This is a genomic window from Stutzerimonas stutzeri (assembly GCF_000935215.1).
Taxonomy (GTDB): domain Bacteria; phylum Pseudomonadota; class Gammaproteobacteria; order Pseudomonadales; family Pseudomonadaceae; genus Stutzerimonas.
This window is the reverse complement of sequence record NZ_JXXD01000143.1, coordinates 1-54679: the sequence shown is the minus strand read 5'-3', so window position 1 is coordinate 54679 and position 54679 is coordinate 1. Positions and strand designations below refer to the sequence as shown.

Below are 54679 nucleotides of genomic sequence, written 5' to 3'. Positions count from 1 at the left end.
TTGCTAACCGAACTGGAAACCTCGCTGACGCCGATGGCCGAGCAGAAGGGCTTGGCGCTGAAGGTGGAGGTCGACGCCGACGTACCGCCTGCGCTGAATTCCGACCGGGCCCGGCTGCAGCAGATTCTGCGCAACCTGTTGACCAACGCCTTGAAGTTCACCGAGCAGGGGCAGGTGGAGTTGCTGGCGAGCTACCCGCCGGAGGACGCTGACGGACAAATCCTGCAGCTGCAGGTACGTGACAGTGGCATCGGTATTGCCAAGGACCAGCAGGAGCGGATCTTCCAGGCGTTCCAGCAGATCGATGGTTCGATCAGTCGTCACTACGGCGGTACCGGTCTGGGCCTGGCGATCACTCGCCAGTTGGTGGAGGTGCTCGGGGGGCACGTCACGGTTGATAGCGAGCTCGGCAACGGCGCCACCTTCACTGTGCGATTGCCGGTGGAGTCGACGTCGGGCGCATCAGCGCAGGCGCTGTTGCCGCGCCAACCGCAGCGCCGTGGGCGTGGTCCGGGGCTGCTGATCATCGAGGACGATGCCGATTTCGCATCGGTAGTGGCGGAGGTCGGGCAGAGCCACGGCTTTACCAGCCTGATCTGCAGCACCGGCCAGCAGGGGCTGGAAGCCCTGCGACGCGAGCACTTTGCCGCAGTGATCCTTGACATCCTGCTGCCGGACATCAGTGGTTGGCAGGTGCACCGGGAATTGCGTGGCGACGAGCGTCATCAGGGCATGCCGGTGCTGATCATTTCCTGCGTGCCGCAGCCTCACGACTGGCATGACGATGGTTCGCGCTATCTGGTCAAGCCGGTAGCGCAGGCCGAACTCGAGCGCATCTTCATCGAACTGGCGCGCCACGAACAGAATTCGCTGCGCCTGCTGCTGGTGGAGACCGATCCCCGTCGCCGCGAACTGATCCGTGAGTACTTCGAGCGGCTCGGCTATAGCGTCACGCTGGCGGGGGGCGCCGAAGCGGCCCGACTGGCGTATGCCGAACAGAATTTCACTGTGGTGGTGGTCGAGCAGGAACTGGCTGACGGCAGCGGGCTGGATCTGCTGGATGCGCTGGAGCGCCTGCGTTCGCTTCGCGGCGTCACGGTGTTGGTGAACAGTCGTGAAAAGCTGTCGGATACAGACCTGCAACACTTGCGCCGTTATTCGGCTTCAGCACTGTCCAAGGAGGATGATGTGAAACGTATGGGAGAACTGGTGCGCCGAGGGCCAACGGTGGCGTCGCCAAGCGCCGCAGCTTCGCTGCAGGTGGCGGCATCGGGCCGGCGCGTGCTGCTGGTGGATGAGGATGTACGGCTGATCTATTCGCTGACGGCCCAGCTCGATGAGCTCGGGCTGCTGGTGGTCCCGGCCACAAGTGCCGACGAAGCGGTCGAGCGTTTCGATGAGGATGCCTTCGATCTGGTACTGCTGGACATGAGCCAGCCTGGGGCGGAAGGTCCTGATTTGGCGCAGCGGCTTAAGCAGGCGCATGACTGTCAGGCCCCCATCGTTGCGCTGGTGACAACGACGGGTGGGGGTGAGCGCGAGCGTTGCATGGCGGCTGGTGCCGACGACGTTCTGCTCAAACCCGTCGAGGCCACGGCGCTGGCGGCACTGTTGCAGCAATGGCTGGGTCTGGAGAGCGGTGCGGCCGAGGCTGAAGAGGAGTAAGCAAGTCGTGCGTGTTAAACATGCCTGTGGTGATGCGTTGATCGAACGATATGACACCTGGTGCGCGAATTCCCCGTGGGACGCTTGTTGTCGGCAGTTTGGCAACGGATTGCTCGGAGGTTGGCGATGACGCAGACGCAGCTCAAGGCCAAGCCACGCAGTCGTACGCTGCTGGTGGTGGACGACCGGGAAGCGAATCTGGTGGCCATGGAAGCGTTGCTGGGCGATGGTGACTGGCAGGTGCACACGGTCAACTCCGGCGAGGCTGCGCTGCGGGCATTGCTGGAGCTGGACGTCGAGCTGGTGTTGCTGGACGTGCAGATGCCCGGCATGGATGGCTTCGAGGTCGCCCGGCTGATGCGTGGCAGCCCGCATACCCGCTACACGCCGATCATCTTCGTTTCGGCCATCGCGCATACCCGCGACTCCGTGCTGCGCGGTTACGCCACCGGCGCGGTGGACTTCATCCTCAAGCCGTTCGATCCACAGGTGCTCAAGCACAAGATCAACACCTTGCTGGCCCACGAACACAACCGCCGTGATCTGCAACTGCTCACACAGCAACTGGACAGCGCCCGTGCATTCAATGCCTCGGTCCTGAGCAACGCTGCCGAGGGCATTCTGGTGGTCGCCGAGGACGGCTATATCAGCTTCGCCAATCCAGCGATCGCCGGCATGCTGCACACCCGGGTCGAGGACCTGCAGGGCACGCCGTTGCTCTCGCATCTGGCGGCGCCGGAGATGCCGGCCAGCTGGCAGGAGTCGGACTTCTACCGTTACTGGCGCAGCGGCTCGACCTATCGTCTGCACGAGGCGCAGCTGCACACCGCCACTGGTACGCCGTTGCCCGTAGCGTTGTCCAGCTCGCCGCTGCCGCGCCAGCAGCGCTCCATGGTGGTCATCGCGTTGGACATGTCGGTGGTGCGCAACCTTCACGTTCAGCTGGAAACCCAGGCGGTCACCGACTCGCTGACCGGGCTGCTGAACCGGCGTGGCTTCCATCAGGCGCTGGAATCGTCGCTGGCGCGGGTCGATCGCAACGGCAAGCGCATGGCCATCCTTTATATCGATCTGGACGGCTTCAAGCGCATCAACGATTCGCTCGGCCACGATGCTGGCGACGAAATTCTGTGCAAGGTGGCGCGCCTGCTGGAGACCTGCATGCGTCCCTACGACATCATCGCGCGCATGGGCGGCGACGAGTTCACCGCGCTGCTGGATTCCCTCGATCACCCGGAGGATGCCGCACGGGTAGCGGAGAAGCTGATCGAGTTGATCTCGGTACGACACAAGATCGATGGCACCGAGGTGACCCTTGGCGCCAGCATCGGCATCGCCCATTTCCCCGACTGCGGGGTCAGCGTCGATCAGCTGCTGCGCTCGGCGGACATGGCGATGTACGAGGCCAAACGTGCCGGGCGCCGACAGTATCGCTTCTTCTCCAGCGACATGAACGAGCGGGCACATGCGCGGCTGATGATGGAGGAGAACCTGCGCAGGGCCACCGAGCGCAACGACTTCGAACTGCTCTACCAGCCACAGGTGATGCTTGGCAGCGGCAAGCTCAGAGGGTTCGAGGGGCTGCTGCGCTGGCCCCAGGGCGATGCGGATGAAAACCAGCCGGGCAACTTCATCCCGCTGCTGGAAGAAACCCGACTGATCGAGCGCGTCGGCGACTGGGTGCTGCGCGAAGGCATGAACCAGTACTGCCAGTGGCTGCCGTCATTCGGCAGCGATCTGATTCTCAGCCTGAACGTCAGCCCGGTGCAGTTCAGCCGGGCTGGGCTGTTCGATTCGCTTCGCCGTCTGCTGGATGAATATCAGCTCCACCCTGCGCAACTCGAGCTGGAGGTCACCGAAGGCACGCTGATGCAAGATCTCGAGCAGAGCTGCGAGAAACTACGGCAATTGCGCAAGCTCGGCGTGCGCGTGGCCATCGACGATTTCGGTACCGGTTATTCGTCGCTGGCTTATCTGCGGCACTTCGAGCTGGATACGCTGAAGATCGACCGACTTTTCATCGCCAACATGCTGGATTCCCCCCGCGATGCGGCGGTGGTCAGTACCATCATTGATCTGGGCCGCAACCTCAACCTGGAGGTGGTGGCCGAGGGCGTGGAAACCCGGGCGCAGCGTGACTGGCTGGTGGAGAACGGCTGCGACGTCATGCAGGGCTTTCTCGTCTCTCCGGCCTTGAGCGCCGAGCAGGCGCGGGCATTTCCCGCTCAGGTCGCCTGGGACGCGCTCTGAGCGAGCCGGTCAGGGCTGCACCGGAAACTGCTGGTGCAGCTGCTCCAGTTGCCGATCCTTTTCACTCCAGAGTCCGTTGACCCACTGCTGGAACGCCAGTCGGTACGACTCGTCCTGGTCGTAATTGCGGCGGAGAAATTCGGCGGGTATCGGCTGTGCCTGGAGGCGTACGACGACCTGATGAATGTTGCCGGCGAGCAGGTCCCAGAAACTCGGGCGCCCGTCGGGGTAATGGATGGTGATGTTGATCAGCGCGGTGAGTTGCTCGCCCATGGCATCGATGACGAAGGCGATGCCGCCAGCCCTTGGCTTGAGCAGATAGCGATAGGGTGAGGCCTGTTCGGAATGCTTGTCCTCGCTGAAACGTGTGCCTTCGAGGAAGTTGAACACCGACACCGGATTGGTCCGATAGCGCTCGCAGGCTTTGCGTGTGGTCGCCAGGTCCTCGCCACGCTTCTCCGGGTTCTTGGCCAGATACTCCTTGCTGAAGCGCTTCATGAAGGGAAACTCCAGCGCCCACCAGCACAGGCCGATCACCGGGACCCAGATCAGCTCCTGTTTGAGAAAGAACTTGAGGAACGGCATGCGCCGGTTGAGCTGGTACTGCAGCACGAGGATGTCCGCCCAGCTCTGGTGGTTGCTGGTGACCAGGTAGGAGTGATGCATGTCAACCTGATCCAGACCCTGCACGTCCCAGCGGATCGGGCGAACCAGATCCATCCAGAAGCTGTTCATCGCGATCCATGACTCGGCGATCCAGTGCATGTCGAAGCGCAGGCTGCGCTGCACCGCGGGCAGCGGAAACACCAGTTTCAGCAGCGAGAGGGCAAACAGCGGCCAACACCAGAACAGGGTATTGAGAGCCAGAAACAAGGCAGCGAGGGTGCCGCGCAGTGGAGCGGGGAGGAAGCTCAGCATGGGTTTCTCGTCGATACGGCTGATTCGAGGCGCCAAGAGTAGCGATTATGCGCTGAACTGCAACTATCGAGAGAGCGGGGAAGGCTGAAGCCGTCGGCTCGAAGGCGCGACGGCTTCAGTTATCGAGGGCCGATCAGGCCTTCTGGTTGGCAGCCTGCAGAGCGGTCAGGGCGATGGTGAAGACGATGTCATCCACCAGGGCGCCGCGGGACAGGTCGTTGACCGGCTTGGCCAGGCCTTGCAGCATCGGGCCGACGCTGAGGCAGTTGGCGTTGCGCTGAACCGCTTTGTAGGTGGTGTTGCCGGTGTTCAGATCGGGGAAGATGAACACCGTGGCCTGGCCGGCGACCTTGCTGTTAGGGGCCTTCTGCTTGCCGACGCTGAGCACGGAGGCGGCGTCGTACTGCAGCGGGCCGTCGATCGGCAGTTCGGGCGCACGACCCTGGGCGATGCGGGTGGCTTCGGCGACCTTCTCGACTTCTGCACCGCTGCCGGAGCTGCCGGTGGAATAGCTGATCATCGCGACGCGCGGGTTGACGCCCAGGGCCACGGCGGACTCGGCGCTTTGCAGGGCGATCTCCGCCAGCTCGGTGGCGCTCGGGTTCGGGTTGACCGCGCAATCGCCGTAGACCAGAACCTGATCCGGCAGCAGCATGAAGAACACCGAAGACACCAGGCTGTAGCCCGGGGCGGTCTTGATCAGCTGCAGGGCAGGGCGGATCGTGTTGGCGGTGGTGTGCACGGCGCCGGAAACCAGGCCGTCCACTTCGTCCAGCGCCAGCATCATGGTGCCGAGGACCACGGTGTCCTTCAGCTGCTCGCGGGCATCGTCCGGGGTCAGGCCCTTGGCCTTGCGCATTTCGCACATCGGCTCGACGTAGCGGTTGGCGATGTTGTCCGGGTTGAGAATCTCCAGGCTGGCGGGCAGGGTGATGCCTTGCTCGCGAGCGACCTGCTGGACTTCTTCCGGCTTGGCCAGCAGCACGCAGCGGGCGATGCCACGCTCCTGGCAGATGGCGGCGGCGCGGATGGTGCGCGGCTCGTTGCCTTCGGGCAGCACGATGCGCTTGTTGGCATCCTGCGCGCGCTTGACCAGCTGGTAGCGGAAGGCTGCCGGCGACATGCGCAGCTCGCCGCGCGGCACGCTGTAGCGGGTGTGCAGGAACTCGGGGTGCAGGTGCTTGGCGATGAAATCGGTGACCCGTGTGGCACGTTCGATGTCGTCCGACGGGGTTTCCTTGTTCAGGCCGAACAGGTTGTTCGCCGTGTCGTAGGAGTTGGTTTCCACGGTCATCACCGGCAGGCCGCCGTCCAGTGCGGCCTTGCACAGCTCGAGGATGCGCGGGTCCGGCGCGAAGTCGCTGCACAGCAGCAGGCCGGCGAGTTTTTCGCCGTTGAGCGAGGCCAGGCTGGCGGCCAGGATGATGTCGTCGCGGTCGCCTGGCGTCACTACCAGCACGCCGGACCGCAGCAGCTGTACGGTGTTCGGAACGGCGCGCGCGCACAGCACGATCTTGTTGACGCGACGCTGGTCGGCTTCACCGGCGCTCAGTACCTGAGCGCCGAGCAGCTCGGCGATGTCTCGGGTGCGCAGTGCGTTGAGCTCTTCGGAGAAGGGGATCGCGCCCAGCAGCTGGAAGTCGGCGCTGCCCAGCAACGGCAGGTGCTGCTTGAGGCTGTCGACGAAAGCCGGCAGGCCTTCTTCGGTCTTGACCTTGTTGAGGATGACACCAAGCACCTTGGGGTCCTTCGCGCCGCCGTACAGCTGCGCCTGGATCTCGATGCGTTCGGCCAGGCGCTTGAGGCTGTCACTGCCCTGGGCGCCGATCAGGATAACCTCGGCGTCCAGGCTCTTGGCCAGCTGGGTGTTGATGCGCTGGGTGTAGTTGGACTCGCGGGTGGGCACCATGCCTTCGACGATGACCACGTCCTTGCCGGCAGCGACTTCCTGGTAGCGGCTGATGACATCTTCGAGCAGCAGGTCGATCTCGCCATCGGCGAGCTGACGCTCTACCTGCTCCAGCGGCAGCGGCTCGGGCGAGGTCAGGTTAAGGGTGCGCTCGACCAGGATGCAGGAGCGCTCACGGCCCTGATCGACCGGAAAGGGCTGGGCGATCGGCTTGAAGAAACCGACCTTCAGCCCGGCGTTTTCCAGGGCGCGAATCAGGCCGAGGCTGATGGAATTGAGGCCGCCGCCGAAACCGGTAGGGGCTAGAAAGATTGTGTGCATGGCATCTCCTTGAGGGCAGGGTGCTCTGGGTAACGGTGCTGGGCGCCGGCAAGGCTAGGGCAGTTGCCTCGGGACGGAAACTGCCGGATTGCCGCGGCGCTGATGTGCAAAGACCCGACCGCCAGGGGCTGTCGGGTCTCGGAATCGCTACATGGCTACTGCGCTCAGGCGTCCAGCAGGGCCAGCGTATCGAGGGCAATCTGGCGCTCCTCGTTGGTCGGGACGACCATGACGCGCGGGCTGCCTTCAGCCTGGATTTCGCCGGCAACGCCGCGGGTGCAGCGGGCGTTGGCTTCGGCGTCGAGCTTGAAGCCGAACAGCTTGAGGTGTTCCAGTGTCCGCTCGCGCACTGCCGAGGAGTTCTCGCCGATACCACCGGTGAACACCAGGCCGTCCAGCTGCGGCAGGGCGCAGGACATGGCGGCCAGCGACTTGGCCAGGCGGTAGCAGAATACTTCGAAGGCCAGCACCGCGCCTGGATGACCGGCGTTGCGGGCATCGGCCAGGGTGCGCATGTCGTTGGACAGACCGGAGAGGCCCTTCAGGCCGCTTTCTTTGTTGAGCATGTTGTCGATCTTGGCCAGGTCCCAGCCCAGCGTCTTGCTCAGGAAGTTGTGCAGGCTCGGATCGACGTCACCGCTGCGGGTGCCCATCACCAGGCCTTCGAGCGGCGTCAGGCCCATGCTGGTGTCGCGGCTTTCACCGTTGACTACCGCGCAGGTGGAGCAGCCGTTGCCCAGGTGAGCGACCAGCCAGCTGCTGTTCTCGACCGGTACGCCGGCCAGTTCGGCGGCGCGCTTGCTGACGTAGCGGTGGCTGGTGCCATGGAAGCCGTAGCGGCGTACACCATGATCCTTGTACAGCACATCCGGCACGGCATAGCGGTAAGCATGCTCGGGCATGGTCTGGTGGAAAGCGGTGTCGAACACGCCAACCTGCGGCAGCTCGGGGAACAGATTGATGGCGGCGTGGATGCCGCTCAAGTTGGCCGGGTTGTGCAGCGGCGCCAGCTGAATGTTGGCTTCGATGCCGGCCAGGGTTTCATCGGTGAGCAGCGAGGAGGCAAAGAACTTTTCGCCGCCGTGCACTACGCGGTGACCGATGCCATCCAGATGGCCGCCAGCGGCGTCTTCCACGCGCGGCAGGATCTGGGCCAGAGCAGCCTGATGATCGGCATTCGGCACCTTGACGCTTTCCTTGCCGGCTGCGCTCTCGAAGTGGATGACGGCTTCCGGGCTGCCGATGCATTCGGCCAGGCCTTGTAGCGGGAAGGTCGCTTGCGCTTCGTTGACCAGGGCGAACTTGATCGACGAGCTGCCACAGTTAATCACCAGGATGTTACGAGCCGACATCGGTGCTCCTTGGTTCTCTAATGTTATTGATATGGGTGCCAAAGATACTTTCCGCCGATTCTTGCACATCGGCCATGAAAGCGATGCCATCCAAAGGTTGTAGTCCCATGTTCAATGGCACTACATGCGGGGCGAGGGCGACGAACGGCATTGGCCCGTTCATCCAAGGTCGGTTCGCAATCGGCGCGGTGGATGGTTAAACTTCGACATCCATTCTCTAAAGCAAAGGTTCTGCCCCATGCTGATTGCCGCTAACAAGGCTGTCTCCATCGACTACACACTCACCAACGACGCCGGTGAGGTGATCGACAGCTCGGCCGGCGGCGCGCCGCTGGTCTACCTGCACGGCGCAGGCAACATCATCCCGGGCCTGGAAAAGGCCCTCGAGGGCAAGCAGGGCGGTGACCAGATCCAGGTCGCCATCGAGCCGCAGGACGCTTACGGCGAGTACAGCGCGGAGCTGGTCGCTACCCTCAATCGCGCCATGTTCGAAGGCGTCGACGAGCTGGAAGTGGGCATGCAGTTCCACGCTTCCGGCCCGGACGGCGGCATGCAGATCGTCACCATTCGTGACGTGGAAGGCGACGACGTGATCGTCGACGGCAACCACCCGCTGGCCGGCCAGCGCCTGAACTTCGACGTCAAGGTCGTCAGCGTGCGTGACGCCAGCGAAGAAGAAGTTGCCCACGGCCACGTCCACGGCGAAGGTGGCCACCACCACTGATCCGGGTCGCCGCATAGGCGTCCGCAGGCACGGCGGCAGGAACCGCTACCGTGCGGATCGAAAAGAAGAGCGCTCCGGTCGTTGCCGGGGCGTTTTTTCGTTAGGAGAGATGAGATGAGCGCATTCCACCAATTGGTGTTGCCAGGCCTGGGCAGCGAGGAGCTGCCGTTGGCGCAGTTCGGCGATCGGATCACGCTGGTGGTCAACGTCGCTTCGCAGTGCGGGCTGACCCCGCAGTACGCCGGCCTGGAGCGGCTGCAGCAGCAATACGCTGCCCGCGGCTTCAGCGTGCTGGGCGTGCCATGCAATCAGTTCGCTGCGCAGGAGCCGGGCAGCGATGAGGAAATTCGCTCGTTCTGCACACTCAACTATGGTGTGAGCTTTCCTCTGAGCGGCAAGCTTGAGGTGAACGGTCCGCAGCGCCATCCGCTGTATCGTTTGCTGGCTGGCGAAGGTGCCGATTTTCCGGGGGACATCACCTGGAACTTCGAGAAGTTCCTGGTGGGCAAGGACGGCCGTGTGCTTGCCCGTTTCTCACCGCGCACCACGCCCGACGACCCCGCCCTGATCCAGGTGATCGAAACAGCCCTGGCCTGATCTGCAGTTCTGCGACCGTACGCGCGGTCGCGTTCTCTTTCTTGAGTACTGGATATGCCGGCCATGCTTGCCATGGTTGCCGCTGAATAAGTGTCATGGATGATGCTGGGCCGGCGAGACGACCGGTCATATTCTCGCTGCATGACCAATCCAGCACGCAACGACAAGCGCGACCTGATCCTGTCCAAGGGTGCCCGGGTGATGACCCGCCGCGGCTATCACGGCACCGGTGTCCAGGAAATCGTCCAGGCGGCCGGTATTCCCAAGGGCTCGTTCTATCACTACTTCGCCAGCAAGGAAGACTTCGCCCTGCAGGCGCTGGACTATATCTATGCGCCCCGGCTGGAGCGCTATCAGGCGGCGCTGAGCAACTCAGCAGTCTCGCCCCGGCAGCGCATCCTCGACTACTACGCCGATCTCGTTGCGCACTTCGCCCGCCAGGAAAAGCCCGAATATCACTGCTTCATCGGCAGCCTCAGCTTCGAGATGGCCGAGCTGTGCCCGGCCATCGCCAAGCGGCTCAGCGCGATACTGACGCAATCGGTCGAGTTGCTTACGGCCTGCCTCGAACAGGCGCGTGTCGCTGGAGAGATCTCGGCCGATTGCGATTGTGCAGTGCAGGCGGAATTCATAAGCAACGCCTGGGAAGGTGCGCTGTTGCGCATGAAAGTGAGCGGCAGCGTTGCGCCTTTGCAGGTGTTTTTCCAGCAGCTCGAACGCCTGTTGGCGCCGGCTGCAATAACTTCGCCGGGGCATGAGCGCCCGGCTGCCTTGACCAATGCCACAGGAGTCGATCGATGACCGCCAGCGTACAAGCCTTGTTTCAGCCCTTTGAGTTGGGTGCTCTCCGTTTGCCGACCCGTGTGGTCATGGCGCCGATGACCCGTTCGTTCTCACCTAACGGCGTACCCACTGCCGATGTGGTCGAGTACTACCGCCGGCGTGCCGCCTCCGGGGTCGGGCTGATCATCACCGAAGGCACCACGGTCGGCCACGCCGCGGCGAACGGTTATCCCCATGTGCCGCGTTTCTACGGTGAAGATGCGCTGGCTGGCTGGAAGGCTGTGGTCGATGCGGTGCACGCCGCTGGCGGCAAGATCGTCCCGCAGCTCTGGCACGTCGGTAACGTGCGCCGCAAGGGCACCGAGCCGGAGCCGGAGGTCGTCGGTTACGGTCCGATGGAGAAGCAGAAGGACGGTCAGGTCGTCGTTCATGGCATGACCAAGCAGGACATCCAGGATGTGATCGAAGCATTCGCTCAGGCTGCCCGCGATGCTCAGGCGATCGGCATGGACGGCGTGGAAATCCACGGTGCCCACGGCTACCTCATTGACCAGTTCTTCTGGGAAGGCAGCAATCAGCGCACCGATGAGTACGGCGGCAGCCTGGCCAACCGCTCGCGCTTCGCCATCGAGCTGGTGCAGGCCGTACGTGCAGCGGTCGGCCCCGGTTTCCCGATCATCTTCCGCTTCTCGCAGTGGAAGCAGCAGGACTACACGGCGCGCCTGGTGCAGTCGCCCGAAGAGCTTGGCGAGTTCCTGGCACCGTTGTCGGCGGCCGGCGTGGACATCTTCCATTGCTCGACGCGCCGTTTCTGGGAACCGGAGTTCGAAGGCTCCGATCTCAACCTGGCCGGTTGGACCCGCCAACTGACCGGCAAGCCGACCATCACCGTCGGCAGTGTCGGCTTGGATGGCGAATTCCTGCAGTTCATGGTCAAGACCGACAAGGTGGCGCAGCCGGCCAACATCGAGGGATTGCTGGAGCGTCTGAACAAGCAGGAGTTCGATCTGGTGGCGGTGGGGCGTGCGCTGATCTGCGATCCGGATTGGGCGGTTAAGGTGCGTGAAGGGCGGATGGAAGAGATTCTGCCGTTCAGTCGTGAGGCGTTGAAGACGCTGGCGTGAGTGAGGGCGGCAGCCAGCGTGATCTGGCTGCCGGTTTCCCCTTACCCGGCAGCATCCGATCTCGCCAGGCCTTCGCGCTGAGCTGTCAGTATGTGACGTGGTGCGGACGGAGAGACTCGAACTCTCACACTTTGCGGCGCTAGAACCGCGACCGCGGAGTGCGACGCCTGACGTCTACGCAGGTCGGTCCAGCTGCCGATTCGGCCCGCCTTCCCTTACCCAGAACAGCGTCGCTCCCGCGACGGCCGCCGGCATGATCAGCAGGTTCAGGACCGGCACCAGCAACGCCGCATAAGTCACCGCACCAAAGCTTAGGCTCTGCCAGCGTCGCTGGCGCAACCAGCCCATCATGTCCGCCCAGCTCAGCTTGTTGTTGTCTGCCGGGTAGTCGATGTATTGCACTGCCATCATCCACACGCCGAACAGCAGCCATAAAGGCGCGGCAACAAGGTTCAGTACGGGGATGAATGAAAGCACCAGCAACGCCAGCGCGCGCGGTGCGAAATAGCCCAGCTTGCGCAGCTCGCGGCCAATCGTGCGGGGCAGCATGGCCAGCAGCTCGGCCCAGCTGAAAGGCGGCGCTGCGTCTTCGCCGCGCACCACCACCTCGACCTTTTCCGCCAGAAAGCCGTTGAACGGTGCGGCGATGATGTTGGCCAGCATGGTGAAGCTGAAGAACACCATCAGTACCACCAGCACGACGAACAGCGGCCAGAGGATGTATTCGAGAAAGGCGAGCCAGGTCGGCAGGTTGGGCATGAAGGTGTCGACCCAGCTGCTGAACTGGCCGACCGCGAACCAGATCAGGCCGAAGAACAGCAGCACGTTCACCGTCAGCGGCAGGATCACGAACAGACGCAGCCCCGGGCTGAGCACCAGGCGCAGGCCTTCTCGCAGGTATTGCGGGCCGGAGAGGGCGGATACGGGCATTGGCGTCTCCTGAAAAAGGGCAGTGTTTCGTCGAGAGGGGTGTAGCGCAGCGGGATAGTCGATGACTATGGGTTGTATGCAGAACCTGAATTATCCGCGGCCTCGGCGGATAGCTAAGGTGGCGCTCAACGGTTTTCGGGTCATCCGCTCCTTCAGCCTTCCCCAAGTGCTTGGGATGACCCTTTTTATTCCCATTGAGCCGGCATAGCCGGCTCGATCCGTCGAATGGATGCGCGTTACTTACGCTTGAGCGGTTGGGTGTCGAAACGCACGCCCGGCAGGCCGGTTTCCATGAGCGCGCGGATGTTGCGGTGGTCGCTGCCGTTCGGGTTGGCCAGGACCTCCTGATAGTGCTCGCCGAACGCAAGCAGCGCTTCTTCCGTCGTGAAGTCTTCAAGCAATGCGAGGCCTAGCGTCTTGCAGGAACCTTCGTTCTCGCCGGCAGCGTTCTCCAGTGTACCGTTGACGAAGCGGCTCGGCTGGTAGTCGTAAGCGCCCTCGATGAAGGCAAGCGTTTCGCTGAATGCGTGGTTGCGATTGCGCAGGCTGGCGCGGAAGTCCTTCAGGTCGTTCATTCTTGCTGGGCCTTGTCGAAAGCAGCCTGCTGCTCGGCAGACGCTTCCTTCTGATAGCGTTTTTTCCACTCGCTGTACGGCATTCCGTACACCTCTTCGCGGGCCTGGTCGATGCTGAGTTCGACGTCCAGATCGTCCGCGGCGGCCTTGTACCATTTCGACAGGCAGTTGCGGCAGAAACCGGCCAGGTTCATCAGATCGATGTTCTGTGCATCGGGACGGGTACGCAGGTGCTGGACCAGGCGGCGGAAGGCGGCGGCTTCCAGTTCGGTGCGTTCTTGATCGTTCATCTCTTGGGTCTCGGCGTTGGCTGAGGTCGGCCGGATCATAACCTTGCGTCAGTGAGCCGGCCAGCCTTGCGCAGGGTCAATCCCGATGCGCAGCCAGGGTGATCGATACGGACTCGGCGAAGCGCAGCGCGTGGGGTTTGTCGACTTCCACTTCGGCGTAGCGCACCTGCGGGTAGCGCATGACCAGGTCGAGAATTTCCTGGGTCAGCCGCTCGAGCAGGGCGAAGCGGTTGTCTTCGACGTGCTGGATGATCGCCTTGGTGATGGTGCGGTAGTTCAACGCCTGTTCGATGTCGTTCTCGCGCACCGCTTCCGCAGCGGGGTAGAGCATCGTCAGGTTGATCAGCACGTCCTGGCGATTGAGGATTTCCTCTTCCTTGATGCCGATGTAGGTGCGCAGCCGCAGGTCCTTGACGCGGATGCGGGCCATCGCGGGTTCCAGTCGGGGCATGGGGACTCCTTGCAGTCTTCAGATCAGGTGGCGGCCGCCGTTCACGGTCAGTGTGGTGCCGGTGACATAAGGGTTGTCGAACAGGTAGCACAGGCTCTGGTAGATCACCTCGGCACCGGGTTCGATGCCCAGCGCGGACTTGGCCAGTGCCTTGCGGCGATATTCGGCGTCGTCCTCCGGGTTGAACTGGATCAGCGCCGGGGCGATGCCATTGACCTTGATCGCCGGCGCCAGGCTGGCGGCGAAAGATAGTGTCAGGTTGTCCAGGCCCGCTTTGCTCGCAGCATAGGCGATGTGCTTCTTGCTGCCCTTGCGGGTCACGTCGTCGCTGATGTGCACGATGTCCGCCGGCCCGCCGTGGCGCAGCAGTTCGGCGCAGTGCAGGTTGATCAGGTAGGGCGCGAGCATATGCACCTGGAACAGCTGGCGGAACGCCTCGACTTCCTGCCCGGGGGTATCCGGGCGCCATTCGGAGGCGTTGTGCACGATGGCCCGCAGGCAGTCGGTCTGCTGCTTGAGAGCGCTGATAAAGGTGGTGATGCCGGTTTCATCGCTGAAGTCCGCCTGCAGCGCCTGTGCGCCAAGGGCGCGAAGCCGGTCGATGCTGTCGCGTTCGCGGCGGTAGGTAAGGATGACCGGGAAGCCGTCTTCCAGCAGTCGCTCGGCACAATGCAGCCCGATCCGCTGGCTGGCTCCGGTGATGAGAATCGGGGCCTGATGCATGAAAATCCACTGCCTGTAATGGGCGGACCGCCCACAGGTTGAGGCGGTCGCTACAGGCGTGGCAGCTTACACCAGATCGGCCGGCAGCTCTGGCTGCAAATCTGGGTGCAGGCGCTGATGCTGGCGATAGAGGAAAGAGCGGATCCGCTCGGCGTCCTTTTCCTGGGTGAATTCGACTTCGTAGGCGGCCCGCCCGCCGGTCAGCTCGCGAACGCGATGGGCATCGATTTCCAGCGGGCCGTCGTCGGGCAGCGCCAGGCGCAGGTGGAAGTGCTTGGGTGGCTTGCGGTGTCCGCCGGCATCCACCAGCAGGCCGTGCGGAGACAGCTCGTGCACGCTGAGCGAACTTTCACCACCATCGTTTTCCAGCAAAGGCAGCGGCTGGTCCAGATGCAGGCGCCAGGCACGCGTGGTTGGCCCGCGCTCGTAGATCACCGGAGGTGCCAGCTGCAGGTCGAGGCTGTGAAGTTCGTCTTCCCTGAGCTGTAGCGGGAAGGACATGCGGAAATCCTCGAATTCCGCCTGCAGCGACAGGTTGGCGCGAGCGGCCAGCTGCAGCAGCAGTTCGTTGGATTGCGCGCCGCCGTCGATCCGAAAGCCTGTCGTGCGCTCAGCGCTGGTGCTGCCGTTGCGCTGCATCAACTTGCGGATGAAGGTCAGTTCGTCTTTGCTGAGAATCGTCTCTTCCGCCATGCGGATACCCTCGGAGGGACAGTGCCCTCCACGTTTGGCGTCGCGCGGTGGGGTCACTACACGCCTGCAACCGGTATGGTCGCGATGGGGCAATCGGCCCTATGACAAATGGGCTCGACAGTGGTTCCGCTGACTGCACGTTTTCTGGATGGACGGCTTCGTCCTGGGAGGGTGTGCCGACCAGACTTGGCGATTGCGGCATAATGCGCAGCTTTGATTGCCTCGGAGCGCACATGAAAGTCGCCATTCTTTCCGGGAGCGTCTACGGCACCGCCGAAGATGTCGCCCGTCACGCCGAACACCAGCTGAAAGCCGCCGGTTTCGAAACCTGGCACGATCCCCGCGCCCAGCTGCCACAGATTCTCGATTTCGCCCCCGAAGCGCTGCTGGTCGTGACCTCGACCACCGGCATGGGTGAGCTGCCGGACAGCTTCATTCCGTTGTACTCGACAATCCGTGATCAGTTTCCCGCGTGGAGTGGCCTGCCCGGAGGCGTCATCGCCCTTGGCGATGCCAGCTACGGCGACACCTTCTGTGCTGGCGGCGAGCTGATTCGTGAGCTCTATGCCGAGCTCGGCGTGCGAGAAGTCGTGGCGATGCTGCGCCTCGATGCCAGCGAGACGGTCACGCCGGAAAGCGACGCCGAACCGTGGCTGGAAACCTTCGCGGCGGCCTTGCGTGCCTGAGTGGCTCGTCGGGTCAACGGCCTGGCTGCAAGGGCAACTGCCGGGCCAATAGCGGTTGGCTAGAATCCAGGGCATCTTCACGACAATAACAAGAGGTGCCCTCGATGACTGCGCTGCACGCTTTGCCTTCTTTGGAAACCCAAGTGAGCCCCGCCGAATGGCAGGCGCGGGTCGATCTGGCGGCCTGTTACCGACTGGTCGCGCTGCATGGCTGGGATGACCTGATCTTCACGCACATCTCGGCCAAGATTCCCGAAACCGATCACTTTCTGATCAACCCATACGGGCTGATGTTTCACGAAATCACCGCGTCCAGCCTGGTGAAAGTCGATCTGGCCGGCAACAAAGTGACGGACAGTCCGTACGAGATCAATCCCGCTGGGTACACCATTCACAGCGCCGTGCATGAGGTTCGCCACGACGTCGCCTGCGTCATGCACACACATACCGCCGCCGGGGTGGCGGTCTCGGCCCAGCGTCAGGGCGTGCTACCGATCAGCCAGCAGTCACTGTTCGTTTTGGCGAGTCTTTCGACCCATGGCTATGAGGGTGTGGCGCTGAATCACGACGAGAAGGCGCGCCTGCAGGCCGATCTCGGCGAAACCGCTTTCATGCTGCTGCACAACCACGGTCTGCTGACCTGCGGCAGCAGCATCGCTGATACCTTTCTGATGATGTTCATCTTCCAGCGCGCTTGTGAAATCCAGGTCATGGCGCAGGCCGGTGGCAGCGAGCTGATCGCCATTCCGGAGCAGATTCTGGCCGGTGCGAAGGCCATGGCAGCGGGCGTGACCCGCACTCGCTCGGGCATGGGCGGCGCGCTGGCATGGCCCGGTCTGTTGCGCAAGCTGGATGCGCAAAGCCCGGGCTATGCGCAGTAGTACGGGGCGATCGCGCTACATCGCTGCCTTGGCGAACTGCTGCAGCTGCGGGTAGAAGTGGCGGAAGTCCTCGAGCAGCGGGTCGTACAGCTGCTCCAGCTCTTCCAGCCCGCCGGCCAGGCCTTCCGGCCGGCTCAGGCGACGGCCCATGTTCGCCAGCACCCTGCCCAGTACCTCGAATTCACGGTAACTGCCGAGCCAGTCGTGTGCCGCCATGTGCGGTGCGATCACGGCGAGCTTGCCAGGCAGCGCGGGCTCATCGGCCAGCGCTCGGTAGGCGCGCCGGGTGAACTGGTCCAGCGGCTCGCCGGAGTAGTCCGCCCAGTTCGCAGCCAGGCAATGATCGAAGAACAGGTCCAGCAGTATCCCGGCGTAGCGGCGACGCTCGCTGGGAAAGCGCGCTTTGGCCTGCAGCACCAGCGGATGGCTGTCGGTGAAGGCATCGATCTGCCGATGCAGACGGATGCCTGCTTCGATCTGCGCCGGCAGGCGACCCTGCAGCGGGCCTTTGACGAAGTCCCCGTAAAGGCTGCCGAGCATGTCAGCCGGGCCGGGGCCGCCAAGATGAAGATGAGCGAGATAGTTCATCGGCGAAGCTTGGCGCAGCCTCGATAGGGAGGTCGCTATGCAGCCTCTCTCGTGGTCACCCACAGCTGCCCAGACAGTGCTCGCTCGATGGCCAGCTGTGCTTGCTCGGCGAGCGCCCTGCGACTGAGGGAGGCAATGGGGATCGGCGCCAGCAGATGGATTTCTACTTCTGCCACGTCGCTGGCCAATAGCCTGCGCAGGTGCGCTGGCAGTTCGTCGTCGCCAATGAAGGGAGCGACGGTGTCGGGCTTGCCGTTGCGCGTATAGCGGATCGCTACGGGTTGAACGGCGCAGCCGGCCTCTATCGCACAGGCGAACAGCCGGGGGTGGAAGGTGCGCACGCTGTTGCCGTCGGTCGAGGTGCCCTCAGGGAAGATAAGCAGGTGGCGGCCCTGGATGAGGTGGCTGTTCAGTTGCTGGTTGATCTGCGCGGCATCGCCGGCGCCGCGGCGGATGAACAGCGTGCCAGCCTGGCGTGCCAGCCAGCCAAGCACGGGCCAGCGTGCGACTTCGGCCTTGGCCAGGAACGACAGCGGCCGCAGCATTCCCAGCAGCGGGATATCGCACCAGGAAACATGGTTGGCGACCCACAGCATCGGCTGAGCTGGTAGCTGACCGATGATGCGTACGCGATAGGGCAGCGCGGCGGCCAGGCGAACCATGAACCAGCGGGTCAGCTGTTGTCTGTGTTGCAGCGATGTGCGTAGCGCGAGGCGGTCGCCGAGACCTAGTGCGGCCGCCAACAGCAACCCCAGCAGGAGCACCGCGGCAACCCGCAGCAGACGCCAGTACAGGCGCAGCCGCGGCATCTATACCGCCGCCTTGAAGTGGCGAGCGTAGCGCGGGCACAGCTCCTCGCGCTTGAGCAGGATGAATATGTCGGCAACCTGAAAATCCGGGTCCCAGCAGGGTTCTCCACAGATCTTCGCGCCGAGGCGCATATAGGCCTTGAGCAGCGGCGGCAGCTGGGCAGTGAGGTTGTCCGGCAGTTCCAGTTCGGGAAGTGGTGTTCGCGGCTCGGCGTGCAGCAGTTCAGTGCTCAGGTGGCTGTCGCGCAGTCGCTGCATGATCGCTCGGGCCTGGATGCCACCGTCGCGCATCGGGATGCTCGCGCACCCCATAAGGTAGCGATAGCCACCTTGGTTGAGCACCTCGGCCAGTTCGCTCCACAGCACCGCAATGGTCGCACCATTGCGATAAGCCGGCGCCACGCAGGTACGGCCGATCTCCAGCACCGGTTCGTTGATGTCCGCCAGGCCATGCAGGGCAAATTCTCCTTCGCTGTAGAAGCGCCCGAGCTGCTTGGCGGTGAGGTGATCGAGCAGGCGGGTGGTGGCGACCAGCTCTCCACTTGCCAGATCGCGTACACCGATATGCCGGCAGTGAATGTCGAAATCGTCCATGTCCAGCCCGAGCTCGGCGCCATTGAGTTGGGCGTCGAACTCACTGCTGAACACCCGATAGCGCAAGGACTGGGCTTCGCGGAGGGCCCGTTCGCCTTGCAGGCGTTCGGCTCGAAGTTGACGCGTGCTGCGTGGATCGACGATGGCATTCATGCTCTGTCTCCTTGTCCGCCGGGGTAGTGGCGGGTTGGCGATGCAACGCGAGCGTCTGGTTGTTATCGTTGGGCTCGCTGGTTTGGCGTGATCAGGCTAGGAGCAGGGCGTGTCGCCACTGTGACGTTCGGATGATGGTTGGATGACGGCGCGAGCCAGTGGCCGGTAATGGCAGAACCTTTGGAGATGAAGATGCCCTGGAAACGATTGATCGGCCCGCTGCAGCCGGTTGCTGCAACCTCAGGGCTGCGCGACTGGTACCAGGCCGTGTGTGACGGTGCCGGAAGTACGGACTCCTTCAGTCAGGCGGTCTACGGCGGCCGACTGGCGACCACCCCGGGGTTGGCGTTTCTCGCGGGATACCAGGCAGCCCTGCGGGCGCTCTGGTCGGATGCGCCGCCCGGGCTCGGTGCGTTATGCACGACGGAGCGGCGCAAGTTGCGGCCGGCCGACATGACAACGCGTTGCGAGAACGGCCAGCTCATTGGCAGCAAGGATTTCGTGACGGCGGGCGGCGCGGCGCAATGGCTGCTCGTTTCGGCCCGGGAGGAGGGCGCCGGCGAGTCGCCGCGCCTCGGACTGTTTGTCGTGGAGCCGTCTGGTGCCGGCGTGTCACTGGTGGCTGGGCCGGATCTGCCGATCGTGCCGGATATTACACATGGCAGATTGAGCCTTGAGCGGGCTGCTGGGAAACGCTTGCCTGGTGACGGCTGGAGCGAGTACGTCAAACCGTTCCGCAGCCACGAGGATCTATATGTGCTGGCGGCGCTGACTGCGTGGCTCTACGGTGTGGCGCTGCTTGAGCAGTGGCCGCGCGCGCTGGTACTGCGTCTGCTCGGCGTTCTTGCGGCTGCGGCAGAGGTCGCGCGGCGGTCAGCCCATGAGCCTGCTACTCATTTGCTGCTGGCCGCGTTGCTCGAGCAGTTCGCTGCGCTGCAACCTGAGGTGGATAGGGCGTTGGCGGATTCGCAGGGCCCCCGGGGCGCATTGTGGCGGCGTGATCGCGCAGTGCTGGGCTTGGCGCGCGATGCCCAGGCGCGCCGTCTGGAACAGGCGCTTGTCGCCCTCGGGCTCGAATCTTCAGTAGGCAGTTGAAGGCAGGGCGGGCGCCGGCGAACAGCTGGGAACTCTGCCCAGGCGAGTCGGGCCTATAGAAGATCGTATTTCACGGCGGCTCTTCCGCTGCGGCGGTCTGACCTGCTGCCTTGCCTTGCTCGAACGCCCGGGTAAGCTAGCCAACTGCTCGTTCAGCACCGCCAGTGCAGAGCGGCGGTATCGAGGCCGCTGCCCTTGGATGCCGTCCGGAAAAAGGGATTTCATGTCATTTCGTTGCTCATCCGCTTCGTCGCTGTGCCTGACGTCATCTGGCTCTACGCGGGGTGCCGCCCTGTGATGCTGGCTGGAGCGGTGTTCCCCTGGCGCAGCGACAATCAGTTCCGCCTGCTGATAGACGGGCCGGGGTTCTTTCCGCCCATGCTCGACGCCATCGAGCGCGCCGAGCGCCGGGTCGATCTCGAGCTCTATCTGGTGGAGGACGGCGCTTGTCTCGACCGCCTGCTGGAGCCGCTGCTGCGTGCGGCGGCACGCGGCGTTCGGGTACGTTGCCTGTTCGATGGTTTCGGCTGCCTGAAGATGAGCCAGGCCAATCGTGATCGGATGACCGCCGCCGGCGTCGAGCTGCGTCTCTATAACCCGCTTTCGCTCCGCCTGAGGCTGCGCAATCTGCATCGTGACCACCGCAAGCTGCTGCTGGTCGACGGCTGCATCGGTTATGTCGGCGGCACCGGTGTCACCGACGAATTCTGGCGTCCTGACGAGCCCGACGTGCATTGGCATGAGGTGATGGTCGAGATGACCGGCCCGCTGCTGCAGGACTGGCAGGACCTGTTCGACACCCAGTGGGTGCATTGCCTGAAGCGGCGCATCTGGCAGCTGCCCCTGCCCAGCGGTGCGCCGCGCATTCCAGTGCTGCCCAGTGGCTCGGGGCTAGGGCGCGTCGCCTATGCGGCGGCGCGTCAGCACCGCGACATACTGCACAGCCTGTTGCGCAACCTGCGGCGCGCGCAGACGCGCATCTGGCTGGCGACACCGTATTTCCTGCCTACCGGCAAGGTGCGCCGGGCACTGATCCGGGCGGCGCGTCGCGGGGTGGACGTGCGCCTGCTGCTGACCAGTCGCAATACCGATCACCCGCCGGTGCGCTACGCCGGGCAGCGTTTCTATCCACGGCTGCTGCGTGCCGGCGTGCGAATCCATGAATATCAGCCACACTTTTCCCACCTGAAAATGGTGCTGGTTGACGACTGGGTCAGCGTCGGCTCTTGCAACTTCGATCACTGGAACCTGCGCTGGAATCTGGAAGCCAATCTCGAGGCCATGGACGCTGCGTTGAGTGCCCAGGTGCAGGCATGCTTCGAGCGCGATTTTCAGGACAGTATCGAAATCGACATTAAAAGCTGGTACGCCAGACCGCTGCACCTGCGCCTCTACCAGCGCATGTGGGGCTGGCTGGACCGGCTGCTGGTAAACATCTTCAACCGCGGTGGCTGAAGCCGCCGCGTCACGGAGCAATGCTCCAAACCCGCGCGAAGAGGACGATCCAATGGCGGCGAAGAACATTTTGATGCTGGTGGGTGATTACGCCGAAGACTACGAAACCATGGTGCCTTTCCAGGCCCTGCAGATGGTTGGCCATCGCGTGCATGCCGTGTGCCCGGACAAGAAGGCCGGCGACAGCGTGCGCACCGCGATTCACGATTTCGAGGGCGACCAGACCTATAGCGAGAAGCCGGGGCACAACTTTGCGCTGAACTTCGACTTCGCCGACGTGCGGGCCGAAGACTACGATGCCCTGGTCATTCCCGGTGGCCGGGCGCCGGAATATCTGCGCCTGAACGAGCAGGTGCTGGCGCTGGTGCGTGCGTTCGATGAGGCCAGGAAGCCAATCGCCGCCGTTTGTCACGGCGCCCAGCTGCTGGCCGCCGCGGGCGTGCTCAAGGGGCGTGCCTGCAGTGCCTATCCCGCCTGTGCACCCGAGGTGAAGCTGGCCGGTGGCGAGTACGTGGACATTGCCGTGGATCAGGCGCATACCGATGGCAACCTGGTCAGCGCTCCGGCATGGCCCGCCCATCCGGCGTGGCTGGCGGCATTCCTCGAGGTGCTCGGAACTCGCATCAGCCTGTAAGATGCAGACCGTCACCCAAGCCCGCCCCGCAGACCGCGCGGCGGGTTTTTTCATCCGTGAGGCTATGCCCTCGTGTTCGTGAGTGCCCCATGACTCAAGCAAAAGACCCCCTTCATGGCGTGACGCTGGAGGCCATCCTGGTCCAGCTGCATGCTCGCTTCGGCTGGGACGGCCTTGCCGAGCGCGTCGATGTCCGCTGTTTCAGCAATGAGCCGAGCATCAAGTCCAGCCTGAAATTCCTGCGCAAGACGCCCTGGGCCAGGGCGAAAGTCGAAGCGCTGTACATCGCAGAACAGAACGCCGGTCGCTAGTCCGCTCACGAGCGGCACTACCTGCCGATGCCGTTCGGCAAATACTTTCCGTCCCCTCTCAAGTTCGCTTTGCGCCGCCCGACTCTTGTAACAGATTGATTCGTCGTGACCGATGAGTCGCATTTTTCAGCAAATCGCTGGCAGGGAGTTCGGGCGATGAGAAACAACGGACCGGTAAGCAACACCGAACGGACCTTTCCGGCGCATCAGCGGCTGATTTCGGCGACGGATAACCAGGGCAAAATCCTTTATTGCAATGACGAATTTGTCGCCATCAGTGGCTACTCACGAGCCGAGCTGATCGGCAGTGACCACAATCTGGTCCGCCACCCGGACATGCCACCCGCCGTGTTCGAGGTGATGTGGCGCTACCTGAAGGCCGGCAAAAGCTGGATGGGAGTGGTCAAGAACCGCTGCAAGAACGGCGATTTCTACTGGGTCAGCGCCTACGTCACGCCTGTTTTCGACGATGGCAAGCTGACCGGCTTCGAGTCGGTGCGAGTCAAGCCGACAGCCGAGCAGGTCGCCCAGGCGTCGGCACTGTACGAGCGTCTGCGTACCGGCCGACCGGCGGTTTCGTTGAGCCGGCGCGCGCAGGGCTGGGCGCGTGCGCTGGCGATGCCGATGGGCGCCGCGGTGCTGGCGGCCGGTGGAATCTTCTGGCTGCCGCCGGCAGTGGAAGCGCTCGTCGTGCTCGGTCTGTTCTTCGTGCTCGGAATCAGCTGTCACTTCGCTGCGGAACGCCAGTTGTTGCGTATCCTGCAGCGCGTACCCGAAGCCTTCACCGATCCGGTGGTCGCCCTGACCTATACCCAGCAGCATGGCAATGCGGCGCGGCTGGAGATGGCCCTGGTCAGTGAAGACGCGCGGTTGCGTACGGCGTTGACGCGGCTGTCCGATCTGGCCGTGCAGGTCGCCGGCGCATCGGCAGAAACCTATTCGCTGGCCAGCCAGACCGAAAGCGAGCTGCGCCAGCAGCGCGGCGAGACGGACATGACGGCCACCGCGGTGACGCAGATGACCGCATCGATCAGTGAGGTCGCCGGGCACGTCCAGCACACGGCAGAGGAGGCGAGGACGGCGAACGCGCTGGCAGACGATGGTGACCGGGTCGCAGCGAGTTCCCGCGAGGCGATGGAAATGCTGGCGGCGACCGTCACCAGCATCGGCAACGTGGTCAACGAGCTGGCTGGCGAAACCCAGCAGATCGTATCCGCCGCCGGCATGATCCAGAGCATCGCCGACCAGACCAACCTGCTGGCGCTGAATGCTGCCATCGAGGCCGCACGTGCTGGCGAGCAGGGCAGGGGCTTTGCCGTGGTCGCCGACGAGGTGCGTGGGTTGGCGGGCAAGACGCGGGAGTCGACGCAGCAGATCCAGGGCATCATCCAGTCGCTCACCAGCAAGGCGGGTGAGGCCGTGACAATCGCACAGGTGGGTGACAAGGAGGCGGTACAGGGGTTGGCCCAGGTCGTCGAGGCGCAGCAGGCGTTGCAGGGCATTCGCGACGCGGTCGGCCGCATTGCCGGGATGAGCCAGCAGATGGCTGCCGCTGCCGAAGAGCAGGCGCATGTGGCCGAAGACATTGCTCGTCAGGTCACCCGTATTGCCGTCACGACCGACAGCAATGTCAGCAAGGCGGACCTGACCATGCAGCGCGGTCGCGACCTGGAATGCGCAGCGTACGGGCTGCGGGTACTGGTCGAACGCTTCAACCGCTGATTGCCGGGCAATAAAAAGCCCGGCATCGAGCCGGGCTTTTTATTTTATTGGCGTGTCGCTTACTGCACTTCGACCGCCAGGCTGTCGGCGATCTTCTGCTGCCAGATCGCCGGGCCGGTGATGTGCACCGACTCGCCGTTGGTGTCGACGGCGACGGTCACCGGCATGTCCTTCACTTCGAACTCGTAGATCGCTTCCATGCCCAGCTCGGCGAAGGCCAGCACCTTGGACTTCTTGATCGCCTGGGCGACTAGGTAAGCCGCGCCGCCAACCGCCATCAGGTAGACCGCCTTGTTGTCCTTGATCGCTTCGATGGCGATCGGGCCACGCTCGGACTTGCCGATCATGCCCAGCAGACCAGTGCTCTCGAGAATCTGACGGGTGAACTTGTCCATGCGCGTCGCGGTGGTCGGGCCAGCCGGGCCAACCACTTCGTCACCGACCGGATCGACGGGGCCGACGTAGTAGATGAAACGGCCCTTGAGGTCGACCGGCAGCTCTTCGCCCTTGTTCAGCATGTCGACCATGCGCTTGTGCGCGGCGTCGCGGCCGGTGAGCATCTTGCCGTTGAGCAGGACGGTTTCGCCCGGCTTCCAGCTCTGCACTTCTTCCGGGGTGATGGTGTCGAGGTTGACGCGGCGCGCGCTCGGGCCGGCTTCCCAGACGATCTCGGGGTAGGCATCCAGCGGCGGCGGGGTCAGTTCGGCCGGGCCGGAACCGTCGAGCACGAAGTGTGCGTGGCGGGTGGCGGCGCAGTTGGGGATCATGCAAACCGGCAGCGAGGCGGCGTGGGTCGGGTAATCCATGATCTTCACGTCGAGCACGGTGGTCAGGCCGCCGAGGCCCTGGGCGCCGATGCCCAGCTGGTTGACCTTCTCGAACAGCTCAAGACGCAGCTCTTCGATGCGGTTCTGCGGGCCACGGGCCTTCAGCTCATGGATGTCGATGGATTCCATCAGGACTTCCTTGGCCATCACCGCGGCTTTCTCGGCGGTGCCGCCGATGCCGATGCCGAGCATACCCGGCGGGCACCAGCCGGCGCCCATGGTCGGCACGGTCTTCAGTACCCAGTCGACGATCGAGTCGGACGGGTTGAGCATGGCCATCTTCGACTTGTTTTCCGAGCCACCGCCTTTGGCGGCCACATCCACCTCGACTTTGTCACCTGGGACGATGGAGTAATGAATGACAGCTGGCGTATTGTCCTTAGTGTTCTTGCGGGAACCTGCCGGGTCGGCCAGGATCGAAGCACGCAGGACGTTTTCCGGCAGGTTGTAGGCGCGGCGCACACCCTCATTGATCATGTCGTCCAGGCTCATGGTCGCGCCGTCCCAGCGCACGTCCATACCGACGCGGATGAACACGGTGACGATACCGGTGTCCTGACAGATCGGGCGATGACCGGTGGCGCACATGCGCGAGTTGATCAGGATCTGCGCCATGGAGTCGCGGGCAGCCGGGGATTCTTCACGCAGGTAGGCTTCGTGCATCGCCTGGATGAAATCCACGGGGTGGTAGTAAGAAATGAACTGCAAAGCGTCAGCGACGCTTTGAATCAGGTCGTCTTGCTTGATCACGGTCATGCAGCGCGTCCTCATACGGGGCGATAAGAGGCGCGTCGGGGGTGGCAGTCGACGCGCCGCGAAAAAATGCGGCGCAGTATAACGCGTCAGGCTGCGCGGTACACGGATGGACCAGGAGCGATGGGAATGCTGGCTAGGATTTTGTTTTCGGTAAGCGTAGAGTGCGGCAAATTGCCACAGCGGGAAGGATCCCTATGAGTGCGATGCGTGACGAGACCGATCTGCGTACATTGCAGCAATTGGTTACGCGGCGATTCGCACTGGCCTCCGTGACCTATGGTCTGGGCCTGGTGCTGACCTGGGTGGCGGTGGCGGGGGGCTTCTATCAGGCCTCGGTGGCCAGCGCCGTGGCGCAGTCAGCATTGATTGTGGTGAGTCAGCTGCTGTTCTTCTGGCTGTTTCACCGAGGTGTCAACCTGCGCTCGAAGGATCCCAGCCTGACTGAGCCGCAGGTCCTGGTGGGGCTGCTGTGGCTGACGACCTTTCTGTTCAACCTCGGCAGCGCTCGTGGCTCACTGCTGGTGCTCTATCTGCTGGTGCTGATGTTTGCAGTCTTTCTGCCGCCGAAGGTGTTCATTCGCTACGCCGCACTGGCTTTCGTCAGCTTCGTCAGCATGGCTGCGCTGGATTACTATCTGCAGCGGCCGATCGAGACCGATGTGTTCTTGCTGCAGGCCAGCGTGCTGCTGGTGACGCTGATCTGGATGTGTCTGTTCGCCGGCCACGTGTATCGCTTGCGCCAGCGCATGCGCCAGCGGCGTTTCGCGTTGCAGGCACATCAGGACACCCTGCGCGGAATGATGCGTCAACTGGAGGATCTGGCTTCCACCGACGAGTTGACGGGCCTATACAACCGGCGGCGTTTCCTGCGCATCGCCGAGGGCGACCTGAACCGCTTGCGCAAGGGGCATCAATCGGGGCTGGCGCTCATCGATCTGGACCACTTCAAACGCATCAACGATATCCACGGCCATGCCACCGGAGACCGCGTGCTGCAGGCCTTTGCCAGCGTGGCGCGGTCCTGTCTGCGTGATGACGACGTGCTGGCCCGTTATGGCGGCGAGGAGTTCGTGCTACTGCTGCCCAATACCGACGCCGAGCAGTTCACCGCGTGCTGTGAGCGCCTGCGAGAGGCTTTCGCCATCGCCGAGCCGGAAGACGCCAATATCGAAGCCGGACATCTCAGCCTGTCGATCGGCCTGACCCTGCTGAACGCCGGAGATGACCTGGATGCAGCGCTGCAGCGTGCCGACGAAGCGCTTTATCGAGCCAAGCGCGGTGGTCGCAATCGTTGCGAACCCGCCTGGGTCACCGCCGATGCCTGAGTTGCATTGCGCCGGCAAGCGCTGGTCGGTCGCGCCCGCTACCAACCTGCTCGACGCCCTGATCGCTGCCGGCTTGCCCGTACCCTACAGTTGCCGCGCCGGCAGCTGCCACGCCTGCCTGGTGCGCTGTGTCGACGGAGCACCGCGCGATCTGCAACCCGACCTGCTGCGGCCCGAGCAGCATGCGGCCGGCTGGCGACTGGCCTGTCAGTGCCTTGTCGAGGAGGAAATCGGCGTAGAAGTTTTCGACCCGCGTCGCGACGGGCAGCCCGCTCAGGTGCAAAGCGCCGAGTGGCTGAGCGGCAGCGTGCTGCGCCTGCGTCTGCTGCCGGAGCGGCCGCTGCGCTATCGTGCAGGTCAGCACCTGTTGCTGTGGACTGGTGCCGGCATCGCTAGGCCGTATTCGCTGGCCAGTGTTCCCGGCGACGATCTCTGGCTGGAGTTTCATCTCGATTGCTCCAGGCCGGGGGCGTTCTGCGATGCCGCGCGGCAGCTGCGCGCGGGCGACACGCTGCGGCTGGGCGACCTGCACGGTGGTGCATTGCATTACGAGCCGGAGTGGTCTGAGCGCTCTTTATTGCTGCTGGCTTCGGGAACCGGGTTGGCCCCTCTATTCAGCCTGTTGCGCGAGAGCCTGCGCCAGGGCCATGCCGGGACGATCAGGCTGGTGCATTTTTGCCGCGACGAGCACTACCTGCGCGGGCCGTTGCAGGAGTTGGCGGATAGGCACGAGAACCTGGAGCTGCAATGGGTCGATGCGCAACAGCGTGACAGCATGCTTTCGACGCTACGACCAACGTCGCGGCGGGACATCGCGCTGCTCTGCGGCGGCTCGGCGTTCGTCGACGCCTGCGCCAGGCGCCTGTTTCTCGCGGGCCTGCCGCGTGGACAGATATTCAGCGACGCGTTCGTCAGCGCGACTCAGCCGCGGTAGTTGGCTCCCGTTCGATCTTGCAGACAGCACGAGGCCGGCTAAAGAGCCGGCCTCGTGTGATTCCCTGCCAACCTTACTGATCGCCGACGCGCAGGATCTTCATCGTGTTGGTACCGCCTGTGCTGTCGTGGTAGCTGTCGCCCTTGGTCAGGATCACCCAGTCACCGGGCTGCACGATGTTGCGCTTGAGCAGTTCCTCGACTGCCATCTGGCTGACCTTTTCTGCAGGTAGCGCAGCCGGATCGAACGGGATGGTCTGCACGCCGCGGAACAGCGCGACCCGTGCCTGGGTTTCGCGGTGCGGCGAGAAGGCGAAGATCGGTACCGAAGACCGGATGCGCGACATGATCAGCGGTGTGTAGCCGCTTTCGGTCAGGGCGATGATGGCCTTGACCCCCGGGAAGTGGTTGGCGGTGTACATCGCAGCCAGCGCCGCACTCTCGTCGCAGCGCTCGAACTGCTGGCCGAGGCGGTGTCCGGACTTGGTGCTGGTCGGGTGCTTCTCCGCGCCGCAGCACACACGGGCCATGGCCTTGATCGCTTCGATCGGGTATTCGCCAGCGGCGCTTTCGGCCGAGAGCATCACCGCATCGGTGTAGTCCAGCACGGCGTTGGCTACATCGGATACCTCGGCGCGGGTCGGCATCGGGCTGTGGATCATCGACTCCATCATCTGCGTCGCGGTGATCACCACCTTGTTGTGGCGGCGGGCGTGCAGAATGATCTTCTTCTGAATGCCGACCAGCTCGGCATCGCCAACTTCCACGCCGAGATCGCCGCGCGCCACCATCACGCCGTCGCTGGCGCGGATCAGGCCATCCAGCGCCTCATCGTCGGCGACCGCTTCGGCCCGCTCGATCTTTGCGATCAGCCAGGCGTCGGAGCCAGCTTCGTCGCGCAGGCGGCGGGCCAGGTCCATGTCAGCGGCATCACGAGGGAAGGAAACTGCCAGGTAGTCCAGCTGCAGGTCGGCGGCCAACTTGATGTCGGCCTTGTCCTTGTTGGTCAGCGCCGGCGCCGTCAGGCCGCCGCCACGGCGGTTGATGCCCTTGTTGTCCGACAGCGGGCCACCGATCAGCACGGTGCAGTGCAGTTCGTCCGCGGTGGCGTTGTCGACGCGCATCACCACGCGGCCGTCGTCGAGCAGAAGCTCATCGCCGATGCCGCAATCCTTGACCAGGTCCGGGTAATCGATGCCGACCACTTCCTGATTACCGGCGTCGCGCGGATGGGTCACGGAGAAGCGGAACTGGTCTCCTTCCTTCAGCTCAATGCGCTTGTCGGTGAACTTGGCAATGCGGATCTTCGGTCCCTGCAGGTCTCCGAGCAGCGCGACGAAGCGGCCGTGGCGCGCGGCGATTTCACGCACCAGCTCGGCCCGGGCACGATGCTCGTCGGGGCTGCCGTGGGAGAAATTCAGGCGGGCTACATCCAGCCCGGCGACGATCATCTTTTCCAACACCTCCGGCGAGCTGCTTGCTGGGCCCAGGGTGGCGACGATCTTGGTGCGACGCGGAATCATTCAATTGCTCCTTTTTCTGGCTGGCCCCGAGGCTACTATGCTCGCCGGTTGTAGTCATCGCTCGGCGACCACTACTCTTTGCGTCCGGCTGACGGGCTGTCTGCAGCTTTTTCCAGCTCGGTCGATACAGGGGCATACGGAGGAACCCATGCGCACCCTGATCATCGTTTTCCTGAGTCTTCTGACCGTCGGCTGCAGCAGTCGCCATGCTTTCGATCGCCACCTGGATGCGGCTTACCAGTACTACGAGGCCGACAACTGCGAGCGGGTGATGCAATCACTCTCGCAGGCAGAACGCCGTAGCAAGCCGCGCAGCCAGGTCCAGCCGGAGATTTCACTGTTGCGCGGCCAGTGTCTGGAGCGCCAGGGCCTGTTCGTCGACGCTGGCGAAACCTATCGTTTCATCGTCGAGCGATACCCTTCCAGCGAGTACGCCTATCGCGCCCGCGCGCGCCTGGAGACGCTGAGGCAGCTGGGCCACTATCATGCCGAGGCACCGCCGGTGGTTCAGCCGGCCAAACGTTGATTTCATGAAAGCCATGTGAGGGATCATGCGAGCTTTGCTGATGACCGCCATGCTGCTGCCTGCACTGGCAGATGCGCAGATCTATCGCTGGACCGATGCCAACGGACAGGTTCACTTCGGTCAGCGCCCGGCAGCCGGAGCCGAGCAGGTCGAGGTTCGGCCCCAGGTCGTCGAACGCGACGACCAGACCCGTGAGCGTGAGGCGCGCAGCGAACGATTCTTCGATGCGCGGCGGCAGGAGCAGCAGGCAGCGAGGGAGCAGGCCAGCAAGGCGCGGGCTGCACGAGAGGAGGAATGCCAGGGCTTGCGCAGCCAGTTGTCGCGACTGCAGCTTGGCGGACGTTTTTTTCGTAACGATGCAGCGGGAGAGCGCGTCTACTACAGTGAAAGTGAAGTAGAGGCGGCTCGACAGCGCCTGGCGACGCGTATCAGCCAGGAATGCAGTTGAGCCGACAGGACTCGAATTGCAGGGTTAAGGCTGAAGGCTCCGACGACATGAACATGGCGAACCAGCGTCGTATCCAGCGGCATCAATTGCCGTACTACCTCAACGTATTCAATCGGTTCACCGAGAAGCCGCTGGGCTTCATCGGCAACCTGTCCGAGGGCGGGCTGATGCTGATCAGCCCCTATCCGATGATGCTTGGTGTTCGTTTCGAGATGCGCCTGAAGATTCCGGGCCAGAGCGGTCAACTGCGGCAAGTGGATTTCAGTGCGTTCAGTTTGTGGTCAAGCGAGGATGTGACGCCGGGCAGCTACGACACCGGTTTTTCCCTGATCGACCCGCCTGGGGATATCCGCGAAATGATCGCTGCCCTGCATCACTACTTCAGTTTCCAGCCGATGTTGCACATCCCTCTGGCGCATCATGCCAGCCCGGCATCGGATCGATTTACTGACAAGGACTGCTGCCACGGTCTGTGAGCCGCGCTCACAGCGTCCCGGTTTTCTTCCACGCCAGATAACGCCCGATAAGTGCCGGCCCCAGATCGCAAGGCTGGACGTCGAGTACCGGCATGCCATGGGCCGCCAGGCGCTTGTGCAGCGCCTGGCGGGCGTTCAGGTAGTCCTGGGCGCCGCAGTAGTCGAGCGCGTCGTCCAGGCTCTGCACCGGCCGCAGGCGCAGCTGGTCCAGGACTTCTTCGCGCAGGCTCACCAGCAACACCCGATGTCTGCGTGAGAGCCGCTTCAGCGCCCCGTGCAGCTCGGCATCGTCCTCATCGCGCAGGTTGCTCAGAACGATAACCAGTGCCTGGCGCTGTTGCCGGGCCAGCAACCGATCGACCGCTGCGCCGTAGTCTGCGGGCTGCTGGGTGGGCTGCAGGTCGTAAAGACCGTTCAGTAACACGTGAAGTTGCTGTTGGCCCTTGGCTGGGGTGACGTGACGCGGCTGTGCGCTGGCGAAGGTGCAGGCGCCCACGGCATCGCCCTGGCGCAACGCGGCATAGGCCAGCAGCAGGGCAGCGTTGAGGGCATGGTCGAAGTGCGTGAGTTCGGCGTCTTGGCTGCGCATACGCCGACCGCAGTCGAGCATCAGCACGATCTGCTGGTCGCGCTCGTCCTGATATTCGCGGGCAATCGGCATGCGTGCCCGCGCCGTGGCTTTCCAGTCGATCTGCCGCAGGGTGTCGCCCTCGCGGAACTCCCGTAGCTGGTGAAATTCCAGCCCCAGCCCGCGGCGCGGTTGCTGGCGGACGCCGAGGCGATTCAACCAGACGTCGATCGCCTGCAGGCTGGCTCCGTGCAACCGAGCGAAGTCGGGATACACCCGGGTTCCGTCGACAAGCTCAAGCAGGCGTCTGCTGCGCCAGAGGCCCAACGGGCTGGCCAGGCGAAGATCGCAGTGCTGGAAGACGAACTGGCCGCGGCGGGTCGGGCGCAGACGGTAGTCGAGTTGGCAATGTTCGGCGGGCTGCAGGCGCATGCGTTGCGGCAGCTGTTCGAAGCTCATGCCCTCAGGCACGTGGTCGAACAGCTCCAGCTCGATAGCGCGGGAATGTGCGTTGCGCACCAGCAGTTGCACGTTGCTCCAGTGGCCCAGTGGCAGATTTCCCGACAGGCTGCGTTGCAGCGCAGGCGACGGCAGTCGCCTCAGGGCGAAGGCGTCGAGCGATGTCACCGTACCCAGCGCCAGCAACAGGCCCCACCAGGCGGACTGCCAGTGCCCGGCTTCGACGCCGAACGCGGCGAGAACGCCAAGAGGAACGGCCACGAGCACCAGCGCGGCCAGCGCAACGAGCAGGCGACGGGATGGCGTCATGCGCGTGGCGCCGCGACCTGATCGAGTAGCTGCTGCAGCACCTGGTCCACCGACAGTCCCTCGATGTCCAGCTCTGCCGACAGGCGCACCCGGTGACGCAGTACCGCCAGCGCGCAACCCTTGATGTCATCAGGCGTGACGAACTCGCCGCCGCGCAGCAGCGCTCTGGCGCGACCACCACGAACCAGCGCGATCGATGCGCGGGGGCCGGCACCCAGCGCCAGCCCCGGCCAGCTGCGAGTGGTGCGGGCAAGGCGCACGGCATAGTCCAGTACCTGATCGTCCAGCGGCAGTTCGCTGGCAATCTTCTGCAGGGCCAGCACATCCCGGGCCTGTACCAGCTGGCGCAGGGCGCTGACGTCGAGCATGTCGGCGCGTGCCGAGCGGGTGACCTGGCGTACCAGCTCCAGCTCTTCGTTCGCCTGCGGGTAGTCCATGCGCAACATCAGCATGAAGCGGTCGAGCTCGGCTTCCGGCAGTGGGTAGGTGCCTTCCTGTTCGATCGGGTTCTGCGTGGCCATGACCAGAAACGGTTGCGGAACCGCCAGGGCCTTGCCTTCCAGGGTGACCTGGCGTTCCTGCATCACCTCGAGCAGCGCGGCCTGAGTCTTGGCTGGCGCACGGTTGATTTCATCGGCCAGTAGAAGGTTGGTGAACACCGGCCCCTTGCGCAGCTTGAACTGCTCGCTCTGCATGTCGTAGACGGCATGGCCGGTGACGTCGCTGGGCATCAGGTCGGGGGTGAACTGGATGCGCGAGAACTCGCCGCCGAAGCAGCGCGCCAGCGCCCGTACCAGCAGTGTCTTGCCCAGTCCCGGCACGCCTTCGATGAGCACGTGGCCGCCGGCGATCAACGCGGTCAGAACGCCATCGATGACGTCGTCCTGGCCGATCACCGCCTTGTGCAGCTCGTCGCGCAGCGCCTGGGCGAGCTGGCTGGCTCGCAGGCGCTGGCTCACCGGGTTGGAGGCCGGAGCAGGGTTGCCGGAATCTGGGATGTGTTCGCTCATAGCGCGTTCCTGAGGGTTTGCAGGTGGGCGACCTGTCGGGTGAATTCGGTGGCCGACAGACGTTGCTGCGGCAGTGGGCGCATGGCCAGCTCGATGCTGGCGATCGGCAGGCTGGAGAGACGGGCGAGCAGTGGCAGCTGGGCATTCGGCGGAAGCTGCTCGAAGCCCGGATGACGTTGCCCCGCTCGGCGCTGGATGTCCTGTTGCAGCGGCTGCAGCAGACTGTGCTGGCGACCATGGCGCAGCAGGAACTCCGCCGACCCACGCAGGTGTTCCTGCAGCTGGCGACGCGCCGGGTTGAGCGGAGCCTGCAGTGGGCCGAAGCGTTGGCCGGCATGCCAGAGCGCGAACGCCACAAGTAGGCCCAGCACGGTGAGAAGTTCGGGGAAATGGCGGCGCAGCTGTGCGAGCAAGCCGTCGTGTTCGCTGCGGTGCACCAGAGTCACCGCGCTGTCTTGAGTCAGATACCAGAGCAGCCAGGCATGGTCGTACTGATCGATGTTGCGGTTCTGCCAGATCCAGCTATCGGTCAGGGCGGTGATCAGCCCGTCACCGTGCTGCAGTTGCAGCATGTGCGTGGCGCCTGCGCTGTTGGCCCAGGCGTGGGCGCGATTGTCGGCATCATAGAGGTGAAAGTCGGTATCGAAGGCCAGATAGGCCGGCGCACTTTCATTCTCCAGATACAGCTTGGTCAGCTGCGGATGCTGTTCGGCGGTGGATGACTGCGGTGTCTGCGCATCATCGTCCAGATCGTCAGCTGCGTACTGCTGCAGATTGAGCCGGTCGAACAGCAGGTCGCCGCTTTTGCCGGTCTCTTCATCCCACAGTCGCTCTGCAACCACGACCAGATGGCCGCCGGCGTTTGCCCAGTCCAGCAGACGCTCGGTCTGCCGCGGGGTCAGGTTGCCGCGGTCACCTAGCAGGAGCAGCGTCTGGCCAGAGGTGGGCAGTGTCTCAAGTCCGGCGATGCCTTCCTGATGCACGACCTGCAGGCCGAGGCCGCGCAGGAACAGTTCGGCGGCCAGGTATGTGTTGCTGCGCGCCTCCGGGGTCGGGCCGTGCTCGACGACGTCCTCATAGGATTGCAGCTTGCCGGCCAACCAGATGACCAGCAGCCCGATCAGCAGGACCGCGGCCGCGGCGAGCAGGCGAGGGCGGAGTCGGTTCATGGCCTCGGCTCCTCGGCAAACAGCGCGCGCCAGCCGGCACACAGTTCGTCGCGGACCACGTCTTCGGCGTTCCGGTGCCCGTAGGCCTGGTGCTGCCAATGCTGCGTAAGTTGCTCGGCAAAGCGCGACAGCGGTTCGCGCTGAAGCTGTCGCACGCGCGCCAGCACCTCGCCCTCGGTATGCGCCGCCTTCAACGGCAGCTGGAAATCATGCAGCAGGCGGCTGAGCAAACCGCGATAGAGAAGTGCCAGAGATGCGCGCGGATCCTGCTGCCAGAGTCGTTCGGCCTCGCTGGCAACGTCGTTTGGCAGGCTTTCGGGCGCGACGACGAGGCCGAACAGCTGCGCGGGTGCAGGTTGGCGGCGCCTGGCCGGCAGCTGTATGCGGCTGCCGAAAGTCTGCAGCCAGTCGCGGTAGCGCCACAGCAGAAGCGCGACCAGCAAGGCCAGTGCGGTCCAGAGTAGCACTTCGAGTGCCTGCGCCAGACTTTCCAGGCTTTCCCACAGCGAGCCACCCTGCAGCAGGCGTTCGAGCAGGCGTGCCAGAGCACCGGGCTCCTGCGGGCTGTCTTGCGCACCAAAGCGCCAACGGGTGACCGTCTCCCGGTGCTGAAAGGGCGGTTGGTCGAGCAGCGCGTCGATTCGTTCGCGGGCCGTCTCGCTGGTCAGTGGCTGATTCAGCAGACGCTCGGTTTCCGGGCCCTGTTGCGCTGTGTCGGCCGTTGGCGCCGCTGCCCAGGCATCGTGCGCTGCCGGCCAAAACAACAGGCCACAGGCAAGCAGCACCGCTGGTGCAGCGCTGAGCAGGCGCTGGCGCAGTCGACGGAAGGCCAGCTCTATGTCCCACGCCTCCAGATGAGTGCGTCGATTGAGATAGAGGCTGAAGCCACAGGCGACATAGATAGGCTCCCAGACGATGAGCACCAGCGCATAGAGCAGATTGGACAGGTGTTCCAGCCAGAGCCATTCGGCGCTCAGCCCGAGCACATCCTCCCAGTTCCAGCGCTGTACCAGCTGCGCCGGCAGCAGGAAATACAGCACGCCGAGCAGGCCGAGCCAGAGCGCGCCTTCCAGATGCACGCCGACCACGGTCAGCCAGCTGGGCGCGCGGCCGCTGCACAGACTGAGCGTGAGCAGGCGTTGCTTGCGTGCTTTGCCGTCGAGCCCCTCGAGCTGCTGCACTGGTAGATCGAAGCTGCGCGTCGTGCTCAGGCGACGCCAGGTGAGACTGGCCAACAGCTGTGGCCGCAGCAGGCCGGGGAAGGCCCGCAGGCTCTCTCGGAAATCTGGTGTTTCACCGAACAGTGCTTTGGACAGGATATGCAGCGGCAAGCGCTCGTACAGGGGCTTGAGCCACCAGAACAGCAGCAGCGCCAGACTTGGGTGCTGCCACAGCAGCAGACTGATCAGGCCGAAAAGCGGCAGCGTCACGGTCGCCCAGGTCGTCATCAGCAGCTTCGCGTGGCGCCTGGCGAGCAGGGTGCCGAGGTCCAGCGCCTCCCATGGACTGCGCGGGCGGATCGAGACGCTGGCATCACTCAGCTGCATGCTGCGCCCTCCCGGCAAAGGCGAAGTAAGCGGCCACGATCAGCCAGAGCAGCGCGCCGACGATGTACTTGATCATGGGCGAGGTCAGGGTCATGGATGACCAGTAGGCCTCGACAAAGGCAGCGATCAGCAAGAACAGGGTGGCCCCGCAGACCAGCTGGATGCCTCGCTTGGCGGCCTGACGCAGCGCCTCTGCGCGGGTCAGGCGCCCCGGCGCCACTAGCGATACGCCGAGCTGCAGCCCCGCGGCGCCGGCAAGGGTGATGGCGGTCAGCTCGAACGCGCCATGGCCGATAACGAACGACCAGAACGGCTGGTGGTAGCCGATGGCGCTCAGGTGGCCCGCGACGGCGCCGATCGTCAGGCCATTGAACAGCAGGAAGAACAGCGTACCCAGGCCGAACAGCAGCCCGCTGGCGAACGTCTGGAATGCGATGCCGATATTGTTCATCACGTAATAGCCGAACATCAGCCAGTCGTCGCCCGAGCCCCGCTCGGCGAAGCGACCCAGGCGGCTGGCGTCCGGGTCGTACATCTGCTCCATCTGTGTGACCTGGTCCGGCGGCAGGATGCTGAACACCAGCTCCGGGAAGGCGAAGACCAAAGCGGCCATGCCGAGCAGGCTGCCGTAGAACAGCAGGCTTGCTGCCAGTACGTAACGCCACTGCTCACGGACCGCGCGGGCGAAGCCACCGGTGATGAACCCGAGCAGTCGCCCCAGCAATGGACTGCGGTGCCGATAGAGCTGCTGATGGCCGCGCAGGGCGAGCTGGCGCAACTGATCGATCAGCTGGCTGCTGTAGCCGCGCGATTCGGCCAGCGCCAGGTGTTGGCAAAGACGGCGGTAGGCGGCGGGGAAGTCGCTGGCCTGGCTGGGACTTGGCTTGCCACGCTCCAGCGCGTCCAGCTGGCTGATGAAGTCATGCCAGTCGGCGTGATGCTGGCGTTCGAAGGTGGCCTGCTTCATGGCGCGCCTACCAGTGAGCGGGCGATGCCATGGATCTTTGCCTCGGCGTTCTCACCGGTAACCGCCAGCGGTTCGGCAAGGATCGAAGCCAGCTCCAGACGCCGTTCGGCAGAAAGACTGGCATGACGCTCGGAGAAGGCAATAAGAGCGCGTTGCTCATCGAGACTTAACGCAAAAGGCGGTTTGGCAGCTTCCACCTCCGGCAGCGTCGGGCGCGCTTGTGGTCTTTCCCGGTAGACCACCAACGTCCCTGCGGCGAGATCGCCGAGACGCTTGAAGGCAGGGTGGCCCAGGCAGCTCAGTGCGCCGAGAAAATAGCCGAACGGCAGCATATCGACGAAGCGCAGCAGGTTGCGCGTCAGCGAGGAGGTCCAGCCGACCGGCGTGCCATCGTCATGCACTACTCGCAGACCCAGCCAGTACTTGCCAGGCGTACGTCCCTGGTTCAGTACTTCGAAGAGCACCATGTACCACCATTGCACGAGGAACAGCAGCAGCGTCCCAAGACCGATACCAAAATTGCCCAGCATCCCCAGGATGATGAAGAGGGCTAGCAGGATGGCGGCACGGATCGCCAGGTCGATGGCAAAGGCCAGCGCGCGCGGTACGAGCCCGGCCGGACGCAGGAGTAGATCGATGCCTTCGGGCGTCTCCACGCGATGGCTATTGTCGAGCAGCGATGGTCGGTCGAGAGCTGAAGGCAAGGGTAAAGTCGTCTGAGGCAGGCAAAGGTCGATGCTATGCGGCAAGTGCCGCTGCGGCAATGCGCCTGAGTCGTCTGAGCGGAGGGCAAGCCGGAGGGGTGTGATTATGGCGAAGTGCCTGCTCCTTTGCAGGATGTCGTTCGCATACCCAATGCTGCGTGGGCAGATCGGGCGACGCACACGACGATGTGCCGCCCTGGCTGATAGACTGCCGCGCTGATCGAGAAGGACTCTCCCGTGAATTCAAGCATCTTCTGGTACGACTTCGAAACCACAGGAATCTCGCCCAGCCGCGACCGTCCGTTGCAGGTGGCGGGTATCCGCACCAACGAGGCGCTCGAGGAAGTCGGCGAGCCGCTGAACATCTATTGCCGTCCCTCCGACGACATCCTTCCGCATCCGGCGGCCTGCCTGGTCACTGGGATCACCCCCGCGACCCTCGAACAGAAGGGCTTGTGCGAGGCCGAATTCATTCATCGTCTGCATCAACAGCTGTCGTTGCCTGGCACCTGCGGCGCCGGTTACAACAGCCTGCGGTTCGACGACGAGGTGACGCGCTACAGCCTGTACCGCAACTTCTACGATCCCTATGCCCGTGAATGGCAGGGCGGCAACAGCCGCTGGGATCTGATCGATCTGGTACGCACGGCTTATGCTCTGCGCCCGGAAGGCCTGGTCTGGCCTGAAGAGGAGGGGCGGGTAACGCTCAAGCTCGAACGACTGAGTGTGGCCAACGGGCTGGAACATCTGAACGCGCACGATGCGCTATCCGATGTGCGCGCGACCATCGCCCTGGCCAGACTCGTTCGTGATCGGCAGCCGCGGCTGTACGACTATCTCTACAACCTGCGCCGCAAGCAGGCGGTGCTTGAGCAGATCCGGTTGCTGGAACCCATGGTGCACGTGTCCGGCCGCTTCTCCGCTGCACGGCATTTTCTCTCGGTGGTCCTGCCGCTGGGCTGGCACCCGCGCAATCGCAATGCGCTGATCGTCTGCGATCTGCAGGCCGGACCGGAGCCGCTCTTGCAGGAAACGGCTGAAACGCTGCGTCAGCGCCTGTATACCCGACGTGACCAGCTCGCCGATGGCGAGTTGCCGGTGCCCTTGAAGCTGGTGCACGTCAACAAGTGTCCCGTGGTGGCGCCGCTCAAGGTTTTGCGCACGCAAGACATCCAGCGCCTTGGTCTGGATATGCCGGTTTGCCATGAGCGTGCAGCGATGCTTCGAGAGCAGCGGCAGATCTGGAGCACCAAGCTCGAAGACATCTATCGCGAAGACCGCTTCGCTGGCACTGATGATCCGGAGCAGCAGCTGTATGACGGTTTTCTCGGGGACCGCGACCGGCGGCTGTGCGACCAGGTCCGTAGCCTGTCACCTGCGGAGCTGGCGAAACAGCCATTCCGATTCGATGATGCGCGCCTCGACGAGCTGTTGTTTCGTTACCGCGCGCGTAACTTTCCTGAAGCGTTATCCGTCGACGAGCAAGCGCAATGGCGTCAGTTCTGCCAACAGCGGCTGAGTGATGGGGCATGTGGCGCGCCCAACACCCTCGTGCAGTTCGAGTCGGATATCGAGCAATTCATGATCGGCGCCACGCCGGCACAACGGCAACTGTTGCAGCAATGGCGCGAGTACGGTCAGGGGTTGCGTGAGCGTTACCGCTTGAGCAATTAACTCTTGGGGAGGGCGTATGTTTGTGCGCCACGCCTGAATCGAGCGGGGAAGGAAGAGTGCAGCACAAATAAAAACGCCGTTTCCCGACATCAATGATTAATGTCGAGAAACGGCGTTCGTTATAAACCGTAGCCGCTTAGCCGAGAAGGGTGGCCCAGCTTTCCACGGTGTCGGAGCCCCACTGGGCTTTCCATTCTTTCAGGGTCTTGTGATTGCCGCCTTTGGTTTCAATCACTTCACCGCTGTGTGGGTTTTTATATTGCTTCACGCGGCGGGCGCGCTTGCTGGTCGCGGGAGCTTTTGCAGCGCGAGGGCTCTTGCTGTTGCGAGAGGCTTCCGGATCGAGCAGGGCAATGATGTCGCGCAGGGACTTCTGGTATTCACCCATGAGTTCGCGCAGCTTGCCTTCGAATTCCAGTTCCTTTTTCAGCTTGTCGTCTTCGGACAGCGACTTCAGGCGCTCTTGAAGTTCCTTGATGGCTTCTTCAGTAGCGCGATACTCATTGATAAGTGACATATGACTTCCTTGGGATAGGTTTGAACGCAAGTGGCAGCAATCATAGTCCTGCGTAATCCGCAAGTAAATATAGCCTTGTAAAAAAGCCACACTACTATTTGAAAGGATATGTGACGCAGGCTAAGAGCTGCTATTGCAGCTATGCGCAGGCTTAAATCAAGCGGAAAGCCTGTTTTATCGGACAAGTTTTTTCGATTGGTTTTTATGCTTTGCATAACAAACCGATGACTGCGAGCCGCGCCGTTTGCGTCATCGCGCATAGTTGGCGCTGCGCCTCGATCTTAATGGCGATGGCTGTGCTTTTGTCTGCTGGGCTAGAATGCCGCATTTCCCATTGAGTCGGAGTAACCGTTGATGCGCACTTTCAGGCTGGTCATTGCCTGTCCCGATGGCGTTGGCATTGTTGCCAAGGTCAGTAACTTTCTTGCCACTTACAACGGCTGGATCACTGAAGCCAACCATCATTCGGATCACCAGAGCGGTTGGTTCTTCATGCGTCACGAGATTCGCGCGGACTCACTGCCTTTCGATCTGGACGGTTTCCGTCAGGCGTTCGCTCCGATCGCTCGTGAGTTTTCAATGGAGTGGCGAGTCACCGACTCCGAGCAACGCAAACGCGTGGTGCTGATGGCCAGTCGCGAATCCCACTGCCTGGCCGATCTGCTGCACCGTTGGCACAGCGGCGAGCTGGACTGCGACATTCCCTGCGTGATTTCCAACCATGACGACCTGCGCAGCATGGTCGAATGGCATGGCATTCCCTACATTCACGTGCCGGTCGACCCCGCCAATAAGCAGGAGGCGTTCGCCGAAGTCACCCGCCTGGTCCGCGAGCAGCGCGCCGATGTGATTGTGCTCGCGCGGTACATGCAGATCTTGCCGTCCGAGCTGTGCGACGAGTTCGCCCAGCGCGTGATCAACATCCATCACAGCTTTCTGCCGTCCTTCGTCGGCGCCAAGCCCTATCACCAGGCCTCGCTGCGCGGCGTGAAGCTGATCGGCGCCACCTGTCACTATGTAACCGAGGAGCTCGACGCCGGCCCGATCATCGAACAGGACGTGGTGCGCGTGAGCCATCGCGACAGCATCGAGGACATGGTCCGGCTCGGCAAGGACGTAGAGAAGATGGTGCTTTCTCGCGGCCTGCGCTATCACTTGGAAGACCGTGTGCTGGTACACAGCAACAAGACGATGGTGTTCAACTGACATCCGGGAGCATCTGTGACCGATCCCCTCGAGCGTGCCGCGGCCAAGGCGCCGCCCATCATCGGCAGTGGTTGTACACAGCGATACGATCCCGAGGCGCTGTCGCCCGAGCAGGGCGCCGAGTTCGCCGATGCCGCAGCGCTATGGGCCGAGCTTCAGGCTGAGCAGGGCAATGCAGGTCGGCAATCGAGTGCATCGACGGCCGACGAGAGCGCCCCATCCGGAGCGCGCGAGCACGACAAGGAGGCGGGTTGATGAAGGCTGCAATCGATCGTCTGGTACTCGGCGCTGATGCGACGGGTGAACCGAACAGCCAATCCCTGCGCCTGGCCAATCGGCACGGGTTGATTGCCGGAGCCACCGGCACCGGTAAGACAGTGACCTTGCAACGTCTGGCCGAGCAGTTCAGCGATGCCGGAGTTGCCGTGTTCGCTGCCGACATCAAGGGCGATCTCTGTGGCCTGGGTGCTGCCGGTGCACCGCAGGGCAAGATCGCCGAGCGGATCGCCAGCATGCCCTGGCTGGACCATCAGCCGCAGGCGTACCCGGTAACCCTGTGGGACGTGCATGGTCGTAGCGGCCATCCGCTGCGTACTACGTTGAGCGAGATGGGGCCGCTGCTGCTGGGAAGCCTGCTGCAGCTCACCGACAGCCAGCAGGCCGCTTTGTACGCGGCGTTCAAGGTGGCAGACCGCGAAGGCCTGCTGTTACTCGATCTGAAGGACCTCAAGGCGCTGTTGGCGCACCTCAAGGCTGAGCCGCAGTTGCTCGGCGACGACAGTGCATTGTTCACCGGTGCATCGTCACAGGCCCTGCTGCGGCGCCTGGCAACGCTCGAACAGCAGGGCGCCGAGGCGCTGTTCGGTGAGCCAGCGCTGCAACTCGAGGATCTGTTGCACCCCGCGGCGGACGGCCGAGGTCCCATCCATCTGCTCGATGCCAGCGTACTGGTGCATGAGGCGCCCAAGGTTTATGCGACCTTCCTGCTATGGCTGCTTGCCGAACTCTTCGAGCAGCTTCCGGAGCGGGGCGATGCCGACAGGCCTTTGCTGGTCCTGTTCTTCGATGAGGCGCACCTTCTGTTTGGCGATACGCCCAAGGCGTTGCAGGAGCGGCTGGTGCAGGGGGTGCGGCTGATTCGTTCGAAAGGTGTTGGCGTCTATTTCGTCACTCAGTCCCCAGCCGATCTGCCTGACCAGGTACTGGCGCAGCTGGGGCTGCGAATCCAGCATGGTTTGCGGGCATACACCGTCAAGGAGCAGAAAGCACTGCGCTCGGTGGCTGACGGATTTCGTGCGAACCCGAACTTTGCGACGCTGGATGTGCTGACCCAGTTGGGCATCGGCGAGGCCCTGGTCGGTGGGCTCGAGGCGAAAGGCACGCCGGCGATGGTGCAGCGAGTCTCGATCGCGCCGCCACAGTCGCGAGTGGGGCCGCTGAGTGAAGCTGAGCGCATGCAGCTTATCGCGAGGTCCAGCTTGCGTGGCCGTTATGACAAGCCCGTCGACCGTGAGTCGGCCTACGAAATACTGAGTGCTCGGGCCATGCAGGCAGTCGAGGAGGCTGAGCGTCCGGTCGAGAAGCCTGCGCGAGGCAAGAGCAGTGCAGGCAGCGATCTGGGGGATCTGGCCGGACGAGTCGTCAAAAGTGCGTTGAGCCAGGCTGCCAGTCAGTTGGGGCGTCAGTTGGCCAGAGGGTTGCTCGGCTCGTTACTCGGCGGTAAGCGCTGACTTATCGGCGCTCTTCAGTTCACTACTGCTGTTTGTATTGGCTGCGCTAGTTGACTTCCTGACCTGCACGGAGGTCAGGATCAGGCTTGCCCAGTTGCCGCGCTTTCACAATCGGCATGTTTTTCCTGTTCGAGCTTCTGCAGTTCCCGCTGAAACACTTGATCAAGCACAGTGGGTTTCTTGCGCCACGGCTTGCGCTCGGGTTCGCGTTCAGCCGCGTAAGTCGTAATTTCACCACCATAGACATTGGTAAAGCGCTGCGCCTGGCGCTCAAGTTCGGCGCGCAGTTCGTCTTTCGTCACGTAAGGATCCTGTTTTTCTAGTTTGAATTAAGACGCCTCTGAAAATGAATGACGCGTCTTTGGTTGTAACCGAAGTTTTCAGTTGCAACAGAGTCGAGCTTATGTGCGTGAGACTGGAGGTCAACTGAAAAGGTTTAAGCAATTACGTGGCAGGCGGCAGATTCGAGCAGTAGTTCAAAAAAACCAGGTTATCTGCGGCATTGACACTACGTTTGCGGCAAGGCGCTACACGGATTTCCGCAAGTATGCGCTTTCAGGTACGCACAGAGCCAGAAATCGAGCAAAGAAAAACCCGCCGAAGCGGGCTTTCCTCTCGTTACTTGGCGAACATTAACGGGCAACTTTGGCTTCGTTGCTCTGTTCGGCGCGGCCGTAAACGTCATCAAAGCGCTCGATGTCGTCTTCACCCAGATAGCTGCCGGACTGGACTTCGATGATCTCCAGCGGAATTTTCCCGGGGTTGGCCAGGCGATGCACTGACGTGATCGGGATATAAGTCGACTGATTTTCGGTGAGCAGGAAAGTCTTGTCGTTGCAGGTGACCTGAGCGGTACCGGAAACAACGATCCAATGCTCGGCGCGATGGTGGTGCATCTGCAGGGAGAGGCTGGCCCCTGGGTTCACGCAGATACGCTTGACCTGGAAGCGGCCACCCATGTCCACCGAGTCATACCAGCCCCAAGGGCGGTACACGGCGCAGTGGTTCTTGGTTTCGCTGCGGTCCTGAGTGTCGAGCTTGCTGACCAGCTTCTTGACGTCCTGCACCTTGTCCTTGTGGGCAACCATCATGGCGTCCTTGGTCTCCACCACCACGATGTTTTCCAGGCCGAGCACGGTGACCAGTTTGCCGTTGCCGTGTACCAGGCAGTTGCGCGAGTCTTCGGCGATCACGTCGCCCTTGAGGACGTTACCGTTCTCGTCCTTCTCGTGCACATCCCAGATCGAAGACCAGGAGCCGACATCGCTCCAGCCAGCCGACATGGGCACTACGCAAGCCAGTTGAGTCTTTTCCATCACTGCATAGTCGATGGAGTTGTCCGGGCAACAGGCGAAGGTGGCGGGGGCGATCAGCACTTCTTCGCCGTTCTTCACGCTGCGCTCCAGGGCGAGCGAGCAGGTATCGTAGATGTCCGGATCGTGCTTCTTCAGTTCTTCCAGGAACACGCTGGCGCGGAACAGGAACATGCCGCTGTTCCAGAAATAGTCACCTGACTCCAGATAGCTCTGGGCGCGAGCCTCATCCGGCTTCTCGACGAACTGCGCCACGCGCTTGATGCCATCGGGCAGACCATGATTGGCGTCCTGGCTGGCTTTGATATAACCGAAACCGGTTTCAGGACGGGTTGGGGGAACACCGAAAAGAACCATCTCGCCGTTTTCCGCGGCATTGGTCGCCAGTGCCAGGGAGCGCTGGAAGGCCTTCTGGTCTTCGATGACATGGTCGGCCGGCAGGACTAGCAGCAGCTCGTCGCGCCCCTCTTCAACCAGCTTCATCGCCGCGATCCCAATGGCCGGTGCGGTGTTACGACCGAAAGGCTCGAGCAGAAGGCCTTGAACGCCGAGCTTGCGCGCGGCCAGCTGCTCCTTGACGATGAAACGGTGGTCCTTGTTGCAGACCAGCAGCGGTTGCTGCATGCCATCGAACGCCAGGCGTTCGACGGTCTGCTGGAACAACGTCTGCTCGCCGGTCAGGGCAAGAAACTGCTTGGGGAACGACTTGCGGGAAAGGGGCCACAGTCGGGAGCCGCTACCGCCTGAAAGAATAACCGGGATCATATTGCTTCTCCTGAATCGTTTCGAAGGTCGTTCTACTTGTCCGGTGACGCCGGCCTCTTGGCCGCGCCTGGGTTGTTACTGTTCTTTGTCGGAGGAATCGCCAGTTGGCTGGACGAAATCCACTCTGTCCCAAGGCATGCCTCGAGATTGAAATCTGCTGTCTGGTTAATCGCCTGGATGTCGCACCGTGGCCGTTCAGGCCGCATGTGTATCGGGCGAGATGTCGATCATGGTCATCTGCACCGGGCGCTCGTGGTCGGCGTTTGGCGCGCTACTGAGGAGCGCCATCGTCGCGCGCGGTGTGTGGCACCTGTCGGTCGAGCGGGAGTGATGCGCTTGCATGGCCGTAACCCTCTGTTCGTGCCTTGCTCGGCGTTTGCCGTGTCAGATGCCGCGTAGGCTCTGCTCGACGCCGCGGCTGTGGGCTGGATAATCAGCCGTATCGCCGTCTGAAGTTGCGCTACCGCCAAGATCGACTGACGATCTCGAACGGAGCGATCTGCGAAATTGATGACCCAATGCACGTTCATGTGCGACTTCCCTTTCCACCTGGAATTGTCGGTACGCGCTTATGATTGCGAGCCACGCTGGATAGTTCCCGCCTCGGCAACCGTTGATCGGCCAGTTTTTGCGAACGGATTCAAGGTGCGCTCATCTGCCCAGGGCAATGCGGACGGTTGATCGGGAGGTCTTGGTAGAGGCAGTGGGACGTGCTGGGCGGACCCGCTAATGGAGTCGCTGAGGGCAGCGGTAGAGCCCGTACGGGCTCTGCCGCCGGCATTGCGTTTTACTGGTCGGCGGCGTCGCGCAGGAATACCAAGCGGTCGCGGGTCGAGTCATCCCGACTGTAGCGGTAGCCCTGGTAGTCGAACTCTGGCAGCTGATCAGGGTTGCCGATGCGTTCCTTGATCACCCAGCGGGCCATCAGGCCTCGTGCCTTTTTCGCGTAGAACGAGATGATTTTGTACTGGCCGTTCTTCATGTCCTTGAAGTCGACGTTGATGACTCGTGCGTTCAGCGCCTTGCGTTTGACCGCGCTGAAGTACTCGTTGGAGGCCAGATTCAGCAGGACATCGTCACCCTGCTCGACAAGCGCCTCGTTCAGCCAGCCAGTGATGCGCTCGCCCCAGAATGCGTACAGATCCTTGCCGCGCGGATTGGCCAGTTTGGTGCCCATTTCCAGCCGATACGGCTGCATCAGGTCCAGCGGGCGCAACAGGCCGTAAAGCCCCGACAGCATGCGCAGATGCTCCTGTGCGAACAGCAGGTCGCTCTCGGTGAAATCCTCGACGCTCAGACCGGTGTAGACATCGCCCTTGAAGGCGAGCAGTGCCTGCTTGGCATTCTCCGGCGTGAATTCAGCCGACCAACTGCCGTAGCGCGCGACGTTCAGGGCGGCCAGCTTGTCGGAAAGGTGCATGAGTTCGCTGATCTGCGCTGGCGAGTAATCGCGCAACAGGTCGATCAGCAGTTGCGAGTGCTCCAGGTACTGAGGCTGAGTGAAGCGTTCGGTTATCGGGGGTGTTTCATAGTCGAGCGTCTTGGCGGGGGAAATCACCATCAGCATGTACGGGTCTCCTGTCTGATGGCGCGATTGTAGGGGTACGAGCGGAGCGGCTCCAGCTATGGCGGCCATAGGCAACGGTTGACCTTCCCCGCGTGGCAAGGCACAAGCTGGAAGGCGTCAATCAAGGAGTTCGTATGTCTGGCTGCAATCATGCGCAATGGCAACCACCTCACGACTACCGTCCGCTGGAGCGCAACTCCGAGCGTCAGACCTGGGCGGTGGTCATTCTGACCGGCTTGACCATGTTGGTGGAGATCATCGCCGGTTACTGGTTCAACTCCATGGCGTTGCTGGCGGACGGCTGGCATATGGCCTCGCACATGGTAGCCATCGGCCTGGCGGCGTTGGCGTATCTGCTGGCTCGGCGCTACGCGGCGGACCAGCGTTTCGCGTTCGGAACCTGGAAGATCGAGGTGCTGGCCGGTTTCACCAGCGCCTTGCTGCTGGTCGTCGTGGCGCTGTTCATGATCGGCGAATCGCTGTCGCGGCTCTGGTCGCCGGTCGCGATCGGTTTCGATGCAGCTTTGATGGTCGCCGTGATCGGCTTGCTGGTGAATCTGCTGTCCGCCTGGTTGCTGCGGGATCAGCATGACCACGGTCACGGTCACGGTCACGGTCACGGTCACGACGAGCATGCGCATGAGCATGAACACGCTTCGGGTGGCAAGGACCTGAATCGGCACGCCGCCTTCATCCATGTGCTGACCGATGCGCTGACGTCGGTGGCTGCGATCATCGCGCTGCTGGGCGGCAAGTTCTTCGGCTGGAGCTGGCTGGACCCGGTGATGGGTATCGTCGGCGCGCTGGTGATCCTTGTATGGGCGCGCGGCCTGTTGCGCGATACCGCCAAGGTGCTGCTCGATCGGGAGATGGATGATCCGCTGGTGCACAGGGTTCGGGAAGCGCTGCAGGAGGTGCCGGATACCGAGGTCGCCGATCTGCATCTGTGGCGGGTAGGGCGGTCGCAATACAGCTGCATCCTGAGCCTGGTGACGCATCAGGCGCACACCGCCGACCACTACAAGGCTGCGTTGCAGGGCTTCCCACAGCTGGTGCACATCACCGTGGAAGTGAATCGCTGCGACGAAAGCGCGCACCTTGATCATCGACAATAGCGCGGCTGAAATACGCGCGCCAAGGCCGTTTGGTCGATTCGTGAAAAAAAGCCGAGTTCAACGGAAAAGTCTTTTGTCTGTCATAACTTTTACGGTATTACCGAATTCAGACCGCCGAACCCTGCGACACAGGTGGCGGCTCCTGGGCAGCCCCGAATCCACCGGCTACCCTCGTCCGCTCACCTGAATCGCATGGCGGTTACTGTGCAGCGAAGCGCTTTTGGCTCTTCGTTTCTGGCCCCAGAAGAAGGTGATCGGTATGGATGACTACGGCAGACCTCGCGCGACCCAGCCCACGCTCTACGTCCTCGACACGAATGTACTGATCCACGATCCCAACGCTTTGCTGAACTTCCAGGAACATCAGGTCGCCATCCCGATGACCGTGCTGGAGGAACTCGACCAGCTCAAGGCTGGCAAGCACAGCGTCGCAGCCGAGTGTCGTCAGGCAATCCGCTTGATCGACAAGCTGCTCGGTGACGCCACGCCGGAAGAGGTCGAGCTCGGCGTGCCGATCCAGCGCGGCAAGGGCGGGCCTTCCGGCAGTCTTTCGATCCTCATGAGCAAGCGTGGCGAGTCCAGCGCGTTGCCGGAGGATCTGAACGACAACAAGATCATCAATCAGGTGGTCGAGCTGAGCAGACGGCGTCCAGGCTTGCCTGTGGTGCTGGTGACCAAGGACATCAACATGCGCCTGAAGGCGCGTGCCTGTGGCGTAGCGGCGGAGGATTACCATACCGATCAGCTGGTCGATGACGTCGGCCAGCTTTCCCCCGGCTATCACAGCGTCAGCGGCTCGTTCTGGGATCGCGTGAGCAAGGTCGAGACCCATCAGGGGCATGGGCGCACCTGGCACCGCGTGCAGCTGACCGACAACCTTCCCGCGGTACACATCAACGAGTTCATCATCGACGAACAGGGCTTTGTCGGCTGGATCAAGGGCATCAAGGCCGATGAGCTGCTGCTGCTCGACCTGCATCAGGAGCCGCTGCTGCATCAGGAGGCCTGGGGCCTGCGCCCGCGGGACATCCATCAGGCATTGGCGCTGTTCGCCTTGCTCGACCCGGATATCCATCTGGTCAACCTGTCCGGTGCCGCCGGTTCGGGCAAGACCATCCTCGCGCTGGCTGCGGCCATCGAGCAGACCGTGGTCAGCAAGCGCTACCGGCGCATCATCGCCACCCGCAGCGTACAGGGGCTGGACGAGGACATCGGCTTTCTGCCCGGCACCGAGGCCGAGAAGATGGAGCCGTGGCTGGGTGCAATCACCGATAACCTCGAAGCGCTGCACATGGAGGACGAGAACACCCACGGCAGCATCGACTACATCCTGCAAAAGGTGCCGCTGCAGTTTAAATCGCTGAACTACATCCGCGGTCGCAGCTTCCAGCAGAGCCTGATCCTGATCGACGAATGCCAGAACCTCACGCCGCATCAGATGAAGACCATCATCACCCGCGCGGGCAACGGCTCGAAGGTGGTCTGTCTGGGCAATCTGGCGCAGATCGACACGCCTTATCTGTCCGCGACCAGTTCGGGGCTTACTTACCTGACCGAGCGCTTCAAGGATTTCTCCCACGGTGTGCACATCACCTTGCAGGGCGTGCCGCGTTCGGTGCTGGCCGAGTACGCCGAAGCGCACATGTAGCCGAGACGCGTGCGGCGATGGCCCGGTAGTACCTCTTACGGGGGCGGGTTCATCGCCGGCGGCTGCGGTAGACTCGTGATTTTCCGATCAGGAGCGCCGAATGCTCACCCATCTCGATTCCCAAGGCCGGGCCAGCATGGTCGACGTCACCGACAAGGCCGTGACCGCGCGTGAAGCCGTGGCCGAGGCCCGCGTGCGCATGCTGCCGCAGACCCTGCAAATGATCCAGCAGGGTGGTCATCCCAAGGGCGATGTCTTCGCCGTGGCGCGCATCGCCGGCATCCAGGCGGCAAAGAAGACCTACGAACTGATTCCGCTGTGTCATCCGCTGCTGCTCACCAGCATCAAGGTCGAGCTGCAGGCGGATGGTGAAGACTGCGTACTGATTCGCGCTGCCTGCAAGCTGGCCGGGCAGACAGGTGTCGAGATGGAAGCGTTGACCGCTGCCAGCGTCGCTGCGCTGACCATCTACGACATGTGCAAGGCCGTGGATCGCGGCATGGTCATCGAAGGCGTGCGCCTGCTGGAAAAACTCGGCGGCAAGAGCGGTCACTGGCAGGTGCCGGCATGATTACCGTCCAGTTCTTTGCCCGTTATCGCGAAACCCTGGGCACTGATGGCGAGCGCCTGCAGTGGGATGCTTCGCTCGCCAACGTGGATGACGTGCGCCAGCAGCTGCTTGCGCGGGGCGGTGTCTGGGAGGTGCTTGCCGAGCAGAACCTGATGTGTGCCCGTAATCAGGAGCTCTGTGGTCTCGATGAGCCGATCACCGATGACGATGAAGTCGCTTTCTTTCCCACCGTGACCGGAGGCTGAGCATGGCGGTTCGTGTACAGACGGCAGCGTTCGATCCGGGGGCCGAACTCAATGCGCTGCATGCGGCCAACCTGGGGATTGGCGCGGTCGCCGGGTTCGTCGGTTACGTAAGGGATTTCAATGATGGGCAGGATGTCGCCGGAATGTTCCTCGAACATGCGCCGGGGATGACCGAAAAGGCACTGGAGAAAATCATTATCGAGGCGGAGCAGCGCTGGCCATTATTGCGGCTCGACGTGCTGCATCGCGTCGGGCCCCTGGAGCCAGGTGAGCCGATCGTCTTCGTCGGCGCGGCGAGCGCCCATCGCGACGCTGCCTTCGACGCCTGTCGCTTTGTGATGGACTACCTGAAGACGCGGGCGCCGTTCTGGAAGAAGGAAACCACGCCGTCCGGGCCACGCTGGGTGGAGGGCCGCGCGAGTGATCAGGTCGCGGCTGAGCGTTGGAGCGAGAACGACTGAGCCGTCAATAGAAGGTGATGTACATCTTGAAGGCCAGCGTCGAGAACATGGTGAGCACGCCCAGGCCAAGAAGGCCCACGCCCCAGTCCCGGTCCCGGTAGTTGAAACCTACGCAGAGCAGGATGAAGCCGGTGACGATTAGCGACAGTAGCCAGTGCATGCTGTCCATCGATGTCTCCTCGATTTCCGATCTAGCTACCACTCTAGCCGCTTGACCTCTGTTGAGGCCTGATTCAGGTCATTGATGGAGGAGGCGAGTGACGGTCGCAGGAGCGCGGCGAATGCCGCGCCCAATAGGCTCAGCGCGAATGAGGGACCGGGGCGAGCAGTTCCGCCGGCGGCATTTCGCACTGAATCTTGCGGCCAATCAGCGCTTCGATCGGCGGCAGGGCGAAGGAGTCGTCCTCGCCGGCGAAGCTGATCGACGTGCCGCTGGTGCCGGCACGGCCGGTGCGGCCGATGCGGTGCACGTAGTCATCCGGATCTTCCGGCAGCGTAAAGTTGATCACGTGGCTGATGCCGTCGACATGGATGCCTCGACCGGCGACATCGGTCGCCACCAGTACCCGAATCTTGCCCTCGCGGAAACCTTCCAGCGTGCGGATGCGCTTGTGCTGCGGCACGTCGCCGGACATCTGCGCGGCGCTGATGCCGTCCCGGGTCAGGCGTTCCTCGATGCGCCGCACTTCATCCTTGCGGTTGGCGAAGACCATCACCCGCGTCCAGTCATTCTGGGTGATCAGGTTGTACAGCAGCTTGTACTTGTCGCTGCCAGCCACGGCGAATACGTGTTGCTCGACGGTGTCGCTGGCGACGTTTTCCGGCTCGATCTCGACCACGGCGGGGTTGGTCGTCCACTGCTGCGCCAGGTTCATCACGTCATCGGTGAACGTGGCTGAGAACAGCAGGGTCTGGCGTTCGCTCTTGGGCGGCGTCTGCCGGATGATCTGGCGGACCTGCGGAATGAAGCCCATGTCGAGCATGCGATCGGCTTCATCCAGCACCATCACCTCGACCATGTCCAGATGCACCTCGCCGCGCTGGTTGAAATCCAGCAGGCGCCCGGGTGTGGCAACCAGGATGTCGCAGAATTTCGATTCCAGCAGCTTGAGCTGCTTGTCGAAGTCCATGCCGCCGACGAAGCTCATCACGTTCAGGTTGGTGTATTTGGTCAGGTCCAGCGCGTCATTGGCGATCTGCACCACGAGTTCACGGGTCGGCGCGATGATCAGTGCGCGCGGTTCGCCCATATAGCGGTCCCGCGGCGGTGGAGTGTCGAGCAGCTGTGTGATGGTGGAGATGAGAAACGCAGCCGTCTTGCCGGTGCCGGTCTGGGCGCGGCCAATGGCGTCTCTGCCGGCGAGGGTATAGCCGAGCACCTGGGCCTGGATCGGCGTGCAGTACGGAAAACCCAGGTCATGAATTGCGTGCATCAGCTCGGGTGCGAGCTTGAAGTCGTGGAAGCGGGTCTTGCCTTCGGCCGCTTCGACCTCGAAGTCCTCCAGCTTCCACGCCGGAGCGGCGGGTTTTGGCGGCTTGCTGCTGCGTTGACGGCGCGGCTTTTCGGCGGCGCGCTCAGCGGTCTGCGACTTGGGTTGAGAATCAGGCGTCGTTGCTTGCTGAGGGGCGCTGTGTTGGCCCTCGTGGTCGGCGGCGAGCACGTCATCGGCTGCGCTGGCCCGTACATCCGGTGCCTTGCCAAAGATTTTCTTGAGTGCTTTGAGCACGGTCTTCTCGTCATTTATTAGGAAAGTGTCGCGCGCCAGTGTAATGCAAGACGCATGCATGGCGAAGCCTCGCGCACGGGAAGGCTTGGCTTCCAGCGGGCGCACTCGCGCCTGACGTACTGTTGTGTGATACCGCGCGGGCCTGGTCAGGGCCTTGGGGCATGGCTGTGTCTGATGCCAGGTTCAAGCGTGGCAGGATGCCGACCGCGCTTGAGCCTGCCAGGTGGCGGACGGTCAAGCGCACCGCTCATCCTTCCTTTGATGAATAGGCAACCGGAGCTGGTGCTCAGGAGGCGGCATTTTCGCCAAGCAAAGGTGCGAGCCAGTTGCCGATGTCGCGGATTTCCTCCGGGAGCACCTCGTGGCTCATCGGGTACTCGCGCCAGCTGACGTTGACGCCGGCGTCGTGCAGGCACTGATAGGCGGCACGGCCCATCGCAGGCGGCACTACATCATCGCGGCTGCCATGCAGGCATAGCGCCGGATAGCGCCGGACATCATCGGAAAGCTCGAGGCGCTCGGCAAATGTCGGGGCATAGGTGGACAGTGCGATGACGCCGCCCAGCGGGCCCTGCCAGCGCAGAAATGCCGTATGCAGCACCACCGCGCCGCCTTGGGAGAAGCCGGCGAGAAAGATGCGTGCCGGATCGATGCCCGCGTCACGCTGTGCTTCGATCAGACCGATGACCTGTTGCGCTGATGCCTCGAGTTGCTCGCGATCGATCGCGCGGGCTGGGCTCATGGCCAGGATGTCGTACCAGCTGGGCATGCTCCAGCCACCGTTGATGGTTACCGGACGCGTCGGTGCCTGCGGCAGAACGAAGCGAGCGCTATGAAGCTTCTGCTGCAGCGCTTCGGCCACAGGTAGGAAGTCATAGCGATCAGCGCCCAGGCCATGCAGCCAGATGATGCACGCATCGGCAATGCCATTGGGTTCGAGGATCAACGGTTCGCTCATAGATCGGCTCCAGTTGGGGGCAAGTTGCCTCGTCTTGGGGCATTACGTGCCGCCGGCGAGGGAGTGGCGCGAGGTTACCCGCTCGCGCACTTCGATAGAACCCGCAACCTGGCGTATCCATCATCATTGCCGGATGAGCTGGTACGCGCCTTGCTAAGTTCAGTTCGACTCAGAAGGGAACGGCTCGCATGAGCGAGTCGAGGTAATGGCACAAAGAACATTGCCGATCATCCACGGACGACTAGACTCAGGTCAGGCTGCGCCGCTTCGCTGCTGCCGGTTACGCATCGAGGGGCAACAGGCCCGAACCCGAGAATAAGAAAGCAAACTGGAGGTTTCGATGATTAGGGTGAAATCCACACTGGCTGCGCTGGGTGCAGCGTCACTGCTGGGAATCAGCGGGCTGGCGCAAGCGGGGGCGACCCTCGATGCAGTGCAGAAGAAAGGATTCGTGCAGTGCGGTATCAGTGATGGCCTTCCGGGCTTTTCCTACGCCGATGCAAAGGGGCAATACCTGGGGATCGACGTGGATGTCTGTCGCGCGGTGGCCGCCGCCGTGTTCGGTGACGCCAGCAAGGTCAAGTACAGTCCGTTGACCGCCAAGGAGCGCTTCACCGCGCTGCAATCCGCTGAAGTGGACATGCTGTCGCGCAACACCACCTGGACCAGCTCGCGTGATGCGGCGATGGGCCTGAATTTCACCGGCGTGACCTATTACGACGGTCAAGGCTTTCTGGTGAACAAGGAGCTGGGTGTCAAAAGTGCCAAGGAGCTGGATGGCGCGACTGTCTGCATTCAGGCAGGCACGACTACCGAACTCAATCTCTCCGATTATTTCCGCGCCAACAACCTGAAGTACACCCCCATCACATACGACACCTCGGATGAAAGCGCCAAGTCACTGGAGTCGGGCCGCTGCGACGTGCTCACTTCCGACCAGTCGCAGCTCTACGCCCAGCGCATCAAGCTGGCAAAGCCTGATGACTACGTAGTGCTACCCGAAGTGATATCCAAGGAGCCCCTCGGCCCGGCGGTCCGCCAAGGCGATGAGGAATGGTTCGATATCGTGCGTTGGACCTTGTTCGCCATGCTCAACGCCGAGGAATTGGGCATCACTTCGGCAAACGTCGAAGAAAAGGCCAAGAGCACCAAGAACCCTGACGTCGCCCGCCTGCTGGGTGTGGAGGGGGAATATGGCAAGGATCTGAAGCTGCCGAAGGACTGGGCGGTGCAGATCGTCAAGCAGGTCGGTAACTATGGCGAGATCTTCGATCGAAACGTCGGCGCCGGCAGCGAGCTGAAGATCGAACGTGGCCTCAATGCCCTGTGGAACAACGGCGGCGTGCAGTACGCCCCGCCGGTACGTTGACCAAGCGGGGCCGGCTACACCGGCCCCGTTTTC

Annotated in this window: 56 protein-coding genes and 1 tRNA gene (1 of these 57 cut by a window edge); 29 read left to right on the top strand and 28 right to left on the bottom strand. The window is 63.0% G+C overall.

Annotated features, from left to right (window positions below):
• Positions 1–1665, top strand: the 3' end of a protein-coding gene (locus tag LO50_RS15395; protein ID WP_044315551.1) for a CHASE domain-containing protein. 2052 nt of this gene lie to the left of the window's left edge; only the last 1665 of its 3717 coding nucleotides appear in the window; its start codon lies beyond the left edge, outside the window; it ends in the stop codon at positions 1663–1665.
• Between the two features lie 126 nt (positions 1666–1791).
• Complete coding sequence (locus tag LO50_RS15390; protein WP_044315550.1) at positions 1792–3915, top strand: putative bifunctional diguanylate cyclase/phosphodiesterase; 2124 nt, start codon at positions 1792–1794, stop codon at positions 3913–3915.
• Positions 3916–3924: 9 nt separating this feature from the next.
• Here the strand turns inward: LO50_RS15390 and LO50_RS15385 are convergent, their stop codons facing one another.
• The 3 genes from LO50_RS15385 to LO50_RS15375 all read right to left on the bottom strand — a co-directional run bounded on the left by LO50_RS15385 (position 3925) and on the right by LO50_RS15375 (position 8415).
• Complete coding sequence (locus LO50_RS15385) at positions 3925–4833, bottom strand: 1-acylglycerol-3-phosphate O-acyltransferase, YihG family (RefSeq protein WP_044315549.1); 909 nt, start codon at positions 4831–4833, stop codon at positions 3925–3927.
• A gap of 133 nt (positions 4834–4966) precedes the next feature.
• Positions 4967–7063 (bottom strand): phosphate acetyltransferase, encoded by a 2097-nt coding sequence (gene pta / locus LO50_RS15380; protein WP_044315548.1) that lies wholly within the window; start codon positions 7061–7063, stop codon positions 4967–4969.
• Positions 7064–7227: 164 nt separating this feature from the next.
• The gene (locus LO50_RS15375; protein ID WP_014821300.1) at positions 7228–8415 is read right to left on the bottom strand and encodes an acetate kinase; all 1188 of its coding nucleotides are present in this window, start codon (positions 8413–8415) and stop codon (positions 7228–7230) included.
• 238 nt (positions 8416–8653) lie between these two features.
• Here LO50_RS15375 and LO50_RS15370 point away from each other — a divergent pair, with 238 nt between their 5' ends.
• The 4 genes from LO50_RS15370 to LO50_RS15355 all read left to right on the top strand — a co-directional run bounded on the left by LO50_RS15370 (position 8654) and on the right by LO50_RS15355 (position 11643).
• Positions 8654–9139: an FKBP-type peptidyl-prolyl cis-trans isomerase gene (locus LO50_RS15370; protein ID WP_014821299.1), complete on the top strand. Its 486-nt coding sequence runs from the start codon at positions 8654–8656 to the stop codon at positions 9137–9139.
• Positions 9140–9253: 114 nt separating this feature from the next.
• On the top strand, positions 9254–9736 hold the full coding sequence (locus LO50_RS15365) for a glutathione peroxidase (protein WP_044315547.1): 483 nt from the start codon (positions 9254–9256) through the stop codon (positions 9734–9736).
• 141 nt (positions 9737–9877) lie between these two features.
• Positions 9878–10537 carry a TetR/AcrR family transcriptional regulator gene (locus LO50_RS15360; protein WP_044315546.1) on the top strand — a complete coding sequence of 220 codons (660 nt, stop codon included), beginning with the start codon at positions 9878–9880 and terminating at the stop codon, positions 10535–10537.
• Positions 10534–11643, top strand: a complete 1110-nt coding sequence (locus LO50_RS15355; RefSeq protein WP_044315545.1) for an NADH:flavin oxidoreductase — start codon at positions 10534–10536, stop codon at positions 11641–11643. Before LO50_RS15360 ends, LO50_RS15355 begins: the two co-directional genes overlap by 4 nt.
• A gap of 98 nt (positions 11644–11741) precedes the next feature.
• On the opposite strand, the gene LO50_RS24740 is transcribed toward LO50_RS15355, so the two are convergent.
• The 7 genes from LO50_RS24740 to LO50_RS15325 all read right to left on the bottom strand — a co-directional run bounded on the left by LO50_RS24740 (position 11742) and on the right by LO50_RS15325 (position 15305).
• Positions 11742–11852 (bottom strand) — tRNA-OTHER (locus LO50_RS24740).
• Positions 11818–12573 (bottom strand): sulfate transporter CysZ, encoded by a 756-nt coding sequence (cysZ, locus tag LO50_RS15350; protein WP_044315544.1) that lies wholly within the window; start codon positions 12571–12573, stop codon positions 11818–11820. Before cysZ ends, LO50_RS24740 begins: the two co-directional genes overlap by 35 nt.
• 236 nt (positions 12574–12809) lie before the next feature.
• On the bottom strand, positions 12810–13148 hold the full coding sequence (locus tag LO50_RS15345) for a HopJ type III effector protein (RefSeq protein WP_044315543.1): 339 nt from the start codon (positions 13146–13148) through the stop codon (positions 12810–12812).
• On the bottom strand, positions 13145–13438 hold the full coding sequence (locus LO50_RS15340; protein ID WP_014821295.1) for a DUF1244 domain-containing protein: 294 nt from the start codon (positions 13436–13438) through the stop codon (positions 13145–13147). Before LO50_RS15340 ends, LO50_RS15345 begins: the two co-directional genes overlap by 4 nt.
• Positions 13439–13514: 76 nt before the next feature.
• Positions 13515–13889 (bottom strand): dihydroneopterin triphosphate 2'-epimerase, encoded by a 375-nt coding sequence (gene folX / locus LO50_RS15335; protein WP_003285881.1) that lies wholly within the window; start codon positions 13887–13889, stop codon positions 13515–13517.
• 18 nt (positions 13890–13907) lie between these two features.
• Positions 13908–14612 carry a dihydromonapterin reductase gene (gene folM / locus LO50_RS15330; protein WP_044315542.1) on the bottom strand — a complete coding sequence of 235 codons (705 nt, stop codon included), beginning with the start codon at positions 14610–14612 and terminating at the stop codon, positions 13908–13910.
• A 66-nt stretch (positions 14613–14678) separates the two neighbouring features.
• Complete coding sequence (locus LO50_RS15325; protein ID WP_023446833.1) at positions 14679–15305, bottom strand: PilZ domain-containing protein; 627 nt, start codon at positions 15303–15305, stop codon at positions 14679–14681.
• A 233-nt stretch (positions 15306–15538) separates the two neighbouring features.
• Between LO50_RS15325 and LO50_RS15320 the strand changes: the two genes are divergently transcribed.
• Together LO50_RS15320 and LO50_RS15315 are read left to right on the top strand one after the other, a co-directional pair.
• Positions 15539–15991 (top strand): flavodoxin, encoded by a 453-nt coding sequence (locus LO50_RS15320; RefSeq protein WP_023446832.1) that lies wholly within the window; start codon positions 15539–15541, stop codon positions 15989–15991.
• A gap of 104 nt (positions 15992–16095) precedes the next feature.
• Positions 16096–16872, top strand: coding sequence for a class II aldolase/adducin family protein (locus LO50_RS15315; protein ID WP_044315541.1), 777 nt, complete (start codon positions 16096–16098; stop codon positions 16870–16872).
• A gap of 15 nt (positions 16873–16887) precedes the next feature.
• Here LO50_RS15315 and LO50_RS15310 read toward each other — a convergent pair whose 3' ends face one another.
• The 3 genes from LO50_RS15310 to olsB are packed head-to-tail and all read right to left on the bottom strand — an operon-like array spanning position 16888 to position 19016.
• Positions 16888–17460, bottom strand: a complete 573-nt coding sequence (locus LO50_RS15310; RefSeq protein ID WP_044315540.1) for an acyl carrier protein phosphodiesterase — start codon at positions 17458–17460, stop codon at positions 16888–16890.
• Between the two features lie 35 nt (positions 17461–17495).
• Positions 17496–18269, bottom strand: a complete 774-nt coding sequence (locus LO50_RS15305; RefSeq protein ID WP_044315539.1) for a lysophospholipid acyltransferase family protein — start codon at positions 18267–18269, stop codon at positions 17496–17498.
• Entirely contained in the window at positions 18270–19016 is a 747-nt protein-coding gene (gene olsB, locus LO50_RS15300) for an L-ornithine N(alpha)-acyltransferase (RefSeq protein ID WP_044315538.1), read from the bottom strand.
• A 186-nt stretch (positions 19017–19202) separates the two neighbouring features.
• Here olsB and LO50_RS15295 point away from each other — a divergent pair, with 186 nt between their 5' ends.
• From LO50_RS15295 to LO50_RS15275, 5 genes are all read left to right on the top strand, one after another.
• A complete protein-coding gene (locus LO50_RS15295) occupies positions 19203–20111 on the top strand; it encodes an acyl-CoA dehydrogenase middle domain-containing protein (protein ID WP_044315569.1) in 909 nt (302 codons plus the stop codon).
• A 297-nt stretch (positions 20112–20408) separates the two neighbouring features.
• On the top strand, positions 20409–21566 hold the full coding sequence (locus tag LO50_RS15290) for a phospholipase D-like domain-containing protein (RefSeq protein WP_044315568.1): 1158 nt from the start codon (positions 20409–20411) through the stop codon (positions 21564–21566).
• Between the two features lie 52 nt (positions 21567–21618).
• On the top strand, positions 21619–22200 hold the full coding sequence (locus LO50_RS15285) for a DJ-1/PfpI family protein (protein ID WP_003302691.1): 582 nt from the start codon (positions 21619–21621) through the stop codon (positions 22198–22200).
• 89 nt (positions 22201–22289) lie between these two features.
• Positions 22290–22511: a VF530 family protein gene (locus LO50_RS15280; protein WP_044315537.1), complete on the top strand. Its 222-nt coding sequence runs from the start codon at positions 22290–22292 to the stop codon at positions 22509–22511.
• 156 nt (positions 22512–22667) lie between these two features.
• Positions 22668–24233 (top strand): methyl-accepting chemotaxis protein, encoded by a 1566-nt coding sequence (locus LO50_RS15275; RefSeq protein WP_044315536.1) that lies wholly within the window; start codon positions 22668–22670, stop codon positions 24231–24233.
• A 59-nt stretch (positions 24234–24292) separates the two neighbouring features.
• Here LO50_RS15275 and LO50_RS15270 read toward each other — a convergent pair whose 3' ends face one another.
• Positions 24293–25816, bottom strand: a complete 1524-nt coding sequence (locus tag LO50_RS15270) for a fumarate hydratase (RefSeq protein WP_044315535.1) — start codon at positions 25814–25816, stop codon at positions 24293–24295.
• A gap of 194 nt (positions 25817–26010) precedes the next feature.
• Between LO50_RS15270 and LO50_RS15265 the strand changes: the two genes are divergently transcribed.
• Positions 26011–27141, top strand: a complete 1131-nt coding sequence (locus LO50_RS15265) for a GGDEF domain-containing protein (protein ID WP_044315534.1) — start codon at positions 26011–26013, stop codon at positions 27139–27141.
• Positions 27134–28075, top strand: a complete 942-nt coding sequence (locus tag LO50_RS15260) for an iron-sulfur-binding ferredoxin reductase (protein WP_044315533.1) — start codon at positions 27134–27136, stop codon at positions 28073–28075. The genes LO50_RS15265 and LO50_RS15260 overlap by 8 nt, the downstream gene beginning before the upstream one ends.
• Before the next feature lie 73 nt (positions 28076–28148).
• On the opposite strand, the gene pyk is transcribed toward LO50_RS15260, so the two are convergent.
• A complete protein-coding gene (gene pyk / locus LO50_RS15255; protein ID WP_014821279.1) occupies positions 28149–29597 on the bottom strand; it encodes a pyruvate kinase in 1449 nt (482 codons plus the stop codon).
• 148 nt (positions 29598–29745) lie between these two features.
• Here pyk and LO50_RS15250 point away from each other — a divergent pair, with 148 nt between their 5' ends.
• Genes LO50_RS15250 through LO50_RS15240 form a run of 3 tightly spaced genes read left to right on the top strand, consistent with a single transcriptional unit; the run spans position 29746 to position 31047 of the window.
• On the top strand, positions 29746–30123 hold the full coding sequence (locus tag LO50_RS15250) for a tetratricopeptide repeat protein (protein WP_044315532.1): 378 nt from the start codon (positions 29746–29748) through the stop codon (positions 30121–30123).
• 25 nt (positions 30124–30148) lie between these two features.
• A complete protein-coding gene (locus LO50_RS15245) occupies positions 30149–30571 on the top strand; it encodes a DUF4124 domain-containing protein (protein ID WP_044315531.1) in 423 nt (140 codons plus the stop codon).
• 47 nt (positions 30572–30618) lie between these two features.
• Positions 30619–31047 carry a PilZ domain-containing protein gene (locus tag LO50_RS15240; protein WP_014821276.1) on the top strand — a complete coding sequence of 143 codons (429 nt, stop codon included), beginning with the start codon at positions 30619–30621 and terminating at the stop codon, positions 31045–31047.
• 7 nt (positions 31048–31054) lie between these two features.
• On the opposite strand, the gene LO50_RS15235 is transcribed toward LO50_RS15240, so the two are convergent.
• Genes LO50_RS15235 through LO50_RS15210 form a run of 6 tightly spaced genes read right to left on the bottom strand, consistent with a single transcriptional unit; the run spans position 31055 to position 37780 of the window.
• Complete coding sequence (locus LO50_RS15235) at positions 31055–32383, bottom strand: DUF58 domain-containing protein (RefSeq protein ID WP_044315530.1); 1329 nt, start codon at positions 32381–32383, stop codon at positions 31055–31057.
• Positions 32380–33393, bottom strand: coding sequence for an AAA family ATPase (locus tag LO50_RS15230; RefSeq protein WP_044315529.1), 1014 nt, complete (start codon positions 33391–33393; stop codon positions 32380–32382). Before LO50_RS15230 ends, LO50_RS15235 begins: the two co-directional genes overlap by 4 nt.
• The gene (locus LO50_RS15225) at positions 33390–34562 is read right to left on the bottom strand and encodes a DUF4350 domain-containing protein (RefSeq protein WP_044315528.1); all 1173 of its coding nucleotides are present in this window, start codon (positions 34560–34562) and stop codon (positions 33390–33392) included. The genes LO50_RS15230 and LO50_RS15225 overlap by 4 nt, the downstream gene beginning before the upstream one ends.
• Positions 34559–36109, bottom strand: a complete 1551-nt coding sequence (locus tag LO50_RS15220; RefSeq protein ID WP_044315567.1) for a DUF4129 domain-containing protein — start codon at positions 36107–36109, stop codon at positions 34559–34561. The genes LO50_RS15225 and LO50_RS15220 overlap by 4 nt, the downstream gene beginning before the upstream one ends.
• Entirely contained in the window at positions 36096–37076 is a 981-nt protein-coding gene (locus tag LO50_RS15215) for a stage II sporulation protein M (protein ID WP_044315527.1), read from the bottom strand. Before LO50_RS15215 ends, LO50_RS15220 begins: the two co-directional genes overlap by 14 nt.
• Positions 37073–37780 (bottom strand): RDD family protein, encoded by a 708-nt coding sequence (locus tag LO50_RS15210; protein WP_044315526.1) that lies wholly within the window; start codon positions 37778–37780, stop codon positions 37073–37075. The genes LO50_RS15215 and LO50_RS15210 overlap by 4 nt, the downstream gene beginning before the upstream one ends.
• Positions 37781–38017: 237 nt before the next feature.
• On the opposite strand from LO50_RS15210, the gene sbcB reads away from it, so the two are divergent.
• On the top strand, positions 38018–39454 hold the full coding sequence (gene sbcB, locus LO50_RS15205; RefSeq protein WP_044315525.1) for an exodeoxyribonuclease I: 1437 nt from the start codon (positions 38018–38020) through the stop codon (positions 39452–39454).
• A gap of 136 nt (positions 39455–39590) precedes the next feature.
• Here the strand turns inward: sbcB and mvaT are convergent, their stop codons facing one another.
• Positions 39591–39971 carry a histone-like nucleoid-structuring protein MvaT gene (gene mvaT / locus LO50_RS15200; protein WP_003303488.1) on the bottom strand — a complete coding sequence of 127 codons (381 nt, stop codon included), beginning with the start codon at positions 39969–39971 and terminating at the stop codon, positions 39591–39593.
• Positions 39972–40325: 354 nt separating this feature from the next.
• On the opposite strand from mvaT, the gene purU reads away from it, so the two are divergent.
• The 3 genes from purU to LO50_RS15185 are packed head-to-tail and all read left to right on the top strand — an operon-like array spanning position 40326 to position 42907.
• Positions 40326–41177 carry a formyltetrahydrofolate deformylase gene (gene purU, locus LO50_RS15195; protein WP_023446811.1) on the top strand — a complete coding sequence of 284 codons (852 nt, stop codon included), beginning with the start codon at positions 40326–40328 and terminating at the stop codon, positions 41175–41177.
• Between the two features lie 15 nt (positions 41178–41192).
• Positions 41193–41432, top strand: a complete 240-nt coding sequence (locus LO50_RS15190; RefSeq protein WP_044315524.1) for a hypothetical protein — start codon at positions 41193–41195, stop codon at positions 41430–41432.
• Positions 41432–42907, top strand: a complete 1476-nt coding sequence (locus tag LO50_RS15185) for a helicase HerA-like domain-containing protein (protein WP_044315523.1) — start codon at positions 41432–41434, stop codon at positions 42905–42907. The genes LO50_RS15190 and LO50_RS15185 overlap by 1 nt, the downstream gene beginning before the upstream one ends.
• Before the next feature lie 80 nt (positions 42908–42987).
• Here LO50_RS15185 and LO50_RS15180 read toward each other — a convergent pair whose 3' ends face one another.
• Together LO50_RS15180 and LO50_RS15175 are read right to left on the bottom strand one after the other, a co-directional pair.
• A complete protein-coding gene (locus tag LO50_RS15180; RefSeq protein WP_014821265.1) occupies positions 42988–43209 on the bottom strand; it encodes a hypothetical protein in 222 nt (73 codons plus the stop codon).
• A gap of 330 nt (positions 43210–43539) precedes the next feature.
• Positions 43540–44985 carry a mannose-1-phosphate guanylyltransferase/mannose-6-phosphate isomerase gene (locus tag LO50_RS15175; protein ID WP_044315522.1) on the bottom strand — a complete coding sequence of 482 codons (1446 nt, stop codon included), beginning with the start codon at positions 44983–44985 and terminating at the stop codon, positions 43540–43542.
• A gap of 187 nt (positions 44986–45172) precedes the next feature.
• Between LO50_RS15175 and LO50_RS24920 the strand changes: the two genes are divergently transcribed.
• Positions 45173–45316 (top strand): hypothetical protein, encoded by a 144-nt coding sequence (locus LO50_RS24920; RefSeq protein ID WP_161794490.1) that lies wholly within the window; start codon positions 45173–45175, stop codon positions 45314–45316.
• A 456-nt stretch (positions 45317–45772) separates the two neighbouring features.
• On the opposite strand, the gene yaaA is transcribed toward LO50_RS24920, so the two are convergent.
• The gene (gene yaaA / locus LO50_RS15170; protein WP_044315521.1) at positions 45773–46552 is read right to left on the bottom strand and encodes a peroxide stress protein YaaA; all 780 of its coding nucleotides are present in this window, start codon (positions 46550–46552) and stop codon (positions 45773–45775) included.
• 134 nt (positions 46553–46686) lie between these two features.
• Here yaaA and dmeF point away from each other — a divergent pair, with 134 nt between their 5' ends.
• The 5 genes from dmeF to moaE all read left to right on the top strand — a co-directional run bounded on the left by dmeF (position 46687) and on the right by moaE (position 50592).
• Positions 46687–47667, top strand: a complete 981-nt coding sequence (dmeF, locus tag LO50_RS15165) for a CDF family Co(II)/Ni(II) efflux transporter DmeF (RefSeq protein WP_044315520.1) — start codon at positions 46687–46689, stop codon at positions 47665–47667.
• A gap of 259 nt (positions 47668–47926) precedes the next feature.
• A complete protein-coding gene (locus LO50_RS15160) occupies positions 47927–49315 on the top strand; it encodes a PhoH family protein (protein WP_044315519.1) in 1389 nt (462 codons plus the stop codon).
• 100 nt (positions 49316–49415) lie between these two features.
• On the top strand, positions 49416–49886 hold the full coding sequence (gene moaC, locus LO50_RS15155; RefSeq protein ID WP_014821260.1) for a cyclic pyranopterin monophosphate synthase MoaC: 471 nt from the start codon (positions 49416–49418) through the stop codon (positions 49884–49886).
• The gene (locus tag LO50_RS15150; protein WP_014821259.1) at positions 49883–50131 is read left to right on the top strand and encodes a MoaD/ThiS family protein; all 249 of its coding nucleotides are present in this window, start codon (positions 49883–49885) and stop codon (positions 50129–50131) included. The genes moaC and LO50_RS15150 overlap by 4 nt, the downstream gene beginning before the upstream one ends.
• Positions 50132–50133: 2 nt before the next feature.
• A complete protein-coding gene (gene moaE / locus LO50_RS15145) occupies positions 50134–50592 on the top strand; it encodes a molybdopterin synthase catalytic subunit MoaE (RefSeq protein WP_044315518.1) in 459 nt (152 codons plus the stop codon).
• A 4-nt stretch (positions 50593–50596) separates the two neighbouring features.
• Here the strand turns inward: moaE and LO50_RS25110 are convergent, their stop codons facing one another.
• The 3 genes from LO50_RS25110 to LO50_RS15135 form a co-directional block, all read right to left on the bottom strand.
• A complete protein-coding gene (locus LO50_RS25110) occupies positions 50597–50761 on the bottom strand; it encodes a hypothetical protein (protein ID WP_162836514.1) in 165 nt (54 codons plus the stop codon).
• A 130-nt stretch (positions 50762–50891) separates the two neighbouring features.
• Positions 50892–52319 carry an ATP-dependent RNA helicase RhlB gene (gene rhlB / locus LO50_RS15140; protein WP_044315517.1) on the bottom strand — a complete coding sequence of 476 codons (1428 nt, stop codon included), beginning with the start codon at positions 52317–52319 and terminating at the stop codon, positions 50892–50894.
• A gap of 286 nt (positions 52320–52605) precedes the next feature.
• A complete protein-coding gene (locus tag LO50_RS15135; RefSeq protein WP_044315516.1) occupies positions 52606–53277 on the bottom strand; it encodes an alpha/beta hydrolase in 672 nt (223 codons plus the stop codon).
• A gap of 340 nt (positions 53278–53617) precedes the next feature.
• Here LO50_RS15135 and LO50_RS15130 point away from each other — a divergent pair, with 340 nt between their 5' ends.
• Complete coding sequence (locus LO50_RS15130; RefSeq protein WP_044315515.1) at positions 53618–54646, top strand: amino acid ABC transporter substrate-binding protein; 1029 nt, start codon at positions 53618–53620, stop codon at positions 54644–54646.
• Positions 54647–54679 lie beyond the last annotated feature (33 nt).

What these genes read in the sequence shown, in the direction of transcription:
- LO50_RS15390 (WP_044315550.1), top strand. Translation starts at nt 1,792, where the DNA reads ATGACGCAGACGCAGCTCAAGGCCAAGCCACGCAGTCGTACGCTGCTG.
- LO50_RS15385 (WP_044315549.1), bottom strand. Translation starts at nt 4,833, where the DNA reads ATGCTGAGCTTCCTCCCCGCTCCACTGCGCGGCACCCTCGCTGCCTTG.
- pta (WP_044315548.1), bottom strand. Translation starts at nt 7,063, where the DNA reads ATGCACACAATCTTTCTAGCCCCTACCGGTTTCGGCGGCGGCCTCAAT.
- LO50_RS15375 (WP_014821300.1), bottom strand. Translation starts at nt 8,415, where the DNA reads ATGTCGGCTCGTAACATCCTGGTGATTAACTGTGGCAGCTCGTCGATC.
- LO50_RS15370 (WP_014821299.1), top strand. Translation starts at nt 8,654, where the DNA reads ATGCTGATTGCCGCTAACAAGGCTGTCTCCATCGACTACACACTCACC.
- LO50_RS15365 (WP_044315547.1), top strand. Translation starts at nt 9,254, where the DNA reads ATGAGCGCATTCCACCAATTGGTGTTGCCAGGCCTGGGCAGCGAGGAG.
- LO50_RS15360 (WP_044315546.1), top strand. Translation starts at nt 9,878, where the DNA reads ATGACCAATCCAGCACGCAACGACAAGCGCGACCTGATCCTGTCCAAG.
- LO50_RS15355 (WP_044315545.1), top strand. Translation starts at nt 10,534, where the DNA reads ATGACCGCCAGCGTACAAGCCTTGTTTCAGCCCTTTGAGTTGGGTGCT.
- cysZ (WP_044315544.1), bottom strand. Translation starts at nt 12,573, where the DNA reads ATGCCCGTATCCGCCCTCTCCGGCCCGCAATACCTGCGAGAAGGCCTG.
- LO50_RS15345 (WP_044315543.1), bottom strand. Translation starts at nt 13,148, where the DNA reads ATGAACGACCTGAAGGACTTCCGCGCCAGCCTGCGCAATCGCAACCAC.
- LO50_RS15340 (WP_014821295.1), bottom strand. Translation starts at nt 13,438, where the DNA reads ATGAACGATCAAGAACGCACCGAACTGGAAGCCGCCGCCTTCCGCCGC.
- folX (WP_003285881.1), bottom strand. Translation starts at nt 13,889, where the DNA reads ATGCCCCGACTGGAACCCGCGATGGCCCGCATCCGCGTCAAGGACCTG.
- folM (WP_044315542.1), bottom strand. Translation starts at nt 14,612, where the DNA reads ATGCATCAGGCCCCGATTCTCATCACCGGAGCCAGCCAGCGGATCGGG.
- LO50_RS15325 (WP_023446833.1), bottom strand. Translation starts at nt 15,305, where the DNA reads ATGGCGGAAGAGACGATTCTCAGCAAAGACGAACTGACCTTCATCCGC.
- LO50_RS15320 (WP_023446832.1), top strand. Translation starts at nt 15,539, where the DNA reads ATGAAAGTCGCCATTCTTTCCGGGAGCGTCTACGGCACCGCCGAAGAT.
- LO50_RS15315 (WP_044315541.1), top strand. Translation starts at nt 16,096, where the DNA reads ATGACTGCGCTGCACGCTTTGCCTTCTTTGGAAACCCAAGTGAGCCCC.
- LO50_RS15310 (WP_044315540.1), bottom strand. Translation starts at nt 17,460, where the DNA reads ATGAACTATCTCGCTCATCTTCATCTTGGCGGCCCCGGCCCGGCTGAC.
- LO50_RS15305 (WP_044315539.1), bottom strand. Translation starts at nt 18,269, where the DNA reads ATGCCGCGGCTGCGCCTGTACTGGCGTCTGCTGCGGGTTGCCGCGGTG.
- olsB (WP_044315538.1), bottom strand. Translation starts at nt 19,016, where the DNA reads ATGAATGCCATCGTCGATCCACGCAGCACGCGTCAACTTCGAGCCGAA.
- LO50_RS15295 (WP_044315569.1), top strand. Translation starts at nt 19,203, where the DNA reads ATGAAGATGCCCTGGAAACGATTGATCGGCCCGCTGCAGCCGGTTGCT.
- LO50_RS15290 (WP_044315568.1), top strand. Translation starts at nt 20,409, where the DNA reads ATGCTGGCTGGAGCGGTGTTCCCCTGGCGCAGCGACAATCAGTTCCGC.
- LO50_RS15285 (WP_003302691.1), top strand. Translation starts at nt 21,619, where the DNA reads ATGGCGGCGAAGAACATTTTGATGCTGGTGGGTGATTACGCCGAAGAC.
- LO50_RS15280 (WP_044315537.1), top strand. Translation starts at nt 22,290, where the DNA reads ATGACTCAAGCAAAAGACCCCCTTCATGGCGTGACGCTGGAGGCCATC.
- LO50_RS15275 (WP_044315536.1), top strand. Translation starts at nt 22,668, where the DNA reads ATGAGAAACAACGGACCGGTAAGCAACACCGAACGGACCTTTCCGGCG.
- LO50_RS15270 (WP_044315535.1), bottom strand. Translation starts at nt 25,816, where the DNA reads ATGACCGTGATCAAGCAAGACGACCTGATTCAAAGCGTCGCTGACGCT.
- LO50_RS15265 (WP_044315534.1), top strand. Translation starts at nt 26,011, where the DNA reads ATGAGTGCGATGCGTGACGAGACCGATCTGCGTACATTGCAGCAATTG.
- LO50_RS15260 (WP_044315533.1), top strand. Translation starts at nt 27,134, where the DNA reads ATGCCTGAGTTGCATTGCGCCGGCAAGCGCTGGTCGGTCGCGCCCGCT.
- pyk (WP_014821279.1), bottom strand. Translation starts at nt 29,597, where the DNA reads ATGATTCCGCGTCGCACCAAGATCGTCGCCACCCTGGGCCCAGCAAGC.
- LO50_RS15250 (WP_044315532.1), top strand. Translation starts at nt 29,746, where the DNA reads ATGCGCACCCTGATCATCGTTTTCCTGAGTCTTCTGACCGTCGGCTGC.
- LO50_RS15245 (WP_044315531.1), top strand. Translation starts at nt 30,149, where the DNA reads ATGCGAGCTTTGCTGATGACCGCCATGCTGCTGCCTGCACTGGCAGAT.
- LO50_RS15240 (WP_014821276.1), top strand. Translation starts at nt 30,619, where the DNA reads ATGAACATGGCGAACCAGCGTCGTATCCAGCGGCATCAATTGCCGTAC.
- LO50_RS15235 (WP_044315530.1), bottom strand. Translation starts at nt 32,383, where the DNA reads ATGACGCCATCCCGTCGCCTGCTCGTTGCGCTGGCCGCGCTGGTGCTC.
- LO50_RS15230 (WP_044315529.1), bottom strand. Translation starts at nt 33,393, where the DNA reads ATGAGCGAACACATCCCAGATTCCGGCAACCCTGCTCCGGCCTCCAAC.
- LO50_RS15225 (WP_044315528.1), bottom strand. Translation starts at nt 34,562, where the DNA reads ATGAACCGACTCCGCCCTCGCCTGCTCGCCGCGGCCGCGGTCCTGCTG.
- LO50_RS15220 (WP_044315567.1), bottom strand. Translation starts at nt 36,109, where the DNA reads ATGCAGCTGAGTGATGCCAGCGTCTCGATCCGCCCGCGCAGTCCATGG.
- LO50_RS15215 (WP_044315527.1), bottom strand. Translation starts at nt 37,076, where the DNA reads ATGAAGCAGGCCACCTTCGAACGCCAGCATCACGCCGACTGGCATGAC.
- mvaT (WP_003303488.1), bottom strand. Translation starts at nt 39,971, where the DNA reads ATGTCACTTATCAATGAGTATCGCGCTACTGAAGAAGCCATCAAGGAA.
- purU (WP_023446811.1), top strand. Translation starts at nt 40,326, where the DNA reads ATGCGCACTTTCAGGCTGGTCATTGCCTGTCCCGATGGCGTTGGCATT.
- LO50_RS15185 (WP_044315523.1), top strand. Translation starts at nt 41,432, where the DNA reads ATGAAGGCTGCAATCGATCGTCTGGTACTCGGCGCTGATGCGACGGGT.
- LO50_RS15175 (WP_044315522.1), bottom strand. Translation starts at nt 44,985, where the DNA reads ATGATCCCGGTTATTCTTTCAGGCGGTAGCGGCTCCCGACTGTGGCCC.
- yaaA (WP_044315521.1), bottom strand. Translation starts at nt 46,552, where the DNA reads ATGCTGATGGTGATTTCCCCCGCCAAGACGCTCGACTATGAAACACCC.
- dmeF (WP_044315520.1), top strand. Translation starts at nt 46,687, where the DNA reads ATGTCTGGCTGCAATCATGCGCAATGGCAACCACCTCACGACTACCGT.
- LO50_RS15160 (WP_044315519.1), top strand. Translation starts at nt 47,927, where the DNA reads ATGGATGACTACGGCAGACCTCGCGCGACCCAGCCCACGCTCTACGTC.
- moaC (WP_014821260.1), top strand. Translation starts at nt 49,416, where the DNA reads ATGCTCACCCATCTCGATTCCCAAGGCCGGGCCAGCATGGTCGACGTC.
- LO50_RS15150 (WP_014821259.1), top strand. Translation starts at nt 49,883, where the DNA reads ATGATTACCGTCCAGTTCTTTGCCCGTTATCGCGAAACCCTGGGCACT.
- moaE (WP_044315518.1), top strand. Translation starts at nt 50,134, where the DNA reads ATGGCGGTTCGTGTACAGACGGCAGCGTTCGATCCGGGGGCCGAACTC.
- LO50_RS25110 (WP_162836514.1), bottom strand. Translation starts at nt 50,761, where the DNA reads ATGGACAGCATGCACTGGCTACTGTCGCTAATCGTCACCGGCTTCATC.
- LO50_RS15135 (WP_044315516.1), bottom strand. Translation starts at nt 53,277, where the DNA reads ATGAGCGAACCGTTGATCCTCGAACCCAATGGCATTGCCGATGCGTGC.
- LO50_RS15130 (WP_044315515.1), top strand. Translation starts at nt 53,618, where the DNA reads ATGATTAGGGTGAAATCCACACTGGCTGCGCTGGGTGCAGCGTCACTG.